Raw genomic sequence first — 47,934 nt, 5'->3', positions numbered from 1 at the left:
GATCGGTGATCATCCTACAGCTAGTAGGTTTGTTCTTTGAAAATGTAATGGTATAGGGTTTCGGTAGCAAATGGATCGGTCTCCTACCGAGTAAAACCATTAGAGGCAGGAAGAGGACTAGAACGCTGGTAACAGGCGTTCCGCCCATGTGGGTACACTTCTAACTGCATGGGACGGGCTGATGAGACAGCCCTGAACTTGGGAGTTGCACAAAGCAGAAATGGAGTGAGTGCGCTAACTACCTAAGAATCCCACGACTTTAGTCGTGTGGAGTCTCAACCAGCTTTTCGTTTCTATCCTTATGGAATGGAAAATTAGATCAACTATAGGATATTAGTGACAGTCGGACATGAGAAGATTTTAAACTCTCCTTGTATGTCTGACTCTTTTTTGGTCACTTGAGTATATGCTCCACATCTTCTGGTATTCCATCGTTCATTCTCAAGAAACAAAATAGAAAAATATGAAAAAGAGGTGCCGCAGCTACCTCCATTGTTCAACTCCAGTCCCCTATAGTCTAAGTGTGGTTATTCACAAATATCCCATTTTTATTGATGCATTATTTATTAATAATAATCGATAATTTATAGTTTGCATGCTTGTTTAAATTTACCAGAAATTCATCCAATATTGCATTAGATGGAAATTTGCATTCGAGAATGTAACAACTATCTCCACTAATTTTATAGTTGTTTATGATATATGTTTCTTGTGTTTTTATGAACGATAGATATGGCTCATGTAGCGTGCTTTTTGTATAGATATTAATTAAAGCATGTATATAAAAACCTAATTTAGCTTGGTTCACTTTAATCGTGTAACCCTCAATCACTCCATTATCTTCCAATTTAGCAATTCTAGCTCCTACTGCTGGTCCCGTCAAATGGACTTTCTCACTCAACTCTTTCATCTTGATCCGACTGTTCTTGGATAATTCATCTAAGATACAAATATCTGTGCTATCTAACATGAAATTCAACTCCTTTCATAAATAAAGTGAAACGGCCAACAGACTTTATTTTATCTATGTCAACGTTATACGGTCATAGTATAAGCTATAAAGCGAATCAAAGAAAAGGAGTTGTAATGATGGATATTAAACTAATTCGAAATGCTACACTCGTTATCGAATATGCAAATAAAAAGTTTTTAGTAGATCCTATGTTGGCAGAGAGAGGTACATACCCAGCTCTTCCTGAGACGATCAGACAAGATACATTTAATCCTTTAGTGAGTTTGCCAACAACACTGGATACTATTTTGAATGGAGTAGATGCAGTGATTGTCACTCACCTGCATCGTGACCACTTTGATGATATTGCCAAAAATGTTTTACCAAAGGATATCAAAATGTTTGTCCAAAATGAAGCTGATGCAAAAGAAGTAGAAAACATCGGTTTTAGGAATGTTGAGGTATTACAACAAAATACTGTCTTTGAAGGTATCCAATTAGTGAAAACAAAAGGCGAGCATGGGAGAAGTGAAGAATTATTAAAGCTCATGGGTGAAGTGAGTGGTGTAGTCTTCAAGCATCCAAGTGAAAAAACATTATATGTAGCTGGTGATACCGTGTGGTATGACGGTGTCCAAGAAGAAGTGGATACACATAAACCAGATATTATCGTAGTGAACGGCGGGGACAATCTATGGTCCCTTGGTCCTCTTATTATGGGAAAAGAAGATATCTATGAAGTATATAAAGCAGCTCCTAATGCCAAAATTATTTCTGTCCATATGGAAGCTGTAAACCATTGGATACTATCTAGAGAAGAATTAAAAAGCTTTAGTAAAGAAAAAGGAATCTCCGCCAATATTTTCGTGCCAGATGATGGTGAATCCTATACATTTTAAAGTAAAAAGCGACACATGTTGTTGTATTTATATTTAAACTGATGAAGCAGAATGAGCTCATAATTATATCGTTGATAATTATGAGTTTCTTCCAATGGAAAAAGATAATATTTATATCGTAATTGCAAATATGTATAATATCAACAAAAGGATATTCCGAAACGATAACAAACACAAATAGAATGGGTTACAAAAATATATAGGTAGAAAGGACAGTTTATGGCAACAAAAGAAACCACTAACACAACACAGCAGTCTTTATGGTTAAAAGAATATATTGATTCACCAAAAAGACAAAAATATCTTTATAAGAAAACATTAACCATTGTAGTCCTGTCACAAATCTTTGGAGGGGGAGGACTTGCAGCTGGCATAACGGTAGGAGCACTTCTCGCACAAAATATGCTAGGGACAGTAAGTGCAACAGGTATTCCAGTTGCCTTGCTCACTTTAGGGTCTGCTGGTGCCGCATTACTGATAGGCCAACTTTCACAACGTTTCGGGCGTAGAACAGGACTTGCAGTCGGTTTTCTTGCTGGAGGACTGGGTGCGATAGGCATCATTATCGCTGCCTTAATCAACAGCGTTGTACTTTTATTTGCCTCCATGCTTTTTTATGGAGCTGGTACCGCTGCTAATTTACAAGCAAGATACGCAGGGACAGATCTTGCAACAGATAAGCAAAGAGCAACGGCTGTAAGCATAGCCATGGTTTCTACTACCTTGGGTGCTGTTGTGGGACCAAACTTAGTCGGTGTGATGGGAAGATTCGCTAATTCTATTGGCATTCCAACTTTGGCTGGCCCTTTTATCATGTCAGCAATTGCTTTTATCATTGCCGGAGTAATTCTCCTCATTTTTCTTCGTCCAGATCCTTTGGTTGTATCTACAGCTATTGCAAATGCGAAAGAGAAAGGCAATATAGTACAAACAGAAACAAATTCGCAAAATTCTACACTAAACAAAAAGGGCGTTGTAGTAGGCGCTACTATTATGATTTTGACACAATTTGTTATGGTAGCCATTATGACAATGACACCCATTCATATGGGACATTATGGCCATGGTTTGAGAGAAGTAGGGTTAGTAATAGGTTTTCATGTAGCCGCCATGTATCTTCCTTCACCTTTGACAGGTGTACTGGTAGATAAACTTGGTCGTACTACGATGGCTGGTGTTGCTGGTGCTACTCTTTTAGCCTCTGGTTTGGTGGCAGCTTTTGCACCAACAGGATCAATGCCCCTGCTTATCTTGGCCTTAGTACTGCTTGGTCTAGGATGGAACTTCGGTCTAATAAGTGGAACTGCGCTCATTGTAGATGCAACACATCCATCTGTGCGTGCAAAAACACAAGGATCAGTTGATGTCTTAATTGCACTATCAGGGGCAGCTGGTGGGATATTATCAGGAATGGTAGTCGCTCATTCTAATTATGCAACCTTATCACTTTCTGGAGCAATTCTGTCACTCGTGCTTATTCCTGTAGTCGTTTGGTCGCGAAAGACTCAAAATAAAAAACCTTTATAAAGTTTTCCTAATTCATATTCTTTGATAGTTAGGCTGGTGTCCATACAGCGTTTTTCTCTATCGTGCCACTTTTGGACTTTTCTCAGACGACCCCTATTTTAAAAAACAAGATCATCCACTTAGGATGATCTTGTTTTCTCTATGTTTAATAAGCAGACCAACCTGCATCGGCTGAAACAACAGTACCGTTTACAAAACTAGAATCGTCAGATCCTAGGAACAATGCAACTTTGGCAATTTCATTTGCACTACCTGTTCTTGGATTAATAGCCATTCCGAGTTGTTGACGAGAAATCCCAAACTGATTGATATTGGTCATCGTAGAAGAAATATTGGTTTCTACCGCTCCAGGGGCAATTGCATTGCAACGTATTCCTTGCTCAGCATACATGAAAGCAGTATTTTTGGTTAAACCAACAACTGCATGTTTGGACGCAGTATATGCAGCACCAGCACGTGCACCATAAAGACCTCCAGCAGAAGCTATATTTACAATAATACCTTGTTGTTTTGCTAAAAAAATAGGTAGTACTTTGCGTGTCGCTCGCATGACACTCTTTGTATTAACTGCAAATACACGATCCCACTTCTCATCTTCTATGTCACCGATGGGTTCAAAATTGTCCATAATACCTGCATTATTGACCAAAATATCAACTGTGCCGTATTTTTCTACAGTGGCATCTATCAAAGTTTGAATATCTGCTTCATCTGCTACATTGGTTTGTATTGCAAAAGCAGTACCCCCAGCTCCCTTGATTTCTTCCACTGTTTGGTTTGCACCATCTATATTTAAATCGGATACAACAACTTTTGCCCCTTCTCGGGCATACAAAATAGCAATCTGTTTACCCATACCGGAAGCTGCTCCAGTTACGACTGCTACTTTATCTGTTAATTTCATGGTGAATTCCTCCAATTGTGATTCAACTAGAAATATAATGAACAGATGTTTATTAACTTACAATAACTAGTATAATACTTATTTGTAAACCCTTTCAATCAGCAAAGAAAGTCTGTTATGTTGAATAATCAATTGTTAGATTCCGTTTTGTTTTATTAGGTAATAATAATCAACACTGGAGGCATTCGATGTCTATGAAATCCAAAACAATGGACCGGAGAATTATCAAATCTAAAACAGCTTTAAAAGAAGCCCTACTGTTGTTGATGCAGAAAAAAGACTTTAATCAAATAACGATCACCGAAATTGTTCGTCATGCAGATCTTAATCGAGGGACATTCTATAAACACTACCCATTTAAAGAAGAACTATTGGATGAAATAATGGATGATGTGATCAAAGATTTGATCGCATCCTATCGAGAACCATACCAAAACGTAAGCACATTTATTTTGCGGGATCTAACTGCATCTGCGATCAAAATTTTCCATCATGTCGAAAAGTACGCTAATTTCTATGTGCTTGTCGTAAAATCAAACGCCTTATCTGGATTTTACAAAAGAATAGGAAATGAGCTCAAACAATTAGCCTTACAAGACCTATCCACATATAAAACCGAAGATCCAGATCTGAACCGTGAGCTAAGTGCGAGCTACCAATCCTATGCGATTCTGGGGATGATCATCGAGTGGATCAATCAAGGATTCAAATATAGCTCCACCTATATGGCAGAACAATTATTAAAAATAATTCATCTAAACCCAGTGGAAGTAAAAGTATCTCATCCAACAGATAAATAATAATTGTATATTTAACTCTCCACTGATAGTTTGCCTTAATCGGATATACCTTTCTTACACCATTCAGGTATAATAAACATAATTTCCGTGTAGGTCGATCTCTCAGAGGAGAAGCATGCACTTATTGAATTCGTTGCCTTGGCTATCCCTTCTGGCCATGGGTGCGATCCTGTCACTTGCAGCGTCCGTCTACATGTGTCGGGAAGCACTACGAAGCAGGGAATGCGGAGCATACGCAGCAGTTAAGGTTTCTGTAGCTGCCGCACTTGCCTCTCTTGTGTTGTCTATTTTTTGCGTCCTGCGTTTCATACTTCTCATAACCTGATTGAAGAACCCTGCAACTGCTCTAACGAGCACCCGGCCGGTCGAATTTATTTTTTGATAAATTCGACCGGCCGCTCGCTTTTTCTCAACGTTTCTTCCTAAAAATTGCATCCCATACATTCTTTAAATTCAAAGAGGCATAATAATCTTATTCTCATTTATTTGAACATAGATTCATACCTATGTATCTGCGTGATATTACTTATCCCATTTAGCTCCATTCTAGATTTCAGTAGTATAAATGATTTCGACTTTCATACAGACTCACTCTTGAGGTTCAGCTTTATCAGCATGAGCCCTATTTGTTATACATACTTGTTCACATGAAACATTAAACTTCCCTCTGAAAGGAGTACGACAGGAAAGATTTCTAACTTATAAATCGTTCCTGTCGGTAACCTAAAATTGAAAAACAAAAATATAACTGAATTAAAAACACTACGAACCGAGATTACCCGTTTTCTCCTATCTTATAAATTTGCTCTACAAGAAATGGAAACGAAAGTAAACATTTTAAAAGAAGAGTTTCAAGTAATGAACGAATACAATCCAATTGAACATATCACCACACGTCTTAAGACACCTGAGAGCATTCTAAAAAAAATCGTAAAAAAAGGTGTGGATCCTTCTTTCCATGCCATTCAAAAATCCATCCGAGATATTGCTGGTATCCGTATCACTTGCTCCTTTGTTGATGACATTTACAAAGTAAGCGATATGATTCAACATCAGCAAGATATTTCCGTTGTCGAAATAAAAGACTATATCCAAAACCCAAAACCAAACGGTTATCAGAGTTTACATCTCATCATTCAAATTCCGATTTTTATGTCTGATCGAACAGAACATATGTATGTCGAAATACAAATTCGAACGATTGCCATGGATTTTTGGGCTAGTCTGGAACACAAAATATACTACAAATATGACAGAGATATCCCACAGCACATTCAAGATGGACTCAAAGAAGCGGCATCTCAAGCGGCTATGCTGGATCGCAAAATGCAACAGCTCAACCGTGAGATTAATATTTTAAAACAGCAAAATCCAGAAGAAGACGATGTCTATTTATCAAACAAGCATCTGCAACAACTTCAAGAAAAGCTCTTTTTCCATTAACGAAATGGGTCTAAAACAAGATCAAAATATGTAATCGTACTTAAATAAAAATGGGTCATTATAAAAAACGTGAAAATTTTCCTATTAACAATCCAATAGAAGTTATAGAGCGCTTGAATTTAGCGCCTTTTTTGTTAGCTTCATTGCCTTTTTCCCTAACAATGATTTGTATTTCATTCCATAGCATTACCTACGAGATTAACACCAAATAAATGAAATCTATCTTTCTATGAAATAATAAATTTAATAATACAACATTAACACCGCATCCCACGTGATTTCTTAAATCCCGTGGGTTCTATTACTAGATACTATATATGTCAAACCTCAGACTTAACTGCAAAACTTGTCCCTTTCATTTACCAGAAGTCATACACTTCTTTTCTTCTTAGAGCTTTTTAATTAATTTCTAAAAAGGGATTTAATTAGTAAACATAGTTAAAAACATAACAAGATATCAACTTACTTACGTTGAAAACTAATGTAAATTAAATCAAAGTCATAGGTATCTAAAATATAAAATCATGTAAAATAAAGTTGGAAATCACATTTTATTTTTTTCCAATTATGAACCGCATTTCCATTTGTATAGGTCAATTCATACAAATCCTTTCTGCACTATCTATTCCATCTTATTCCGCATCATTTATGATGTAAGGCTAAGGTACCCATAGTTTCATCATCTCCATATCTATCCTTATAAATGGGTCACTTTGTACCATTCCTTGGAGAAATAAAAAAGCAATAGGAGAAAGGATTTAAGTTTTGGTTTTATAAAAAAGTTTGATCATTTTCTACCTGTGTTGCTCCACAATCGCGCCCTTTAAAAGAATATCTGTTTTTTTAATGATTTTAGGTAAAGCATCTTCGTTTGACAAAAGCTAAATCTGCCATTATCATCAACTCGAACTTATTTATGGGAGTGATAAAGATGAAAATTTATGTTGATGCAGATGCTTGTCCGGTAAAAGATATTATTATCTCTGAAGGTACGAATGCAGAAATTCCTGTTATCCTTGTTACTAGCTTTTCTCATTTTTCTAATGCGGAACAACCATCAGGAGTGGAAACGATTTATGTTGATTCTGGAGCAGATGCTGCGGATTATCGGATTATGAAGTTAGCAGAAAAAGGGGACATAATCGTTACGCAAGATTATGGTCTTGCTTCGCTAGGTTTAGCAAAAGGGTGTACGGTTCTTCACCATAATGGGTATAGCTATACAAATGAAAACATTGACCAATTATTACAAACTCGTTATTTGAGTGCAATGGCTCGAAAAAGTGGAAAGCGTACAAAGGGACCAAAACCATTTACATCAGAAGATAGGGAGAAATTTAGGGAGCTTTTTAAAAGAGCGATTTCACTAAAGGCAGTCTAATTATCGAATAGCCCTCTTCCTCTCAGATTTGCGGAAACTGGCTCCTTTCCTATTTCACGTGCCCATATAGATAACTGGCCAATATGGTGGATTTCGTGGACAATGACATGACGTATGATCTCTCCGTGTGTACATTCAATGACTCGGCGCCTGATTGGTGCGTCTCTAGAGCTAATCGGTTCTTCATTGAAATCAGTTTCTGAAAGTTTCCGAGAATCCATTTCATTTGTCCAAGAAGTCACAAATGGTTTCACTTTCTCATGGTATTGAGCTGAAAGATTTTTCACTTTTTGTAAGCTAGCATAATCCTCAAACAATGGCTCCTCAGGCACTGGTTCACCTCGCAAACCTAAGATCCACATATATTCCACATCTACAATGTGAAATAGGGTATGTAGGATACTGCCGAACCCACCGACCCGTTTCTTTAATAGTTCTTCATCCGGTATGTCTTCGCACAATGTAAACCAATCATCACGAACTTGCCAGTTATATTGAAACAGTTTCAACATCACAACAACCTCCATCTTTTATAGATTTATTTAATTTTCACCAAAAGACTTCAAAATCTTTTTTTAAATAATAACTCTATAAAAGCCTGTTAAAATCCTCCACAAACGGGCCCTTTAGTTGAGTAACTTTATTGCCCTCAACAATTCCTTAATCCGCTTTTCAGTTCAGATCTTCTTTTCACTTTTCACTATAAAAACACCCCTTTAGATAAACAGATCCAAAGGGGCAAAACATCGCGTATTTTTTAAAACACCGTGACTTTATTTAAAAGCAACACTAAAACGTTCACTGGTTGTTCCTATTAAAACTTATTCCACCGTTACACTTTTAGCAAGGTTACGTGGTTTATCTACATCATATCCACGTTCCACACAAGCATAGTAAGCAAGTAACTGTAATGGCACTACGGCAAGCACTGGTGCAAAGAGATCATCAATAGTTGGAATATACATTACTTCGTCTACTGATTTGACCAATTCGGTATCACCTTCTGAAGCCAAACCGAGTACATGAGCACCACGAGCTTTTACTTCTTGAATATTGCTGACCATTTTTTCAAAAACTGCATGTTGGGTAGCAAGAGAAATAACAGGAATTCCTTCTTCGATCAAAGCTAATGTACCATGTTTTAGTTCACCTGCTGCATAAGCTTCTGAATGGATGTAGGAAATCTCTTTTAATTTAAGTGATCCTTCTAACGCAACTGCATAATCCATACCTCTTCCGAGGAAAAACAGATGCTCATGGTTTACGATCGATTTTGCAAATGTAGCGATCTTATCTGCTCCGGTTAATATTTGCTCCGTTTTTTCAGGAAGAGATTGCAATTCTTCTAGGAGTCCACCAAAGGAAGAAACTACACCTGCCTCTAGTAATTGCGCCATATACATTCCCAACAAATAAATAGCAATCAGCTGAGAGGTATATGCTTTTGTTGATGCTACTGCAATTTCCGGTCCTGCCCATGTAACAATGACATCATCTGCTTCACGTGAAACACTGCTACCTACTACATTGGTAATCGCTACTACACGAGCACCATGTTTTTTTGCTTCTCTTAATGCTGCCAAAGTGTCTGCTGTTTCACCAGATTGACTTACAACAACGACCAAAGTATGCTCGTCGATAATTGGATTTCGATAACGATATTCAGAAGCAACATCAATTTCAACAGGGATGCGTGTTAGCTGCTCTAATACTGTTTTCCCAATCATTCCTGCATGATAAGCAGTACCACAAGCAACAAAGTGAATTTTGCGGATTTGCTTTGCTTGTTCTGATGTAAGTGCTATTTCTTGAGATAAATCCACTCGATCATTTTTTATCCGTCCCGCTAGAGTATCACGAATCGCTTTTGGCTGTTCGTAGATCTCTTTAAGCATAAAATGATCATAGCCGCCTTTTTCTGCTGTTTCCATATCCCAAGTTACCCGAAGTACATCGCGCTTTACTGGGGTTCCTTCTAATGTCATCAACTCTACACCTTTTTCATCCAATACAGCCATTTCACCATCTTCTAAGATGTACACATCTCGAGTATGTTTCAGAATAGCTGGGATGTCAGAAGCAATAAAGTTTTCGCCATTTCCAATACCTACAACAAGTGGGCTGGCTAAACGAACTGCAACTAATTTGTCTGGCTCATAATTGCTGATAATTCCAAGTGCATATGCACCTCTCAGTCTAGATACTACTTTTTTCACAGTAGAAATAAGATTGCCATCATGCAGGTCAGCTAGTAATTTAGCGATTACTTCTGTATCGGTTTGGGAGGTGAACGTATGCCCTTTGGCGATGAGCTCCTCTTTCAGTTCGATGTAGTTTTCAATGATACCATTATGCACAACAGCAAATTGCTCTTCTCCATCTACATGGGGATGTGAATTTTCATCAGAAGGTTTGCCATGTGTTGCCCATCTTGTATGACCAATACCAAGTTGACCAACCAGCGCTTTTTCATCAAGATGACCTGCCAAATCAGCCAATCGACCTTTTGTCTTTTCCACGTCGATTGCCGTTCCATTGTAGATCGCTACTCCAGCAGAATCATAGCCACGATATTCAAGTTTCTCTAGACCTTCCAATAATACATTTTGAGCTTGTTTCAAACCGATATAACCAACAATTCCACACATAAAAGCAAAACCTCCATCATTTTGATTATCAAATTTTCAAGGTCCGATACTTTTTATTACTCGTCTGCTCTCTGTTTTTGCTCAACTAGTCACCTAATTGAATTGTACAGAAAGTCCTCGGTGTAGACGAAACACCGGGAGGCATCCGCCGATACAAATCGATAAACCTCCACCTCGTCAACTGCGCTACTCGCAGTCCTGGCGCTTTACAACAGTATATCCTTGTAGTTCGTTCTAATCCCTCGCATCCCCCCTTATCAGTAAGTTGAAGAAAATATTTCGAATCCACTTCCTTATCCTATTCAAATTGCAATGAAATGTAAAGAGTAAAGAAAGAAAAAGCCAAGTCCCTATAAGAACCTGGCATATTTTTACTTCCCGATTTCTTGTTGGATCACATGAACAATCTTCTGTACATATTCTGTTAGTTCATTTTGATCTGGTCCTTCTGCCATCACTCGAATCAATGGTTCTGTTCCAGATGGACGAACCAAAACACGACCATTATCTTTTAAATAACCTTCTACTTCTTGAATGACACTTGTTATTGCTTCGTTCTTCTCCCAACCCTCTTTGCTCTTCACTACCACATTTTGTAACAACTGCGGATAGGTCTGAACACGCGCATTTAAATCAGAGAGCCTTTCACCAGTTTCCTTCATTACACGAAGCAGTTGGATCGCAGAAAGAAGTCCATCACCAGTCGTATTGTAGTTAAGGAAAATAATATGACCCGATTGTTCACCACCGAGGTTATAACCCCCAGATAGCATACGTTCTAACACATAACGATCCCCAACTTTGGTTTTTTCCGTTAGTAAGCCCGCTTTTTCAGCAGCCTTAAAAAAGCCTATATTACTCATAACAGTTGTAACAATTGTATCTTGTTTTAATTGACCATGATCTTTGAGATATTGTCCACAAATAAAAAGAATCTTATCTCCATCCAGTATCTCACCATTTTCATCAACAGCAATCAAGCGGTCTGCATCTCCATCAAAGGCTAGACCAATATGAGCACCTTTCGCTTTTACTTCATTCTGAAGTGATTCGGGATGAGTAGAACCACAATTCACATTAATATTTTTCCCATCTGGAGTACTGTGAATCGTTGTAACATCTGCTCCAAGCTCACGCAATAGTTGTGGGGCAATCTGATATGCCGCACCATTTGCACCATCAACTACAACATGAATTCCACATAAATCGATATCTATAGTCGATTTTAGATGCTTTAGATAGTGTACAAATGCCTTTGAATCATCAACTACACGTCCGATTTGATCAGATATTGGCCTTGGCAAAGTATCTTCTGTTTGTGATAACAAATTCTCAATTTGGTCTTCTATATGATCTGCTAACTTCTGACCATCAGCATTGAAAAATTTAATTCCATTGTCTGGAAAAGGATTGTGAGATGCTGAAATCATCACCCCTGCATCCGCTTCCAATTGCCTTGTTAGGAATGCAACTCCTGGCGTACTAATTACTCCTAAGCGAACTACATCAACACCTACAGAAGTGATACCAGCAATTAAAGCAGACTCTAACATTTCCCCCGATAGACGAGTATCTCTTCCAATAACCATTTTGGCATTTTGCTTTTGTTTGGTTAGAACATAAGCTCCAAAACGTCCTAAACGAAAAACGAGTTCTGGTGTTAATTCTATGTTAGCTACTCCCCGAACACCGTCGGTTCCAAAAAATTTGCCCATGTCATTCCTCCATCATCCAAACGAAAAGTAACCGATCATATTATGCTCTTCCTTGTTCAGGCTTCTATACCTTTAAGTAGGCGTCCGAATCATTTTAACATAAATCTCTACCTTGGTGGGTGCCACTTTTTCGGCAGGCGTAACAACTTTTACCTGTTGTGTAAAGGTTGTATCTGATGTTACTTGCGATAAATCAATTGCCCCTCCTGGATATGATTGTAAATTTCTTAGTTTTTCGATTGATCCATACACTCTTATCATTGGTGGATTCGTCGTGATGGATTGTACTTTGTATCCATCCGGTGGCGGCTTACTGATTGTAATTTTCAATGGAAGATCTCGATATGCAAGTTGATCCGGTTCTTCAGGCAATGTAGGTATCTCTTTTTTCTCAACGGGAATGGTTACTTGAGTCTCATTAGGAGTTATGGATACTTTAGGTTTGTGTGCTGTTTTACTGTGTACGGATAATGAAATCTCACGCTTCACGGTTTGCTTTAATTTGTTTACATTTACGAGCCCGGTAATACTAGATACTTTTTCTACCTCTTGTTTGATCCCAGATACACGAACAGTAGCCGGACCGTATGTAAAGGGTAACAGCTTATATCCATATGCTACAGCCCCCCTCGTTATGAGTGTTATTGGTAATGTTTTGGTTACTTTTTCTGCGATCTCTACTGGTATTGTTGCTGGTGTTACGCTTACTTGCACGTTAGTTGGTAATCCTTCTACGATGATCGGTAATGCTGTGTATTTCCCTGCTGGCACTTTGTTTAAATCTACATAAACACGGTAAGCTGGTAACCGATTAACTGTATTCTTATCTCCAGTAAACATAAGATCTACTTTATGCTTTTCACTCATGAGTTGATACTTATGTGTATCATAGTGATACTCTACTTCAATCCCTTTGACAGTAGTCGACGCACGGTTCACAGAAAAAGGAAGAGTCGGTTCAGAAACCATAAACCAGAGAATTGCAGCAAGTAAGATCGAAATACCACGTAATACCCAATCCTTTGAAAACCAATTATCCATTTCCTGAGCCCCTCTCTTCTTTCAACTTTGTTTGTTTTTGCTTTAAAAGTTGATAAAGATGAGACACAAACTCTTCATTAGAAAGATTTCCATTTAAAACACCATTTTGTGCAAGGGAAATGGAACTGGTTTCTTCCGAAACAATAATGACAATAGCATCAGACATCTCCGACATACCTAGTCCAGCACGATGACGTGTGCCCAAAGACTTGGAAACCTTTGTACTCTCACTTAAGGGTAAGAAACACCCTGCTGCGGCAACTCGAGACTCTTGTATGATAATTGCACCATCATGAAGAGGAGTATTGGTTGCAAATATGGTCCGAATCAGTTCAGAACTAACTTCTGCGTTCAGTGATACTCCCGTACGTATGTAATCATACAGTCCCGTCTTTTGTTCTAAAACCATCAAGGCCCCTATCTTATTCGATGTAAGGGACTGAACAGCTTTGGATAGCTCTCCAACTAGTTTGTTTACTTCCTCTTCCCGAATAACTCGATGGCGATTGAAGAATCCACCTCTGCCTATTTTTTCTAATGCACGACGAACTTCTGGTTGAAAAATAATAATCAGTGCAATTACACCAACGGAAAAAAGATTCTCAATCAACCACGTTACGGTACGGAGCTCAAAATACCGACTGATGATCCAGAGAATGACAACTACACTGATTCCTTTTACTAATTGAACAGCTCGTGTTCCTCTAAGCAAAACCAATAACTGATAAAAAATAAAACTAACAATTAAAATGTCGACCAAATCACTAAGGTAGTCTTTTACTTCAGCGGATAACATGAGCGGCCTCCATAGAAAATACTGTACCCTTAGTATGCACTATTTTTTTAAAAACAGTTTGGTTAATCTCATCTGTTTTTTCTGTAATTTTAAGATGATACTATCGAAAAGAAAAACCTCCGAAACAACGGAGGATTGATGGATGTCTATTCACAGCTTGAATTACAATATTTTCTTTCCAAACAACGAACTAATGAGAGCAACTGCAACTTTTGCTGTTGTATTCTCGCGATCCAGGATTGGATTCACTTCCACAAACTCAGCAGATGTGATCAAGTTCGACTCTGACATCATTTCCAAGGCAAGATGACTCTCACGATACGTAATCCCACCAGGTACTGGTGTACCCACACCAGGAGCATCTTTTGGATCTAAGCCATCTAAATCGAGACTTAAATGCACCCCATCTGTGTTTTTACCTACAATAGCTAACGCTTCTTCCATTACTCTAGCCATTCCAAGGCGATCAATTTCATGCATGGTAAACACTTTTAACCCTATTTCCCGGGCAATTTCTTGTTCCCCTTTATCCAATTCACGAATACCAACCATCACTACGTTTTCGGGTTTTACTTTTGGTGCATATCCACCTACGTTAACCAAAGCAGGATGGCCAATACCAAGACTAGCTGCTAATGACATTCCATGAATATTTCCTGAAGGAGAAGTATCACCTGTATTTAAATCGCCATGAGCATCATACCAAATTAGACCTAGATTGTTGTAATGCTTTGCTACCCCTGCAATGGTACCAATTGCCATACTATGATCCCCGCCAAGGACGAGAGGGAAGCGCTTTCTTTCGATTACAGCTGAAACAGCATTTGCCAACGCTTCATTAACATCACAAATAGGTGATAAAAATTTTAAATGATTATCTCCAATATCTATTGATTCTGGACTTGGAACTTGAATGTCCCCTAGATCCTCTACTTCATATCCTAGAGCTTTTAATGTTGCCTGCAATTTAGCGTAACGTATCGCGCTGGGCCCCATATCCACGCCACGACGACCTTGACCTAGATCCATGGGCATTCCTATTACGCTTACTGGTTGTTTGCTCATAACGTCTAAACCTTCTTTCTTGATATCATAAGCGCATTGTATCATCTTTTAATATTATTTGTAAAATTTTAATATTTATTCTATAAAATGTATATTTACTAGTTCCCTCTTTACGGAAATAAAACCCATTCGATCCAGTTGAGTCACAGCAAGAACAACGAAATAGAATAAAATTTTAGAGATACGTGTTATTTTTCTTCATGATGTTAGGTTTCATACCTTCATCGCAGTAATATTGTTCGTGAATATAATGACAAAAAATGTCCTGATTTCCAGAACATTTTTCACAGTAAGCACAGCTACATACAAAAACAACCTATTTATTTCATCGGCTCTTTATCTTTAAAAATATCAATTCCCAGATCTTCCAGAACCATTATGGCATCATTTACAGGCAGCAAGAGATTTATTAAAAGTTCCAGAAACCAAGAGAAAGCAGTTCTAGCCAATCATTGTTACATTTAAAAAAATGGACCTAACTATGTTTCCCATTCACAAACGAAGAATAATTCATTATCTTTTAATTCTGCTGTAAGGCTGCCTTGCATTTTCAACATAAGGCTTTTAGCAATAGACAATCCCAATCCAGTACCTTTTTCTGATCTTGTTTTGTCCGCTTTATAAAATCGATCAAATAGAAAAATAATATCATTTTCATTTAATCCACTCACATCATTGCTGATTGTCAATTGTACAGAGGATTGTTTTTTAACTAGTTGAATGTTGATATTCCCATCGGAATGTTTCATAGCATTAAGAACTAAGTTCTCGATCACTCGTTTTACTGCAGATGAGTCCCCAACAATACTTATTTCTTCTTTTGGTATATGAATATTAGGTTCCATATTTTGTTGAAGAAATGGTTCATAAAAACCTATCAAAACTTCTAAAAGTAACTGGTTCAGTTCAATCTTCTCCAACTTTAATGGATAATCTACTGACTGTATGAGGGATAATTCAAAAAAATCTTCTAATAAAACCTTCAATCTGTTGGCTCCATTTTTAATAGTAGTAATGTATTCAGCTCTTTTCTCTGGAGGCAATTCATTTATTTCAAGAAATTGAATATACCCCAAAATAGAAGTCATAGGGGTACGTATGTCATGAGAGATATTTGCAATTGCTTGTTTTAATTCGTTTTCTTTTCGCTGTTTTTCTACATACGCCTGTAGTGTAAGGTCAATTTGATCGTTTATTCCACTTGCAAGTTTTTCTAAGTCTTTATCAAAATGAGCCAGATCAATTTTCTTTTTGGTTTTTTTACCACTTAACTCATTTAATTGTTTTGTTACATTCTTTATTTCTTTCTTTAACAAATAAAAGCGAGTGAGATAAAATACACCTACTACTATTGAAATAAAAGTGATATAAATCAAGACCCTCACTCGCTTCCTTCTTACATAATTTCCTTCTTCTGAAAAATGAAACTCCCTATCCACCCAACCAAGAGAAACGTCAAGATTGGTATGATCATTAGTTTAAATAACTCTTCATTTCCCAAATTGAATTTGGTTATATCTAAAAATAATTTAGATACAGAGTAATTGTAGATTATATCTACTATCTTGAACTTTTGAGCAAACGTATACATGATGGTATCAAAAAGAGAAACAGAGATGATTAGAAAACCAATCGTTTTACCACTGTCTGTGAACAAAATGGCAAATAAAGCCATAACGGATGCAAACGCACATGCATAAAGAATAGTGAGACCCACAGTTTGAATAATATAGTCAGATCTAGGCATATCATAAAAGCCAAAAAATAGAAGACCAACAGATGGCATGATAAGAGGAAATATTAAAGCAATCACAGCAGCACCTAACGAAAAAACAAGTAACTTAGAAAAATAAATACGAATTCTGCTGTTACCTGAAGCAGCTATGCTTTTCATCGTTCCAATGGAATATTCACTAGAAATAAAAAAACCGGCAAGAATACAAGGCACAAACTTTACAATATAAGTATTTACGCCTTCCAGGGCTATTGCTGATAATATTTCTTTCATCGAAGTAGATTTAATCCCTAATACAAAATACACAAAGGGAGGATAAGAAACAGCTAATGCCATAATTATCAATACCAATGTCCAAAAGGATCTATCTTTTCTTAACTTAAACAACTCAGATTTGACTAAATTACTCATGATAGCCACCCCCTATTCGATTGGTAAAATAAGCTTCTAAGTCTTCCCTCATTGGCATAAATTGCTCGACGATCAACCCTTCATGAAAAAGAATTGCCGAAACTTTACCAGGATTATCAAGATAACCAAACAACTTAATTGTTCCATCTGGTAACACTTCGTAATGAGAAGTCTTCAGCCTAGTTTCTAAAATAGTTGCAGCCTTGTTCGGGTCGTCCACTTTCATATGAATATATTGTTGGCATTTTTCATTCAGTTCTACAGCTGATAATTGCTCTAATAATTTCCCTTTATGAATAATGCCGTAATGAGTAGCTAACAAATGAAGTTCACTTAAAATATGACTGGATATCAAAATTGTGATCCCGTGTTCAAAGGCCAGCCTTTTCAATAATTCTCTAATTTCTACTACACCCATTGGGTCTAATCCATTGATCGGCTCATCTAAAATCAAAAATTCAGGATCACCCAATAACGCAATACCAAGACCAAGCCGCTGCTTCATCCCTAAGGAAAAATTTTTCGCCTTCTTGTTTCCTGCATCCTGAAGCCCAACGAGAGAAAGAGTCTTTTTGACGCATTTCTTCCCTGGGATTCCTTTCAAAAGTCTATGCACTTCTAAATTTTCTATCGCATTCATATGAGGATAAAGAGCAGGGCTCTCTATAATCGTTCCAATCCGTTTTCTTGCCTGCACAAGTTCTTTTGCAGAACTATGACCAAACAATTCCAGCTCTCCCCTTGTCGGATAAGCAAGACCTGTTATCAGTTTGATCAAAGTTGATTTCCCTGCACCATTCTGACCAATAAAGCCGTATATGGATCCTTTTTTTATCGAAATATTAACGTCATCTAACGCCCATTGATCTTTATACTGCTTCGATAAATTTGTTGTTCTTAAAATATAATCTCCCATAACATTTACCTCCCTCACTTGTTTAGTATAGAAAGGAAAACATAAGAAAATCTAAAGATATATCTTAAGAGAACATTAATTTTTCAATCGATACCCAATTCCCCAAACCGTCTCTATGTACTCCTTATTTGGACTTGCTATGGAAAGTTTTCTTCTAATATTGCTCATATGAACATTAATTATATTGTCATCTCCATGAAAATCTTCCATCCATACACTTTCAAATAGATTAGCTTTTGTGAACACTTTCTTAGGAGAAGATAGTAAAACAACTAAAATAGCATATTCCCTTGCTGTAAAAATACATTCGATCCCATTTACATACACTGTTTTAGAATCTAATTCCAAACTAATATCTTTATATCTCAATTCTTTTGTATAAGAAGGTTGATTCGTAGATCTATATCTACGTAAAACGGAATCTATTCTAGCAGACACTTCTTCCACATCAAAAGGTTTAGTTATAAAATCATCTGCCCCTGTTCGTAGAGCATCAATTTTCGTCTGTAAACCTATCTTCGCTGAAATAATCATGACTGGAATGCGGCTATGTTCACTTATCTTAGTTAGAATCTCTTCACCTGTCATCCCAGGGAGCATCAAATCAAGCAGGACCAAATCCCACTCTTGCTTCTCTAGATAGATCAGCGCCTCCGTTCCAGAAAAAGCAGCTTGAGGAAAATAACCACTATTTTTTATTATATTGCATAATAATTGATTGATATCATTGTCATCCTCAACAACCAGTATCTTTATTTTAGCGTTCACATTTATCTACACCTTTTTCGATTTACTCTTTTCATCTCACATTTAACACAAAAAAGATACCTATTTCTAGGTATCTTTTGTTTGGAGCGGGTGAAGGGAATCGAACCCTCACATTCGGCTTGGAAGGCCGATGTTCTACCATTGAACTACACCCGCATATATGGAGCGGAAGACGGGATTCGAACCCGCGACCCTCGCCTTGGCAAGGCGATGCTCTACCACTGAGCCACTTCCGCACAATGATATGTTCATTATATTATATGATCGAAGAATAAAAATGGTGAGCCATGAAGGACTCGAACCTTCGACCCTCTGATTAAAAGTCAGATGCTCTACCAACTGAGCTAATGGCTCTCAAGATGTTATGAAATGGCTGGGGAGGAAGGATTCGAACCTTCGGTACACGATACCAAAAACCGATGCCTTACCACTTGGCTACTCCCCAAAGGAGAAAATATTTTGTTAAAAAGTGGTGGAGGGAGTAGGATTCGAACCTACGAAGTCGAAGACAGCGGATTTACAGTCCGCCCCAGTTGGCCACTTTGGTATCCCTCCGTAAAATGGTGGGCGCTGACGGGATCGAACCGCCGACCCCATGCTTGTAAGGCATGTGCTCTCCCAGCTGAGCTAAGCGCCCATATGAAACTATGGTGACCCGTAGGGGATTCGAACCCCTGCATGCCAGCGTGAAAGGCTGGTGTGTTGAACCGCTTCACCAACGGGCCGAACTAAAAAAGTTTGTGGAGCTCTCTACCAGGCTCGAACTGGTGACCTCTTCCTTACCATGGAAGCGCTCTGCCGACTGAGCTAAGAGAGCATGGCTCCCAAAGCAGGATTCGAACCTGCAACCTACCGGTTAACAGCCGGTTGCTCTGCCGTTGAGCTATTTGGGAATAATCTTTCATTTCGACAAGGTGTATTTTAGCAAGAAAATATATGTATTGTCAAGCTATTTAACATTTATTTTTTCACTATCTTTTGACTTGTATTGTCTTTTGGCGACAAGAATTAATATAGCATATATATCATTTGATTGCAATATATTTTTTATAAAAAATTATTAAAGATGGATATCTGCAAAACTCCTGAACATCACGCACTTTTACAGTTCCGTGTTCCTTTGAGCGGAGGTTAAGAAACTTTGTTTACTAATGGTAAGAAATCTTCACATCTACAGGCAGGGAAGGACCATGAATCTATGGGATTTTTTTGAGTATCCTTTCAAATTGAATTTCAATTATCTTTCTACATGAGCAGTGAAATAGTTAGAAAAATCGCTAAAAAAGAAGTCGAAAAATAATAGTTTGCCAAGTGGACACCCCATGCTCTACGACGTCTTCTCAAGCTTGTCCAGTCGTAAGACTTCGATTATGATCTATGCGAATGGTCGCCGTTTTGACAAATTTATGGACGCTACTCATGAATCAAAAATAGAAAAAGACAACATCATTAAAGATGGATATAACAACATCGATGATCTCCAACAACAAAAATGATTGATGGCATAAAACCAGTGTTACATACACTGGTTTTATTTTTTTTCCCACTACTTCGTCATTCCCACAAGTTATTGGGTAATTTTCCCTTTTGTTAGATAGAAAATATGTGGGAAACGTAATGGAAATGAATATATTTTTAAATCTCGTCCCCAAATAGCTTTCAAATTTTACGAATAACATTTTGATAAAATATTTTCCTATGTTGATATTTCGGATACGAAATAATATAATACGAAATGTTATCATAGTGAAATATTCGTAAGAGGTGATATTCGAGTGACGGATGATGAAGTACTAGAATTTGTTAGTGCCATGAGATTATGTGTGAAACGATCCTTCCATATCCTGCATGAACATTTCAAAAAGTATAACTTGACCATACCCCAAGGTCAGGTTTTAAGGGTACTCAATCAAAAAGGTTCCTTATCTTTGGTCGAAATCAGTAAGGAATTGGATTCGAAACCTAGTTCCATGAGTGGATTGATTGATCGATTAGTGAAAGCGGAAATGGTGACACGCGAAAGAGATAAAGACGATCGACGGGTAGTATGGATTGCATTAAGTGATAAAAGCAAACAATTATTTGCAAATTTTCCTTACACACAAGCTCAGTATTACAGGACTTATTTAGAAAAACTATCGGATGAAGAGTTTTCTCAGTTATCCGTTAACCTTAAAAAGCTTGTACGGATTTTAGAGGAAGGATAAACCAAATGAAACAATGGTTCATTTCAATAGTAATGATTATGGCGCTTTTGGCTATTGCCGCTTTTGGTTACCCCTATATTACGGATCAACAAGCATATATTTCTACTGATAATGCCTCTCTTCAAGCAGATATGTATTCACTTTCTGCCACACAATCAGGGGTTCTAACCGATTGGAAGATCAAAGAAGGGGACCTAATTAAAGTTGGAGGTATTGTGGGGAAAATCACCAATTCATCCCTAACATCAGAAGTAGATGCAACAGTTGTCAAAACGAGCGTATATGCAAAGCAAAATGTATTACAAGGGCAGACACTGGCGCAGATGGCAGATTTAAATAAAACATATGTACTAGCCTATATAGACGAGGATCAAATCCGAAACGTTAAAACAGGCAAAAAGGTCAAAGTCAATATAGAATCGCTTTCTGATGAATCTTATGAAGGAACGGTAAAAGAAATTGGTTTGGGCACAGGCAATTCTTTTCAAACCAACCCATCCCTTACAAATAACAACGCGGAAAAAGAAATTCAACGTATACCTGTGAAAATAACAGTAAGTGACCTCCCAATCAACCGATTGACACTTGGTGTACATGCAGAAGTTAAAATTGAAAAATAGGGTGATTAGAAAGATGAAAACAGGAAGACTTATTGCGATTAATACCATCGTATTTTTGATTGTAGTAGCGATTGGTATCGTAGGAATTAACTACTATCGAAATTCTACCGAATTTATCACGACGGAAAATGCCAAAGTTTCTGGTGATATGATGCCAATAACAGTTGTAAGTGCCGGAAAAATAACCGATTGGACTGCAACCGTTGGTCAACAAGTAACAGAAAATCAAGAAATCGGTAAAATCACAGGTACAAGTTCTACATCCATCACTTCTCCTATTGCTGGATCTATTGTGCTTAGCAAAGGCACGAAGGGATTGACGGTTGCACCAGGTCAAACGCTTGCACAAGTAGTAGATTTAAACAAATTGTATATTATCGCAAATATAGAAGAAACAGAGATCAAGAATGTAAGTGTTGGTCAAGATGTCGATGTAGTAGTAGATGTAGATGAAGGCGCAACAATTGACGGGAAAGTAAAAGAAATTGGCAAAGCTACCAACTCCGAGTTTTCGCTCCTTCCCGCACAAAACGCAAGTGGAGACTATACCAAAGAAGTAGAATACATCCCTGTAAAAATTGAACTTGAAAATTATTCCGATCAAGTAGTACCAGGTATGAACGCAACAGTAAACATACACCGCTAAAAGGATGTGAACAAATATGACAGATCGATCAGAGCATTCGATTCGTTCACAAATTCCTTTGCTTGCTGTTATCATGCTGGGAATGTTTATATCTGTCTTAAATCAAACGTTATTAAATGTAGCAATACCACATTTGATTACCGAATTTAACATTACAGCAACAGATGCAGAATGGTTGTTGACCGGATACATGCTTGTAAATGGGATCTTGATTCCATTATCTGCTTTTCTTATTGAACGTTTTGGCATTCGCAATCTATTTATTGCAGCCATGGTCTTTTTTACTGGAGGATCCATTGTTTGTGGACTCGCTCCAACTTTCTCCATGCTTCTCATCGGAAGACTGTTACAAGCTGTTGGGGCTGGACTACTTATGCCACTCAGTATGACCATCATCTTGTCCATTTTCCCACCAGAAATGCGTGGAAAAGGGATGGGCATCTTTGGACTGGGTATTATGTTTGCTCCTGCAATTGGGCCTACACTTTCTGGATGGGTTTTGGAGCATTATAGTTGGAGACTACTGTTTGATGGGATCGCACCACTTGGTTTGCTCGTATTGATTATCTCTATCTTCCTCTTAAAAGATCTAGGGGGAACAAACAAAGATTTAAAACTCGACTACTTGGGAACTTTCCTCTCCACGATCGGATTTGGTGCACTCTTGTATGGTCTTAGTGAAGCAGGCAGTAAAGGTTGGGATGATATTATCGTCGACATTACCCTGATAGTAGGGCTAATCTGTATCATTTTATTTGTATTCCAACAACTAAACTCCAAACGACCTATGTTGGATTTCCGGATATTAAAGTATCCTGTTTTCACTTTATCGAGTGTGATCAATATGATTACCACCATCGGAATGTTTGGCGGTATGTTTCTCGTCCCAATCTATCTACAAAATTTACGCGGATTTTCACCATTAGAATCAGGGTTACTTATGTTACCTGGGGCTATTTTGATGGGTATTTTATCTCCTATCTCTGGGATTTTATTCGATAAAGTGGGACCTAGACCACTTGCTATTATCGGAATGCTCATCACGCTAATCACCACATATGAGTTTACCAATTTAACCGTGACATCAAGCTACAACTTTATCATGGTACTCTATATGATTCGTTCTATAGGAATGGGACTCATTATGATGCCTATCACAACAGCAGGTATCAATGAACTTCCGCGAGAAAAAAATGCACATGGTACCGCATTATCCAATACATCTAGACAAATTGCTGGGTCCGTTGGAATCAGTTTTATCACAACTGTCTTTACCAGTCGCACTACTTTTCACTTGGAGCTTTTCCGAAATTCTACAAATACAATGGATCCACAATTTCAACAATCTTTCATGGATCAAGCGATTCAAATGTCTGCTCAATTGGGGATTCCTTTGGAACAGGCAAAAGCTGCTCTTACCAATATGTTAGCTGGCCAAATCGGCTTACAAAGTTCTATGGCAGGGATTCAAGATGCATTTTATTGGACAACAGGTATTACTTTTGTGGCGTTCCTACTTAGTTTCTTCTTAAAAGATGTTCGTAAAAAGGGAAAACCTGTCGTAACTTCTGTTCCTAAATTGGAGAAACCAAAGGAAGAGAAACAAAAGCTAGAACCTGTTACAACTTAATTATCACAAAAAAGCTGCTGACCTTGATCAGCAGCTTTTTTTGCTACAATGAAAAATCCACCAAAACGATTTTTCCAATCGTACTTCCCATTTCCAATATCCCATGGGCAGAACGTAGATTTATCGATCACTATCCATAATATCAGCTATATGTTCAATATATATTGCAATATTATCTTCCGTTTGAAAAATAGAACGAGTAAATATGGCTCCCCGCTAAATGTTACGCTTTTGATGAATAGTGAATCCATATCAAGGCATCCCTTTCAAGTATTCTTATCGGCAGAACAAATCTTACCTTGTGGAAGAATAGCTTCAGCCGGATAGGTCCATGTTGCATTGTATCAATTTAAACAGAAAATATAATCTGCCCCGATGAACCAAACCTCTTTTTTTAGTTAACTAGCAAAAATTATGATAATGATCAATCGTAAAATTTGTCCAAGGCTTTGTGTCCATTGGATGGTTCTAGGACGTGAAGTTATACCAAAACTGCAAGACCAGCTAATTTAGCAACTAGATTGCAAAATCGATCCAACTCTACCTTACCCACAATACGTGCATCCACCACGTCGCCGATAATAATAAGCAATGGCAGAAAGCCCCAGAGTCAAGCCCCATGGCACCCAAAAAATCATTGGACCAACCGCCCCATAAATTTGTCCAAGAACTATATTATTGATAGGTGCAAGATGTAGCGTTATAGCCAAAAAACCGAATGTAAAAACAAATCCAGCTATCGTAACCGCAATAGCTACAATTAATGCAGGTACTACTGCAAGCATGATGGGCACTCGTTTTCCACCTATGAATGGAAACCAAACTGGAAAAATTTCACCCCATCTTTGAATGAGACCGAGTGTTAAAATGCCACCTCCAATGCAGAGAAATCCAAATACCCATTCGGTAAGATTTGCCATAGGGTTTATATTTGAAAGTTCTTGAAGAGCCTTTCGACTAACACCCAAAGGAATATGAAGCGCCCATGCAAAACGTGTTATCGCATACGGCACAGGTGCAAGCGCTGCAACAATCGTTAGCCATCTCCCCCAACGAACCAAAACAAACGGTTCTAGATCTTCTTTATTTCGTCCGCAAAATTCACAAGCATTACGAGATCTCCGCTGGAATGAAATAGCGGCTAAAATCCAAAAAAGTGCACCAATGATACAAATGAGCTGATTAATCATTCCCCAATCAAATGTAAATTCAAATAAAAATGCGTAAGCCATAACCATAATCAAACTTATATCCGAGGTAAGAAAGATAAATACGAAAGATACTCCCCATGCATAGAAGAGTAATAGCCCACTAGAAACAAATTCTCTTTTTTTCTTCTGCATGATAAAACCAACAAAAATACCTAAAAAGCAAAGTATCGTGATAAAAGCCCCTCCTACTTTAGAGGGAAAATGGGTAATCATTGCTCCAAATAAACCCATATCTCCTTGCTTAAATGGATATCCTTTTCCACCCAACAACCAGTAAACGTGCATGAATCCATATAACAGTGACCATCCTACTGCAACATACCCAATCCAATTTGGCCAACGACTAATAAAGCCGTTTTGTTTTGTCTTTGATTGGAACAAATCAGAACACCCCTTATGAAAATAGTTAGTATTTACCAAAATATAAACCACCTTTATACTAACCAACGAAGGTTAATAACAAGGTGGGGTCTCGTTTAATTTTCGTTTAATTTTTTTCGAATAGTGAAATTTTCGTACCATTTAAAGAACTGGTGATCTCCCAATCAAAGTTCATTTCCTTTAACATTATGGAAATAATAGATAGACCAATTCCTGCACCTTTTTCGTAGGAACTGACATTCATACCAGGTCCTCTATCTTCGATCACAAGGAGAACCTTATGATCTCTTTCTATTAGTTGTACTCCTACATACTGTCCTGCTTTTGCATGTCTTAGAATGTTCTGAAACAAGTTATCCATGATGCGATTAAACCATTTCGGATCAATATCCCATATCCATATTTTTTGCTGTAACTGAACTTCAAAACCTTCTTTTTCAAATACTGGATACCAACTTGCTACTGAACTACGAACTGCCCGAAGCATATCCGTCTTTTCCTTGTGCATAGGGTATTTTCCAGCTGATAAGAGTGTGTAAGATAAAAGATTTTCAAGTAACTGACTTAAGACATCGACTTTATTTTCAATTAACAAAAGCGAATCCTGTCCTCTAGGTGACAGCGTTTCTTTTTTTAAGGAATGCGAATGCCCCCGGATTACAGTAAGTGGAGTCCGTAAATCGTGAGATATATTCGTTATCAGCTGCTTTCGTAAGGATTCTTCTTTCAACTCACGCTCTTTACTACTTTTCAAATCCTCTATCATATGATTAAATGCTTGTCCTAATTGCCCAATTTCATCTTGTTCATGTACTTCCAATTGGTCAGGAATTCCATTTTCACCGGATTGGGTCATTGCAGTCTGAAGTTTAACAAGACGTTTACGTATTTTAGTGAAAAAGAGCCAAGATATAAAAAGAAAACTTGCAAATATAACTAAATCATATATCAACAAAAATTTATCATCGATAACAGACATGTTTACAGGCTTTGTAAGCACAAATGGCACTTGAAAGATCATGAAACCTTGATTTCGATCACCACCGATATATTCAATCACTGTAAATTGGTCACCGCTAGCATTTTGCTTCATGAATTCAATGGTACTGTGATAAATCCATTGAGTAGGGATATTAATATGCTTCGGAATGATTAGCTCTGTCTTTCCTGTTCCACTAACCCATAACATAGTCGCTTCAGGATATTTATTATGTAAAGCAATAATTTTCTTGTTAATTTGCTGCACGTCTAATTTATCGAAGCTAACTGCCTGTTGATACCACATTCTCTCTATTTTATTTGTATCCATATAAATGACTTTTCGTTTAAAGTCATTATCAAAAAAATACTCTGGCACATAATAGAGAGGTAAAGCAAACGGCCATAAGATTAATGCAGCAGTAATGATTAGTAAATATCTCACTAAAAGAGACTGTCGCAAATTCATTGTCTTACCCTGTACCCAATACCACGAATGGTTTCAATTATTTGTGGATTACTTGGATCCTGTTCTATTTTCTCGCGTAGATGACGGATATGTACCATCAACGTTTTATCTCCTTCTATATATGATTCACCCCAAACTGCTTCATAAATTTGTTCTTTTGTTAATATTTGATTCGGATGGCAAAGAAAATAGTCAAAAATATGAAATTGCTTTGCAGTTAACAGTATTTCGCTATTTGATCTTACATCGACAATGCGTTTTTGGTTTTTGTAAATATGAAGATGAGAGAGTTGAATGAAGTGTTGTGATATCTTATCAAATCTCCTCAACAACACTTCTACTCTTGCTACTAGCTCATCTGGATGAAAGGGTTTTGTCATATAATCATCTGCAAAATGAAGCCCATGTAGTTTATCTTCTATAGATGTTCTTGCTGACAGCAATAGTATTGGTGTTTTTGGAAAATCCATTTTTAAACGTTGACCAATGGAAAAACCATCTAAACCTGGTAACATAATATCTAGAATGACGAGATCGGTTTCCTCCATATATTCAGCTACATTTTCTCCAGAAGTAAGCCAAATAACTTTAAAACCTCTTTGTTTTAAATCGGCACTTAACCAAGATCCAATTTCTAAATCATCTTCCATATAAAGCAGCTTATTATTCATATTCTCCCCTGTTTTCATTTTTAAGATTTTAATCTGTATGTGATTTAGTTTATCTCAAATATAACTCGTTGCATGTATGTAGATAGCTTGAATGGAACTTGTCCTATCAATTCCGATCTTAACCTATATAAAAAATCCACCAATAAGGTGGATTTTGTTTTATTTCATGGAATCGAGGAACTCTTTTACTTGATCTTTTGTTTTTAGGATGTCCCGTGGAAACAACTTTAGATATTATCGGCGAGAATTGAAAAGGGGTACTACTTTATCATCTCATTGAGGGGAAAAAACGCTTTAATGAATTTCGGAAACTTTATCCTGCGATTACTCAACGTATGTTGACCTTACAGTTAAGGGAGTTGGAACGAGATGGAATTGTTCATCGTGAAGTATACAAACAAGTCCCCCCAAAAGTAGAATACTCCTTAACTGAGTTTGGCAAGACATTGAAACCTATTATTAATTTGATGAAAAATTGGGGAGAGCTACATCGAAATCGAATCTTAGAGGCGAAATTAGAAGCTGTAAAAAAAGATTGATAGGGAAGTATCCTGCATGAAAAAGAAACATATGTAGCAATTCTAAAACGATCCCAAACAAGGTCGTTTTTTTTATGAGCAAAAAAGCGTCTGCAATTTAGATGAAACAAAATTATTAAACGACGTTCGTAGCAGGTTAAAGTCTAGCCAACCAAAATTTGTTCGAGTATTAAAAATGTAGTGATAAACCTTTTTCTTACCTAATATTAAAATTCCACATAATATTTCTTTATGGATTAAGAAATCCAATAATAAAGTAAGACTTGAGTCTTACTTTATTTAAGATTATAGTATGTTTCGAAAAAAATAATATATGATATATTTAATAAAAAAACAGATAAGGAAGAAAAATATGCTATATCAGAATTGTGAGCCGAGACTCAAATCTACGAAAAGAAGTTGGTTTTTATTTCTTGTATTGAATGTGCTAATCATCACTTTGATTGGAGGTTATTTCTCTACACAAGTAGATGCAAGTTCAAATACTTTCACAGAACAGAAGATCACATTTGACAGTGGAAAAAATAAATACAAAGAAAAGTTAACAGGCACCATATTGATCCCCAATAATTCAAACCAATCCAATCAAAAAAGAGCAGGGATTGTATTGGTTCATGGATCAGGTGAAGTAAACCAAAGTGAAATAAGAAGAGAAGCAGAGGTCTTTGCTAAGGCTGGAATTGTAACTTTCATCTATACCAAAAGAACAATTGGTTACGATAAAGCAAATCGAAATTATGATTTATTGGCAGATGACGTAATTCAAGCTGTCACACTACTTCAAAAAAGATCAGATGTGGATCCCAAAAAAGTAGGCACTTGGGGTGTCAGTGAAGGGGGATGGGTGGCACCTTTAGCCGCATCCAAATCCGATAAAATTGCATTTGTAATTACCATTGGTGCGCCAGGTGTTCCACCAATTCAACAACAGACATGGAATATAGAAAATCGTTTCCATAATCAAGACTTTCATTCGAAATCAGCAATTAATTCTATAATAAATAATGGGGCAGGAGTTTTGTTCTCCATAACAAAAACTTTTTTCCATCCGGATGCTGCAATCTATGATCCTATTCCTCCTCTCAAAAAAATGAAACAACCTATCTTAGCCATGTGGGGAAGTATAGATCGTCAGGTACCTCCAGCTGAAAGTGGAAATATTTTTAAAAACACTTTCGAAAGTAGCGGGAATAATAAATATACGATTCAATATTTAGAAGGTGCTGACCACTCCGGTTGGAATAGCAAAGATAATGGGTTCACACCTCTATTTACCCTATTCCCAGGTAATGCAGAAGCGATGATTTCTTGGCTTCAACAAGTATTAAATGACAACCCACCTATTGCTAAGGTCATTGGGAAAACCCCAAAGCAAATGAGTATCAGTTCTCCTGAAACAACAGAATTACATTGGTATGATCATTATGTACTACAGTTTGGGATTCTGTTGCTCTTCCTAATTTTATTTGGTGGATATTTTATTTTAGGAACGATTAATTTCTTCCGAAAAAATAAATCATATTCCTCTCCATTTCGATGGAAACAACGAATATTCGCTTTATCTGGACTAATCTCTGTACTAAGTTTTTGGAGTTACTTGCTATACATCTGGATGAGTGGTGGAAAGAAAGTAGGATTTGTAATTGGACAATGGCCATTTATATGGATCGTGATTTTTATATTTGCTTGGTTGACTATTATTTCTCTTTTCGTTCTTCTTTTCTCTTGGTTTCAGACCCATAAAAAACAAAAACGTGTCTTGTTGTTGATTATTGGAGGTATTCTATTTATCCCTTGGGCTATTTATTGGCAGATTTTATTCTTATAAATTCATTTAATCTTCTTATACTAGAAATGGAGTAGAGAACATGAAAAAACTTGTCATCACCATATGCATTGCAACAATCGGCTTATTGGCTGGATGTACCACTTCAAACGAACAAACAATAAATATAATAAAAACAATATCATCAACAAATATACAACAGATTAAAATCGATGCGAAATCAACAAATATTGAACTGTCACCTAGTAAACAAACGGAAATTCAGGCTGAACTAAAGGGACAGGTTACCAATCGGGTTGTTAACCTGAATATTCAATCTTCACAAGAAATTGTAACCATTGTAGAAAACGAAAAGTATGAAGGATCAGATACAAAAGCTGAACTGACGTTGCATATCAAAATACCTGAAAAATTGTATCAGAAATTAGCAATTAAGAATGAAGCTGGGAATATAAAATTACAAAAGAACCTTCAAGTGAACAATTTAGAGATACATTCTAAATATGGGGATATAACAGTAAATTCATTAAAATCCTTACCTAAAAATCCAACCAATGTATCTATCAACAATGACAGAGGACAAGTTACCCTCGATTTAACAGAACCTATCATTGGGAATCATAACATTCAAATCTCTTCAGGAAATCTTTATTTGCAAGTTGGACAAAAACCGACTCCTATTGATGTTGATTTTCAAGTTCAAGCTGGAAATATTCATCCTGATTTTCCATTAAAGGGGTCAGCAAGTAACTCCATGAACGGACATATAGGCACGAAAAATGAAAGTAAAAATCAATTAAAAGCAAAAGTACTATCAGGTAATATTCATTTAAAAAAATAGATAGACAGTTAAAAAATCCACCTTATCGGTGGATTTTTCTTTATTTCATGGAATCCAAAAACTCCATTACTTGTTCTTTTGTTTTGGCATCTCTGCTTGGTAAACGTCCTACTTCTTTTCCCTCTTCAAAAACGATAAAAGTAGGAATACCTTTTACATTGAATTGCTGGGCTATTTCTTGATCATTATCTGCATCAATCTCTGCAAATTGAAAGGTATCTGCAAATGCTTGTGTGATCTCTGGCAGGTCTGGTTCGATTCGTTTGCAATCGCCACACCAAGTAGTCGTAAACTCAACCACTTTTCTTCCTGAGTCAGTAAAGTCAGCAAATGTTTTTTCATTGAGCATTTTCAAGTTTATCTCCTCCTTAGATTTGTTTGAAGTAGTGATGTAAGAGCGGCAAAATCAATTTAGCATTTCGTGCAACAGTAGAAGGGGCTACCTTATATTTCTCTGCGACTTGTACTTGGGATAAAGACAGGTCGTAATATTTAGCAACCACATATTCAATAGCCGCCGACATTCCTTCTATTTTACGAATAACTATTTCAGAAAACTGCCTAAGGAAATCCCATAACATCTTCGCATCTTGCAGCTGTGCATTCTCATAGGTATCCATATTTTGCAGAAGACAGGCTAAAACTTGTTGCCACTTCTGTTCTTGGCTGTTAGCTGAATCTTCTAATGCTAGCATCTGACCATTATATAATACCTCATATGGTGGTTCTGCATCCATATGTCGGAGGGCAAAAAAAGCTATCTGTTTTAACTCATCATCTTCCACTGGTTTTCGAAGGAAATGGCGTAGTAGGGTTTCTGCCTCTTTGTGTTTAATCCAACGCATAAAGGTAAGTACTTGCATTTTCGTCTGTCGATCACCATGATTAAGGGCCCAAGTCAAAGAAGTATGCAGAAGTGAATTCTTTTCATAGTCCATTGCAACTTTTTCAATATTTTCTCCTTGGTTGATTTTAAGCATATATTCTTCAAAAGGAAGATGATAATGATAACAAGTTAGTGATGGAATAGAGTCAGGATCTGACATCCATATCTCCATCTGTTCTAAATAAAATTTAGGAATCTCCGAGCGCGGATCGAGCCATGCCGCTCTTCTCCAATAACGATGAGCTATGGAAAGCCTTCCAACGTGAACAGCTGCGGTTGCAGCATGATGATAGAGACTTGCTTCAGGTTGTTCATCTATTTTTATTAACCAAGTAAATAATTCAAAGGCAACCTGATGCTCTCCGAGCATCCCCATTGTTACAGCTAATTTATATGCAGCAGCAGGTTGAACAGGAACCAAGTTTTTAAGCATATCCATGATTCCTTTGGTCATATCACTATTACCTTCATGCTGGCTTAAAATAGCCAAATTGCATAATGCATGTAAATTATTTGGATCAGCCTCTAATATAGTGGTAACAATCTCACGAGCTTTCTCTAATTGCCCGGTATAGAAGTATGCTAAACCTAAATTGTGGTATGTAGGGAGGTAATCTGGATTTTCTTTTGCCAGTTCTTCTAGTAACTCGGTCGCTTGTAAAAACCGTCCCTCTTCTAAATGCCATTCTGCTTCTTCGTGTTTTTCTCGAAATCCTGGTAAAGGGGCAATCAGTTGTTTAGGTAAACGACCCATTTCATAAGCCACCATATACAACATTTCCTCTGCCTCTTCTGAATATTCACCTTCAGGATCAAGTCGTAAATATTCGATTAGATGATCTTCGGCCTGTTCAAATGCTTCCATGTTAATGGAATTATTCGCCATATAATAGTAGCACTCTACCATCTCTGAATCGACATCTTGTAGAACAACTTGTAGGATTTCATTTGCTTCTTGGTAGTTACCTAACTCCGCTAAAACACCTGCTACATTACAATAGTTGGCTGGGTTATCTGGTTCTTTTTCCAATACAAGACGAAAATACTTAAGTGCTTTATCATACTGATGGCGCTCCAACGATTTAATTGCTCGATCAAAAAAGGTACTTGCGTCCATTTCTAAAGAAATGACCTTATGATCCGATTTATGTTTAGGAATTGATATTTTTTTCATAGTTTCCTCCCAACCAGTCAGCATACCAAATAATGCCTGATGGTTTGGTACCCCACCAGTATAACATATTTGGAATTAATTGCTTACATGAATTGGGAATCTTTCTCCTCTTCTATCTTTTAACCGGAGTCTGAACGAAATAGAGTACTTATCGAACCTCCAGAAATTATGATTTTTATCGCATCGCTCAACAAGGGAGCGACAGACAATACTTTGAATGAATCACCAATATTCTCAAAAGCGATCGTATCTGTTACTACAACCTCTTTGATACTTGGATGAATCAATCTTTGTGCAGCATTATCAGAAAACAAAGGATGTGTCGCACATATATAGGCAGGTTTCGCACCTTTTTCTTTCAAACCTTCTACTACACTAACAATCGTACCACCTGTATCTATCATATCTTCAATGATAATAGGTGTACGATCTGTTACATCACCAATGATATGAGTAATCTTAGCAGCATTGTGTTGTGGTCTCTTTTTTAACATAATAGCAAATGGGGCATCGAGCAAGGTAGCTAATTTTTCAGCCATTTTTGCTCGACCTGCATCTGGTGAAACAATCACTGCATTTGATATATTGCTTTGAATTATATGATCGCTGATTAAATGAAGAGCGGATAGATGGTCAACTGGAATATTAAAAAAACCTTGGATAGCAGGAGCGTGCAAATCCAATGTAACAACACGAGAAACTCCAACGGTGGTCAAGAGATCAACGATCATTTTAGCTGTGATCGGTTCTCTAGGAGCATCTTTTTTTTCTTGTCTCCCATAAGCGAAATATGGAATTACTGCACTGACACTACGTGCAGAAGCGCGCCTAGCAGCATCTACCATGATCAACAATTCCATCAAATTTTCATTAACAGGATGACTTAGCGTCTGAATCACAAAAACATCTTGATTTCGAACACTCTCTTCAAAATGAACATAGATCTCGCCGCTCTTAAACCGGCTAATACGCACTTTACCTAGTTCTTTATCCAGATGAGATGCGATATTTGTTGCTAACGAAAGATTAGAGGTACCTGAAAAAATCTTAACATTATTCATCATCATTTGACCCTCCATTAGCTAACAATTTACTTGTTTTTATTATAACAGTCCTTATCTCTCAATGAAAATTAATAGAACAGTAGAATGCCCGACTATTTACTGGAAGAAAACTATTTATTTTCTAAAAATTATAGATAAATGGGAATGAATCGTGATAAGATAAAATGGAAAAAAACTCCCATTATGGAGGAAAATATGAAAAATATCCAACCCAGCAGGACCGCACAATCTGTAGCAGCACATTATTTGCTATTATCGTATGATCCTAACTTTGGAAAACTAGTACCAAAAGAAGCGATACAACCCCTTAACTGGTTTTTATCTGAGCTTTCAGGTGCTGCTCGAGCAAGTTTATACTTGTATCGAATCCCTCTTCTTCGATCGTATTTTCGTTGGGTAGAACAAAAGATTTTACCAGGATTCTCTTTACATATCGCGCTTCGAAAACATTGGATTGAATCTCAAGTAAAAGAGGCTATTCATTCCGGAACCGGGCAAGTTGTAGTACTTGGGGCAGGTTTTGATACATTAGCTTATCGATTACATAAAACCTATCCAAATGTAAACTTCATCGAACTGGATCACATTGCAACACAACAAATAAAACTCAAAGCGTTAGAACGACATGCTAATATGCAAGGAAATCTATATCTTACTAGTGCAGACTTTACGCAGCATAGCTTGACGGAAATCCTCCGTTTCATGCCTGCATTTCAAGCTGAGTTGCCTACTATTTATATCGCTGAAGGATTATTGATGTATTTACCTGAAGTGGATGTTCTGTCCATGTTCAGACAACTATCTACTCTGCATAAACAAACTTGTCAAGTCGTTGGAACAGCTATTGAGCCCCAAAACAATGGAGAATTAACCATTCGAGGCACCGGTAAAACGAAAATTGATCCATCCAATTTAGGAGAGCCACTCTTATGGGGGACAAGATCAGTAGATTTACCAGCTTTTCTGACCATATGTGATTTCCAAACAGTATTCACCAAGTACACCCAAGATTTATTGTCCGAAACGATTCCCGAACTCCATGATAACTATTCCCTACCAAAAGAAGAATATCTATTTATTGCTCGTTAATTCATTCTCTTTTGTAGCCATTCTAACTTTTTTTAGAATGGCTTTCATTTTACCATTTACAAAACTAATATAATTAGTTATTATACTAATAACATTAATTTTAAAACACAAGGAGCGCAAAAACATGAAAATAACAAAAAGAGAGTCTACTTACCAATTGAGTTTCATGCCACGAATTTTCCCAGCAAACTGCTTTATCATAGAGGAAGAGAAGGAACTTACTTTGATCGATTGTGCTCTCCCCTATAGTTACAAAGCTATTTTGCAAACTTCCGCTCAAATCGGAAAACCTATTACGCGTATTGTCTTAACCCACGCTCATTCTGATCATATCGGTTCTTTGGATTCATTAAAACAAGCATTGCCAGAAGCTGATGTCTTTATCTCCAAAAGAGAAGAAAAACTATTACGCGGCGAAACAAGCATAGAGAAAGAAGAGGAACAGACACCTATTCGCGGAGGTGTCCCTGCTCCAAAATCAATCAAAACCGTTCCAAATCAACTAGTAGAAGATGGGGACAACATTGGGTCTCTCCAAGTTCTCTTTACTCCTGGACATACACCTGGATCAATCAGTTTATTAGATAGAAGAAATCGACATCTTATTGTTGGTGATGCTATGCAAACACGGGGAGGAATAGCGGTTTCTGGAGATACTCGACCTTGGTTCCCATTTCCAGCAATGGCTACTTGGAGTAAACAAACATCTTTAGCAAGTGTGAGAAAAATCAGTGAAGCTAACCCAACTTTGCTTGCTGTAGGTCATGGGAATATGATTGAAAATCCAAACGATCAAATAACGATCGCTATTCAAAGAGCACAAAATAAATGGAAGGAGCAAATATAATGCCTCGAGTTGGTTTAGATAAAACAAAAATTATTCAAGCAGCAATTGCAATTGCAAACGAGCATGGGATAGAACAAGTTTCTATTGCATCCCTAGCCAAAAACTTAGGTGTCCGACCTCCTTCACTCTACAATCACTTTAAAAGTCTTATGGAAATTCGCACGCAAATCGCAAGAGAAGGTATGCAAAGACTAGAAGAAACACTACTACGTTCCGTAGCTGGAAAATCCGGTGAAGATGCTCTATTACATTTTTCTAAGCAGTATCTCCTCTTTGCGAATGATCATCCAGGTTTATATGAAGCAACCATTCAACCTATGAACACACCAGATAAAGTAGTAAAAGAAACGAGTAAAAATATGATTGATCTTTTGATTCAATTACTTGCTACCTTTTCGCTTGAAGAAGAGAACGCTCTACATTTAGTGAGAGGGCTACGAAGCATTGTTCATGGCTTTGCTTCTCTTCAACGGGCTGATGGGTTTCAAATGAATTTTAAGGTAGAAGAAAGTCTGCTTTATACCATACAAATTTTATGTAAAGGAATAAAACAAGAAACATAACCAAAGGGGCTGATCACCATGATAATCATCAAGAACGCCAATCTTTTGCTCCAATTTCTAATAGAAATAGCCGCACTATTCATTTTGGGCTATTGGGGATTCAAAACAGGGAACCAAATCACGATAAAAATCATGTTAGGCATTGGAAGTCCACTCCTCTTTGCAATTTTTTGGGGGATGTTCCTAGCTCCAAAAGCGAATATTCCACTAAATCCAGTACTCGCTTATTCCATAAAATTTGTGCTCTTTCTCTTCGTTGCCTATGTGCTTTATCAGACAGGCAAAACATTGTCCGCAATCGGTTTTTTGATTATTACTTATATAAGCTTGATTCTTACCATTTTATGGAAACAATAGTACTAACAACCAAAAAGAGCCGTCCGCTAGCGGACGGCTCCATCTATATCATCTTAACCTGATTACGGGAGTCTGGGCAGCGATAATCGCAACCCAGACGATGCTGCTGATAAGCATTTTTACCAGCAGCTACCCCATGGCGTTACTCACGCCAAGTTCTCCAAAAAGCCCTCCATGTTTGCTTACTTGGCTGTTCCCTCTTGATCTTAATCCATTGGAAATACTGAGCCAAGTCGTACAACGTACACGAACCTGCACTCCCCTGTCGCGAGATCGAAAGTGCGGCATGTACCCCTTTTACGCATCGTCTCGTAATTCGGATTTTCGAGCAACGGGGGTACGTGATCTGCGATTCCTTGGTAAAGACTACGATACCAAGAAATGTCAGGATTGAGTCCTACCTGTTCGCAGAATGCTTCGTATGATGTTGTGGATGGCATGGAACTCCTTCCGTTGTAGGAGATTAATAGTATTATATCAAAAAATAAGCAACTTTCATTTAATGTTTGCCTATAAAAGACATAAGTGTGAAATAAAAGCCCTGCTCCTCAAAAAAGGAGAGCAGAGCTTAATCGTTTTTATTCGCTTGTTCTACCAATATATCTACTTGCTAATTCCTCATAAATTTCATCCATTGGTATTCCTTGATTTTGTAACAAAACCATTAAGTGATAGAAGAGATCAGCCGCTTCGTATCGCAACTCTTCTTTGGAATTATTTTTTGCGGCAATTATCACCTCTGCTGCTTCTTCTCCTATTTTTTTGCCAATCTTATCTACTCCTTTGGTAAAAAGATAGGTAGTATAAGAACCTTCTGGTAACTTCTGATGACGATCGGCAATTAATTTTTCTAAGTCTGCTAACACTTTACTTTGGGACACTTGCAATTCCTCCACTTCTCTAAAACAACTCTCACTTCCCGTGTGGCATGCAGGGCCGTGTGGGATTACACTTAACAAAATCGCATCTTGGTCACAATCATAATATATATTTACCACTTCTTGTGTATTACCTGAAGTTGCTCCTTTGTGCCATAACTCTTGTCGAGATCGGCTGAATAGCCAAGTCTGTTTCGATTCGAGGGTTTTTTGATATGCTTCTTTATTCATATAAGCAAGAGTTAATACTTGCTTATTTTCAGCATGTTGAATGATAACAGGTACAAGTCCCTCTTTGTCCCATTTTATCTCGATGGTATCCATCTTACTTCTTCTCCTCTATCACGCAGTAATGCTTTTACTTCCATGATGCTCACTTCTTCATAGTGAAAAATAGAAGCAGCTAGTGCAGCTGATGCCTTCGTCCGGGTGAAAACTTCGACGAAATCCTGTGCATTTCCAGCACCACCAGAAGCGATAACAGGTACAGTTACAGCTTCTGATACTGCACGAACCAAATCAAGATCAAATCCATTCTTTTGTCCATCTTGATCCATACTCGTCAGCAGTATTTCACCTGCACCAAGCTCGACCACATGACGGGCCCAATCAAGTACACTCCACTTCGTATGTTCTCTTCCTCCATGGGTATACACAATCCAGTCATCTAATTCTTGGTCATACTTCGCATCGATTGCAACAACAATACACTGGTTGCCAAATCGACGAGCTCCTTCTGAAATAAGCTCTGGACTGAGAACAGCAGCAGTATTGAGCGAAACTTTATCTGCCCCCGCACGCAGTGTTCGCGTCATATCCTCCACACTTCGAATTCCACCACCAACTGTGAACGGAATAGTCAGCTTACTAGCGGCCTGTCTTACCACATCAATCATCGTTTCTCTTCCTTCATGGGAAGCAGATATATCTAAAAATACAAGCTCATCTGCTCCTGTTTGATCATAAAGGGATGCTAGTTCAACCGGATCTCCAGCATCTCGTAAACCAACAAAGGAAACGCCTTTTACAACTCGGCCATCTTTCACATCCAAACAGGGAATAATACGTTTGGTAATCATCGGTTGGCCTCCTCTAGAGCATCGGTAAGTTTTACTGCACCTGTATACAATGCTTTTCCTACGATCACACCTGTAACCCCTCTGGATTCCAGTGTTTTCAATTGTACGATATCTTCTGTCGTTGCCACTCCACCTGATGCAATTACTTGTCCACCCGAAGACTGTGCAATCTCTACTGCTATCTCTGCGTTTACTCCAGAAAGCAAACCATCTTTTGCAATATCCGTTACAATAAACGTGGTAGCTCCAAAGTCTGCCATCTGCTTTGCCAAGTCAACTGCTGTAACATTTGCTTGATTAAGCCAGCCGTGTGTTGCAACAAAGCCATCTCTAGCATCCAAACCGATCGCAATTTGATTAGCATACTTTCTCAATGCTTCTTTTACAAAAGCGGGATCATCTATTGCTGCTGAACCGATGATCACTCGTGAAACTCCAATAGACAATAGGTATTCCAAACGCTCTAAATCCCGTACACCACCACCAACTTGAATCGGTATTCCAGACTCCTTGGCGATGGATGCAATCACTTGACTATTGATGAGTTCTCCTGAGCGAGCACCATCTAAGTCTACCAAATGCAGCCATGACGCTCCATCTGATACCCATTGTTTTGCCATTTCCAGTGGTGAATCATGAAAAATCGTCTCTTGGTTATAATCTCCTTGGATCAAACGGACACATTTTCCGCCACGAATATCGATCGCAGGATAAATGGTAAATCCCATTTTATATTCTCCCCTCTGCAAATTGATGAAGAAGCTGCATGCCGAGAGGTCCACTTTTCTCTGGATGAAACTGCATTCCAATAATATTTTTGCGAGCAACAATCGCAGTAAAATCTTGACTGTAATCTGTCGTAGCAATCACATCTTCTGTGTTGGAAGCTTGGACATGATAGGAATGAACAAAATAAACATGACCTTCCTCTAAACTTCGAAATAGAGGATGCGGATGACGGAATGAAAGCCAATTCCAACCCATATGCGGAACAGGAAGATCTACTTTGATCTCTTTCACATGCCCTGCCAACAAGTTTAACCCACTGTAGTACCCATGTTCATCGCTTCCTGTAAAAAGCAACTGCATACCGAGGCAAATCCCCAGCAAAGGTTTACCTGCTATGGCTTCTTCGAAAATTATTTTCGTCAAGCCTCTTTGGTTTAACTCTCTCATTGCATCACCAAAAGCTCCAACACCAGGAAGGATCATCTTATCAGCCTTTTGGATCGTTTCTACATCATCAGTAATGACATACTCATGATCCAATCGCTGCAAAGCTTGGCTCAGACTATACAAATTACCCATTCCATAATCGATTATTGCTATCACCCTAGTACCCCCTTTGAGGAAGGAACTCCTTTAATATTGGGATCAATACTAGTGGCCTCATGCAAAGCACGTCCCAAGGCTTTAAACAGCGATTCAATCATATGATGCGTATTTCTCCCATAATGCAAAATGACATGAAGGTTCATCCTGCCTTCTAATGCAAGTTTCCAGAAAAACTCATGTACGAGTTCGGTATCAAATGCCCCTACTCGAGTACTTGGGAAATCCGCACGAAACTCCAAATGCGATCGACCTGATAAATCGATCACAACTTGACCTAAAGATTCATCCATGGGTACAAATGCATTTCCATATCTTTTGATCCCTACCCGGTCCCCTAACGCAACATCAATGGCTCGACCAATACAAATCGCTGTATCTTCCACTGTGTGGTGGTCATCGATATGATTATCACCAATCGAGCGAATCGCCAAATCAAATTGACCATGTTTGGCAAATAAATCTAGCATATGTTCTAAGAAAGGAACCCCAGTATGTAAATTTGCTTTTCCTTCCCCATCCAAAGATAGGTCTACATCAACCTGCGTCTCTTTCGTAGATCGATCCACATGACCTCTTCTATTCATCAATCTTCCTCCATCCGGATGCGTATCGAAGCCGCGTGTGCTTCCAATCCTTCTTGCTCTGCCAGTGTAATGACTTGTTTTGCATCGCGTTTTAAAGCCTCTTTGCTATATGATATGAGGCTTGTTTTTTTTATAAAGGTATCCACACTCAACGCAGAAGAGAAACGAGCAGTACCACTGGTCGGTAGAACATGACTTGGCCCTGCAATGTAATCCCCTACTGTCTCTGGACTCATAGGCCCCAAAAAAACAGCCCCGGCATGCAGCACTTTGGGAAGTAGTTCCCAAGGATTACCTACCATCAATTCTAAATGTTCTGGTGCTACTAGATTGGATAAAGTCACCGCTTCGTCCATATCTTGTGTCAACACAATCGCACCATGTTTATGCAAAGATTCTTCTATTATCTTCACACGTTCCAGTTTGGTTGTTTGCTTCTCGACTTGTTCTGCTACTTCTTTTGCCAATTTTTCTGACGAAGTAAGAAGAACAGCTGCGGCTTCTGGATCGTGTTCTGCTTGGGCGAGTAGATCAGCAGCTACAAAAGCTGGATTTGCATGTTCATCCGCAATAATCACTACTTCACTTGGACCCGCAAAACTATCAATATCTACTTGACCATATACAAGTTGCTTTGCAGTCGCAACATATTGATTACCAGGTCCTACAATTTTATCTACTCTTTGGATACTCTCTGTTCCATAAGCGAGAGCTGCTATTGCTTGTGCGCCGCCGACTTTATATATTCTTTCAATACCTGCAACTTGTGCGGCTACCAAAGTAGATGCTGGAATTTGTCCGTTTTTATCCGGTGGTGTAACCATAACGATATCTTCCACACCTGCTACTATTGCTGGAATTGCATTCATCAATACAGAAGAGGGGTAGGCGGCCCGGCCACCAGGGACATAAATCCCTACACGGTCCATCGGCCGTACAAGTTGTCCTAGGATAGAACCATCCTTTTCCATGTTCCACCAAGAAGTACCTCTCTCCTTCTCATGAAAAAGACGAATACGCTCAGCCGCAGTTTGAAGTGCCTCTAAAAAAGAAGATTCCACTTGATTCATTGCTGATTGTTTTTCATCCTCAGCAACCAAAAGGGAGGTGAGCACTGCTCCATCCAACTCTTTGGTATAAGCAAACAATGCAGCATCTTGCTTTTCACATACCTCTGCGATGATTTTTTGGACAATAGGAAGGATTTCTTTATTGTCCTGTGTACCATTCACCCGAGGTTGCCACTGATTGGATGGTACGATTTTAATCACGATTTCCCCTCCGTTCAATATGCTTTTTTAGTTGATCGAAAAAGGAAGAAACCCGTTTATATTTTAGTTGATAACTTGCCCGATTGGCGATCAGTCTCGAAGTTACAGTCGTTATTGTTTCCAACTCAACCAAACCATTCTCTCGCAACGTCTGACCAGTAGAAACAATGTCAACAATGCGATCTGCCAATCCAATCAAAGGAGCCAACTCAATGGAACCATTTAATTTAACGACTTCCACCTGTTCTCCGATACTACGAAAATATTTTTCGGCAATAGATGGATATTTGGTAGCGATCCGCCCATTTACCTTCGCTTTATTTGGCAATCCAGCCACGGAGACGCGACATGGACTGATCTGCAAGTCCAATAATTCATACACATTTCTCGATTCTTCTAATAAAACATCTTTTCCCACTATCCCAAGATCTGCGACTCCGTACTCCACATAAGTAGCAACATCCATGGGTTTAGCTAAAAAGAAAGCAAGCTGGGCAACAGGCGCCGTAAGGATCAGCTTGCGGGTTTCTTTTGTTAAGTCATCCGGCACTGGAATCCCTGCTTCTGCTAAGATTTCGAGTGCTTCTTCATATATTCTCCCCTTGGGCATGGCAATCGTCAAAAGATCCACTCACGACTCCCTCCAAACGACTTCTGATATTGTATCATCTATTTGTAAAATAACGGCATAACCAGATTCTCTTAGTTCCTTCGCTTTCGTAATAGCAGCTTTTCGAAGGAATACTGGATAATAGAGAATCGTCTGCTTGGTTGCTTCCATATCAATATTACTTGTCTCTAAAAGATTATTCATCCGAAAGGCAAAACCCGTTGCAGGCAACGATCTGCCAAATTGACCATACAATTGATCATATCGACCACCACTTAAAATAGCAAAACCGACACCTTCGGCAAATCCTTCAAAGTACATTCCTGTATAATAATCCAACTTTCCAAGCAGACGAATATCTACGGTAAGATAAGATTCATAACCATAATCCTCAAGAATTTCCCAGATGCGTGTGAGCTGTTTGGCAGCTTCTACCACTTGGTCCGAAGAATGAGATAAAAGAGGCTCAAGGTATTCTTTTTTGTCCAGACCTCTGCATAATCGCAACAAGTCGGATACCCCTTTTTTATCCTCTAATTGATGTAGCAATGCTTCAAACCCAACATAATCACGATGATTTAAATAACCAATCAATTGCGAACGTTGATCCTCAGGAGGACAGACGGCAGTTAGCAATGCAGAGAGTAACGCTACATGACCAAGTACTAGCCGAAAGGAAGAAGTTTGGCAAGTTTGTAGAGCAGAGATCGCTAAGGCAACTAGTTCTGCATCTGCTTTCACACTAGCCTCACCAATAAGTTCCACACCTGATTGATATAGCTCCGCTCGTCGGCCTGCTGCTTGTTCTTGCGTACGAAACACACTTGCATGATAAAAAAGACGCAATGGCAATTTCTCATGTTGAAGAAGAGAATTTACCATTCTAGCGATTGGCGCTGTCTGATCTGGACGCAGTACTAACATTGCTCGTTCCTGACCGATAAGACGAAACATCTTATCTTCTGATATAGCACTAGCTCGGCCAACTGTTTCTGCATATTCTAACGCTGGTGTCATCACTTCCTGATAACCCCAACTGGAAAATACCTCTGATAACCGAGATTCCATTTCTCTTTTCTTTCTAGCAAGAGTAGGTGTAACATCTTGAAACCCAATAGGTTTCTCAAATGCTTCTGGACTCAACTCATACACCTCACTTTAGTATGCTAATGTGATAAAGTATTTGTTAGTTATTGTAACATAATACAACAATTATGGCTACAATGGGCCGGAAAAGATACATCATTGTTGTGAATTTCCTGTAATGATCAGGTAAATTTGATCCCTGTGCCTGTACCAACTTTATTTTCATTGAATGAAGTACAAAATCGGAGGTTTCTTACATGTGTTGACTTAGGAGATTTTCGTTAAAGTGAATTATGAAGTTATCTTGTTTTACTATGGATTCCTTTACAGGATGTACGAGATGGAAAAGTTTCTTGCTTAAGTTACTTTTCTTGTTTTCCTCAGGATTTGTTATGTGATGAATAGAATGAAAATCAGAATAAACAGTTTATTCATTCATTATTTTGTGTTACATTAAAGGAGACCCGAAAGGAGAAGCCCATGGAGTGGCTGAAGTATTTCATTCCGTCTATCTTCGCAAGGTGTATGGCTGGAAACCACAACTACGGCTACAACAATGGCAAGAGGTTCTGCCAATGGTGTGGAGATCGCCCTGGCGGTGACTGACCAGAAGTTGGCTTCACTGCCAACTTTTTTGGTCTATCGGTTGAATCGTACATATAGAAGAAAGCATTATACTTCGACTTATGTACGATTCAGCCATCGTAAAATATGTACCACTAGTAGTACTATTTTAATTACATCTCTTTTTTCTGGGAGAACAATATGAAAAAGTTTCGGGGAAAAAAGCGCTACTTTCGAAATATTCGGAGATATGTATCTGACTTTAAATTAAAAATAGACGAAGACAGTTGGTTTGATTTTTGGCATATCCATTTGGATTTCCAAGGTAGAGGTAATCATCGTTTACATATACACAAAGAGTACATAAAAGCTCATATTGCTCTTTACGACGATCTAGTATATAGATTGGAAAAATTAAAGAAACCTTATCAATCTTGGATTTGTATTCATTTAGAAGATGCAGGAGCAGATGCAGTATATATCCATACACCAAATCCAAACAATAATTACTTTCCACATTGCGTAAACAATATAAACTGGAACTGTAAGATCCCACATTCATTCAAAGGTTTAATAGATGAAGATAAGTTTCATGTTGGCTATTTCAAATCGGTATACGAAGAAATCTATTTCATCCAGTCGAAATTAAATAAAATCTCGTTGTAAGCTTCCAAGATTGATCAATTTCTCTGTATAACCTTATCAATAGAACAAAAGCCGATTTCCTCTAGGTGGGAAGTCGGCTTTTGTTTACGGTTTTCAAATGAATAATTCATATATCACAATATATCCTATTGATAAACATATACTTTTATATATAAGAGTCGTGCTAATCTCTCTTTTCCTCTTTTGTCGATAATTCGACATCCGTTTTTTTACTCCATCGACCTGCTAAATTGGTTCCAATAACACCCACTATGATCATGGTGGCACCAATTACATGTACAGAAGTGATCTGTTCATGTAGAAATACTGCACCCGCAATAATAGACACTAATGTGCTCAAATTATTAAAAACACTTACTTTATAAGCTTCTAATTTAGACAAGGCATAATTGGAGAGGAAAATAGAAAATACAGAACTAAAACAAGCTAAGTAAAAAATGCTATACCAAAAAATAGGCTCCTTATATGGTTCTACTATCTCCAGAATAGTTCCATTCACACTATGTTGAACAATGCTTATCACAGTAAAACTAATAAAACTAAGCATGATAACCACAAAACTCAAGTCATATGGTTTATAAGATTGACCTGAACGACGTACCAAAATGCTGTATACTGCAAACGACAAAGTAGAACAAAGCAATAGCAGAATACTGCCAATATGATCAAGGGAGAAAGATGCTCCCTGCATCACAAAAATAAAGATTACTCCTAGTACAGATAGCAATAAGCATAATCGCTGCCAGAGATTTATTTTCTCTTTTAGGATCAAAGTCGAGAGTATAACAGTAAATATCGGTGCAGTAGCTTGAATAATCCCACCTTCAGCAGATGTTGCACCTAGTAGTCCCCATGTTTGAAAGGTAAAAAAGAGAATAGGATAAAGAAGTGCAAATGGAATAAGTAAATAAATATCTTTCCAAGAAATAGTTAACTTTATCCAACCAAAAATAGCCGGGAGACTTAATAGAATAAAAGCGACCAAAAACCGAATAGCAAGAATATCAAATGGCTCTGCAATGTTTACAATCAATTTTACAAACATAAATGATAATCCGATGAAAACCGCAAATAAGATAGATGCAACATAAGCAAAAAATGTACTGTTTTGTTTCATTCAAAATCCTCCTTATTCGACTTATCAGTTAGGTAACTACCTAACTATACTGAAATAAGTAACAAATGAATATATAAAATTTTAACAACTGTATCGATACAGATTCATGTAATAAACGGTACTCGCTGTGTTGCTGTGCTTATCATTAGCATCCTTTGTGTTCTGGTAGGCAGTCGTGGAAGACACACATATCAAGCAGATTTTGCTCAACTGGAGTTATTACATATTACCTATCATAGGAAAGATTATGCGACAAGAGAACCGTCCCCTTGTCGCATTAATTTGAAATTCTTCTAGAATTGTTTACTTTTGAAGATTGAAAGAAAGAATTGCAATGATGAAAATGGGTATGTTCAATATGAGAAATATACACGCGACACGGGGACGGTTCTTTTGTCGCATTTTGCTCAAAGGGATTCACCTGGCAATAAAACTATTCTAATTATTCAACTGTGCCTTTACCCATACATACAAAGCAAGAATACACTGAATAATAACAAGGCTCACTAATAGCGATAGCAGGACAATAGCAGGAGTCCCTTTTCCGAAAAATCCTATCAAAATTGCAAGAACAGAAGCTACTAAATTACTATTTGCTAGAAAAATCCTCACATGTTTAAACTCTAAATTCATCTCATTTGCTTCTTCGGAATGATCACTAACTAAGATCAACAAAAAGAGTGCGAAAAGGATAACAGAAATAGATCCACACATAATCCAATGAACCGCGTCTGATATGAACTTAGGCTCTTTAATCAATTTTTGCAGTCCTATACCTAATGCAGCAACAGATAAGGACAGAGGTAGATGTAGCCTTGTCCAAATGATAATAGACAAAAACTTTTTCCGAAAAGAAACAAAAATAACCAAATCAAAATACGCCCACCAAATAGCAAAAGACAGGAGTAAGCCAAGTGCACTTAATGTAGCGATTTCCCATGTTAAGTGATGATAAGATGAGGCACCCTTTATTACCCCAATAATTATTTCCGCTATTACTAGCAGATTAAACAATCCAAATCTCTCCGGCAGATGAGATCTGCTGATCCGAGGTAGAGTCTCCTGAAATCGAAGGATTCCAAACGACATGAGAAAATCAATGATCATTGCTATTCCAATCAAAACAATATGATAGCCCGCAGGCACAAATATGGAGAAAATACATAACGAAATCGAAATGGAGTGAATAAACAAAATATAGGCCGTGTAGCGTTTTAATACAGGATTTGCTTTACCAGCACTCCACCATAAATACAGTAAAATGAAACGAACTGCTAAAAAAGAGAGGACAAATGGTTTAAATTGAATTCCAAAAGGATCATGTATGGAATATGCAAGAATCGCCAGCGGGATCATCTTAAGAAAGGTAAATATTCGATGCCGAATATCAAAGACTTCAAATCTCTCATTGTAAAAAGTAGAATTTTCCCAGACCAACCAAACTGCCGAAAAAGAGAAAGCAAAGTCACGAAAGCCAATCCATGTTAAATTGTCTAAAAACCGGTGACTAATCCCAGCAATAAGAGCCACAAATATCAAATCAAAAAAAAGTTCTAGCCAAGAAGCTTTTCTTTCCGTTTCTTGTTCATTTGTTTGTAGTTGGGGTTTTTTCCACCATATATGGTGATAGAGTCTCACTGGTTTTCCCCTTTATCTACTTTTATATCGGTTAATTCATAGTGATCCATTTCTTGAATGGATTGGAAAAATGGACGAACAAGCGCAAAAAAAGAACGGAAATGATCACTTGACCGAAATCCTTTCATATGACCATCCATAGAATC

General features: G+C 37.8%; 47 protein-coding genes, 9 tRNA genes and 1 pseudogene (1 of these 57 only partly in view). 19 read left to right on the top strand and 38 right to left on the bottom strand.

The window, feature by feature from the left end; all coding sequences use genetic code 11:
* Positions 1 to 559 precede the first annotated feature (559 nt).
* Positions 560 to 970, bottom strand: coding sequence for an Lrp/AsnC family transcriptional regulator (locus tag A3GQ_RS0108905; protein WP_028776749.1), 411 nt, complete (start codon positions 968 to 970; stop codon positions 560 to 562).
* Positions 971 to 1,089: 119 nt separating this feature from the next.
* Between A3GQ_RS0108905 and A3GQ_RS0108900 the strand changes: the two genes are divergently transcribed.
* Together A3GQ_RS0108900 and A3GQ_RS0108895 are read left to right on the top strand one after the other, a co-directional pair.
* A complete protein-coding gene (locus A3GQ_RS0108900) occupies positions 1,090 to 1,851 on the top strand; it encodes an MBL fold metallo-hydrolase (protein ID WP_028776748.1) in 762 nt (253 codons plus the stop codon).
* A gap of 219 nt (positions 1,852 to 2,070) precedes the next feature.
* Complete coding sequence (locus A3GQ_RS0108895; RefSeq protein ID WP_028776747.1) at positions 2,071 to 3,378, top strand: MFS transporter; 1,308 nt, start codon at positions 2,071 to 2,073, stop codon at positions 3,376 to 3,378.
* A gap of 145 nt (positions 3,379 to 3,523) precedes the next feature.
* Here the strand turns inward: A3GQ_RS0108895 and A3GQ_RS0108890 are convergent, their stop codons facing one another.
* Positions 3,524 to 4,282, bottom strand: coding sequence for an SDR family oxidoreductase (locus A3GQ_RS0108890; protein WP_028776746.1), 759 nt, complete (start codon positions 4,280 to 4,282; stop codon positions 3,524 to 3,526).
* Between the two features lie 188 nt (positions 4,283 to 4,470).
* On the opposite strand from A3GQ_RS0108890, the gene A3GQ_RS0108885 reads away from it, so the two are divergent.
* The 4 genes from A3GQ_RS0108885 (at position 4,471) to A3GQ_RS0108870 (ending at position 7,906) form a co-directional block, all read left to right on the top strand.
* Entirely contained in the window at positions 4,471 to 5,082 is a 612-nt protein-coding gene (locus A3GQ_RS0108885) for a TetR/AcrR family transcriptional regulator (protein WP_028776745.1), read from the top strand.
* 115 nt (positions 5,083 to 5,197) lie between these two features.
* Complete coding sequence (locus tag A3GQ_RS26855) at positions 5,198 to 5,407, top strand: hypothetical protein (protein WP_156877624.1); 210 nt, start codon at positions 5,198 to 5,200, stop codon at positions 5,405 to 5,407.
* A gap of 404 nt (positions 5,408 to 5,811) precedes the next feature.
* Complete coding sequence (locus A3GQ_RS0108875; RefSeq protein WP_028776743.1) at positions 5,812 to 6,525, top strand: GTP pyrophosphokinase; 714 nt, start codon at positions 5,812 to 5,814, stop codon at positions 6,523 to 6,525.
* Between the two features lie 931 nt (positions 6,526 to 7,456).
* A complete protein-coding gene (locus A3GQ_RS0108870) occupies positions 7,457 to 7,906 on the top strand; it encodes a YaiI/YqxD family protein (RefSeq protein WP_028776742.1) in 450 nt (149 codons plus the stop codon).
* Here A3GQ_RS0108870 and A3GQ_RS0108865 read toward each other — a convergent pair.
* The 19 genes from A3GQ_RS0108865 to A3GQ_RS0108775 form a co-directional block, all read right to left on the bottom strand.
* Complete coding sequence (locus A3GQ_RS0108865; protein WP_000915549.1) at positions 7,903 to 8,418, bottom strand: DinB family protein; 516 nt, start codon at positions 8,416 to 8,418, stop codon at positions 7,903 to 7,905. The genes A3GQ_RS0108870 and A3GQ_RS0108865 overlap by 4 nt on opposite strands.
* A gap of 309 nt (positions 8,419 to 8,727) precedes the next feature.
* Positions 8,728 to 10,554, bottom strand: coding sequence for a glutamine--fructose-6-phosphate transaminase (isomerizing) (gene glmS / locus A3GQ_RS0108860; RefSeq protein WP_028776741.1), 1,827 nt, complete (start codon positions 10,552 to 10,554; stop codon positions 8,728 to 8,730).
* A 371-nt stretch (positions 10,555 to 10,925) separates the two neighbouring features.
* Positions 10,926 to 12,269, bottom strand: coding sequence for a phosphoglucosamine mutase (glmM, locus tag A3GQ_RS0108855; RefSeq protein ID WP_028776740.1), 1,344 nt, complete (start codon positions 12,267 to 12,269; stop codon positions 10,926 to 10,928).
* A 72-nt stretch (positions 12,270 to 12,341) separates the two neighbouring features.
* Positions 12,342 to 13,310: a CdaR family protein gene (locus A3GQ_RS0108850; protein ID WP_028776739.1), complete on the bottom strand. Its 969-nt coding sequence runs from the start codon at positions 13,308 to 13,310 to the stop codon at positions 12,342 to 12,344.
* Positions 13,303 to 14,106 (bottom strand): diadenylate cyclase CdaA, encoded by an 804-nt coding sequence (gene cdaA, locus A3GQ_RS0108845; RefSeq protein ID WP_028776738.1) that lies wholly within the window; start codon positions 14,104 to 14,106, stop codon positions 13,303 to 13,305. Before cdaA ends, A3GQ_RS0108850 begins: the two co-directional genes overlap by 8 nt.
* 162 nt (positions 14,107 to 14,268) lie before the next feature.
* A complete protein-coding gene (rocF, locus tag A3GQ_RS0108840) occupies positions 14,269 to 15,171 on the bottom strand; it encodes an arginase (protein ID WP_028776737.1) in 903 nt (300 codons plus the stop codon).
* Positions 15,172 to 15,650: 479 nt separating this feature from the next.
* Positions 15,651 to 16,556 carry a sensor histidine kinase gene (locus A3GQ_RS0108835; protein WP_342664991.1) on the bottom strand — a complete coding sequence of 302 codons (906 nt, stop codon included), beginning with the start codon at positions 16,554 to 16,556 and terminating at the stop codon, positions 15,651 to 15,653.
* A gap of 11 nt (positions 16,557 to 16,567) precedes the next feature.
* Positions 16,568 to 17,317: an ABC transporter permease gene (locus tag A3GQ_RS0108830; protein WP_028776735.1), complete on the bottom strand. Its 750-nt coding sequence runs from the start codon at positions 17,315 to 17,317 to the stop codon at positions 16,568 to 16,570.
* Complete coding sequence (locus tag A3GQ_RS0108825) at positions 17,310 to 18,233, bottom strand: ATP-binding cassette domain-containing protein (protein WP_028776734.1); 924 nt, start codon at positions 18,231 to 18,233, stop codon at positions 17,310 to 17,312. The genes A3GQ_RS0108830 and A3GQ_RS0108825 overlap by 8 nt, the downstream gene beginning before the upstream one ends.
* Positions 18,234 to 18,308: 75 nt before the next feature.
* On the bottom strand, positions 18,309 to 19,001 hold the full coding sequence (locus A3GQ_RS0108820; RefSeq protein ID WP_028776733.1) for a response regulator transcription factor: 693 nt from the start codon (positions 18,999 to 19,001) through the stop codon (positions 18,309 to 18,311).
* Positions 19,002 to 19,083: 82 nt separating this feature from the next.
* Positions 19,084 to 19,157: transfer RNA gene (locus A3GQ_RS0108815), tRNA-Gly, on the bottom strand.
* Positions 19,158 to 19,162: 5 nt separating this feature from the next.
* Positions 19,163 to 19,237, bottom strand: a tRNA-Gly gene (locus A3GQ_RS0108810).
* A 42-nt stretch (positions 19,238 to 19,279) separates the two neighbouring features.
* A tRNA-Lys gene (locus A3GQ_RS0108805) sits at positions 19,280 to 19,355 on the bottom strand.
* Between the two features lie 16 nt (positions 19,356 to 19,371).
* Positions 19,372 to 19,446 (bottom strand) — tRNA-Gln (locus A3GQ_RS0108800).
* 25 nt (positions 19,447 to 19,471) lie between these two features.
* Positions 19,472 to 19,556 (bottom strand) — tRNA-Tyr (locus A3GQ_RS0108795).
* A gap of 6 nt (positions 19,557 to 19,562) precedes the next feature.
* Positions 19,563 to 19,638, bottom strand: a tRNA-Val gene (locus A3GQ_RS0108790).
* An 11-nt stretch (positions 19,639 to 19,649) separates the two neighbouring features.
* Positions 19,650 to 19,726: transfer RNA gene (locus tag A3GQ_RS0108785), tRNA-Glu, on the bottom strand.
* A 16-nt stretch (positions 19,727 to 19,742) separates the two neighbouring features.
* Positions 19,743 to 19,818: transfer RNA gene (locus A3GQ_RS0108780), tRNA-Thr, on the bottom strand.
* A gap of 1 nt (position 19,819) precedes the next feature.
* Positions 19,820 to 19,894 (bottom strand) — tRNA-Asn (locus A3GQ_RS0108775).
* 429 nt (positions 19,895 to 20,323) lie between these two features.
* On the opposite strand from A3GQ_RS0108775, the gene A3GQ_RS26850 reads away from it, so the two are divergent.
* From A3GQ_RS26850 to A3GQ_RS0108750, 5 genes are all read left to right on the top strand, one after another.
* Positions 20,324 to 20,497 carry a hypothetical protein gene (locus A3GQ_RS26850; RefSeq protein ID WP_156877623.1) on the top strand — a complete coding sequence of 58 codons (174 nt, stop codon included), beginning with the start codon at positions 20,324 to 20,326 and terminating at the stop codon, positions 20,495 to 20,497.
* A gap of 279 nt (positions 20,498 to 20,776) precedes the next feature.
* Positions 20,777 to 21,208 carry a MarR family winged helix-turn-helix transcriptional regulator gene (locus tag A3GQ_RS23885; protein WP_051271446.1) on the top strand — a complete coding sequence of 144 codons (432 nt, stop codon included), beginning with the start codon at positions 20,777 to 20,779 and terminating at the stop codon, positions 21,206 to 21,208.
* Positions 21,209 to 21,213: 5 nt separating this feature from the next.
* Positions 21,214 to 21,828, top strand: a complete 615-nt coding sequence (locus A3GQ_RS0108760) for an HlyD family secretion protein (protein ID WP_028776732.1) — start codon at positions 21,214 to 21,216, stop codon at positions 21,826 to 21,828.
* Between the two features lie 13 nt (positions 21,829 to 21,841).
* The gene (locus tag A3GQ_RS0108755) at positions 21,842 to 22,474 is read left to right on the top strand and encodes an HlyD family secretion protein (protein ID WP_028776731.1); all 633 of its coding nucleotides are present in this window, start codon (positions 21,842 to 21,844) and stop codon (positions 22,472 to 22,474) included.
* Positions 22,475 to 22,490: 16 nt separating this feature from the next.
* The gene (locus A3GQ_RS0108750) at positions 22,491 to 24,104 is read left to right on the top strand and encodes a DHA2 family efflux MFS transporter permease subunit (protein WP_028776730.1); all 1,614 of its coding nucleotides are present in this window, start codon (positions 22,491 to 22,493) and stop codon (positions 24,102 to 24,104) included.
* Positions 24,105 to 24,649: 545 nt separating this feature from the next.
* On the opposite strand, the gene A3GQ_RS0108740 is transcribed toward A3GQ_RS0108750, so the two are convergent.
* The 3 genes from A3GQ_RS0108740 to A3GQ_RS0108730 form a co-directional block, all read right to left on the bottom strand.
* A complete protein-coding gene (locus A3GQ_RS0108740) occupies positions 24,650 to 25,696 on the bottom strand; it encodes a hypothetical protein (RefSeq protein WP_156877622.1) in 1,047 nt (348 codons plus the stop codon).
* 106 nt (positions 25,697 to 25,802) lie between these two features.
* Positions 25,803 to 27,143 carry a HAMP domain-containing sensor histidine kinase gene (locus A3GQ_RS0108735; protein WP_028776728.1) on the bottom strand — a complete coding sequence of 447 codons (1,341 nt, stop codon included), beginning with the start codon at positions 27,141 to 27,143 and terminating at the stop codon, positions 25,803 to 25,805.
* Complete coding sequence (locus tag A3GQ_RS0108730) at positions 27,140 to 27,814, bottom strand: response regulator transcription factor (RefSeq protein WP_028776727.1); 675 nt, start codon at positions 27,812 to 27,814, stop codon at positions 27,140 to 27,142. The genes A3GQ_RS0108735 and A3GQ_RS0108730 overlap by 4 nt, the downstream gene beginning before the upstream one ends.
* A gap of 161 nt (positions 27,815 to 27,975) precedes the next feature.
* Between A3GQ_RS0108730 and A3GQ_RS23880 the strand changes: the two are divergent.
* The 3 genes and pseudogenes from A3GQ_RS23880 to A3GQ_RS0108715 all read left to right on the top strand — a co-directional run bounded on the left by A3GQ_RS23880 (position 27,976) and on the right by A3GQ_RS0108715 (position 30,980).
* A pseudogene (locus tag A3GQ_RS23880) lies at positions 27,976 to 28,353 on the top strand (winged helix-turn-helix transcriptional regulator).
* Positions 28,354 to 28,705: 352 nt separating this feature from the next.
* A complete protein-coding gene (locus A3GQ_RS25645) occupies positions 28,706 to 30,181 on the top strand; it encodes an alpha/beta hydrolase family protein (RefSeq protein WP_051271441.1) in 1,476 nt (491 codons plus the stop codon).
* A 40-nt stretch (positions 30,182 to 30,221) separates the two neighbouring features.
* Positions 30,222 to 30,980: a DUF4097 family beta strand repeat-containing protein gene (locus A3GQ_RS0108715; RefSeq protein ID WP_028776726.1), complete on the top strand. Its 759-nt coding sequence runs from the start codon at positions 30,222 to 30,224 to the stop codon at positions 30,978 to 30,980.
* Between the two features lie 40 nt (positions 30,981 to 31,020).
* Here the strand turns inward: A3GQ_RS0108715 and A3GQ_RS0108710 are convergent, their stop codons facing one another.
* From A3GQ_RS0108710 to A3GQ_RS0108700, 3 genes are all read right to left on the bottom strand, one after another.
* Entirely contained in the window at positions 31,021 to 31,329 is a 309-nt protein-coding gene (locus A3GQ_RS0108710; protein WP_037464446.1) for a thioredoxin family protein, read from the bottom strand.
* A gap of 19 nt (positions 31,330 to 31,348) precedes the next feature.
* A complete protein-coding gene (locus tag A3GQ_RS23870) occupies positions 31,349 to 33,040 on the bottom strand; it encodes a tetratricopeptide repeat protein (RefSeq protein WP_051271439.1) in 1,692 nt (563 codons plus the stop codon).
* Positions 33,041 to 33,159: 119 nt separating this feature from the next.
* Positions 33,160 to 34,107, bottom strand: coding sequence for a ribose-phosphate diphosphokinase (locus A3GQ_RS0108700; protein WP_028776724.1), 948 nt, complete (start codon positions 34,105 to 34,107; stop codon positions 33,160 to 33,162).
* Between the two features lie 192 nt (positions 34,108 to 34,299).
* Here A3GQ_RS0108700 and A3GQ_RS0108695 point away from each other — a divergent pair, with 192 nt between their 5' ends.
* The 4 genes from A3GQ_RS0108695 to A3GQ_RS0108680 all read left to right on the top strand — a co-directional run bounded on the left by A3GQ_RS0108695 (position 34,300) and on the right by A3GQ_RS0108680 (position 36,960).
* Positions 34,300 to 35,193, top strand: a complete 894-nt coding sequence (locus tag A3GQ_RS0108695) for a class I SAM-dependent methyltransferase (RefSeq protein WP_169818268.1) — start codon at positions 34,300 to 34,302, stop codon at positions 35,191 to 35,193.
* Between the two features lie 124 nt (positions 35,194 to 35,317).
* Positions 35,318 to 36,040 (top strand): MBL fold metallo-hydrolase, encoded by a 723-nt coding sequence (locus A3GQ_RS0108690; protein WP_028776722.1) that lies wholly within the window; start codon positions 35,318 to 35,320, stop codon positions 36,038 to 36,040.
* The gene (locus A3GQ_RS0108685) at positions 36,040 to 36,603 is read left to right on the top strand and encodes a TetR/AcrR family transcriptional regulator (RefSeq protein WP_051271436.1); all 564 of its coding nucleotides are present in this window, start codon (positions 36,040 to 36,042) and stop codon (positions 36,601 to 36,603) included. Before A3GQ_RS0108690 ends, A3GQ_RS0108685 begins: the two co-directional genes overlap by 1 nt.
* An 18-nt stretch (positions 36,604 to 36,621) precedes the next feature.
* Positions 36,622 to 36,960 (top strand): YrdB family protein, encoded by a 339-nt coding sequence (locus A3GQ_RS0108680; RefSeq protein WP_028776720.1) that lies wholly within the window; start codon positions 36,622 to 36,624, stop codon positions 36,958 to 36,960.
* A 578-nt stretch (positions 36,961 to 37,538) separates the two neighbouring features.
* Here the strand turns inward: A3GQ_RS0108680 and hisIE are convergent.
* Genes hisIE through hisZ form a run of 8 tightly spaced genes read right to left on the bottom strand, consistent with a single transcriptional unit; the run spans position 37,539 to position 43,860 of the window.
* Positions 37,539 to 38,162, bottom strand: coding sequence for a bifunctional phosphoribosyl-AMP cyclohydrolase/phosphoribosyl-ATP diphosphatase HisIE (gene hisIE / locus A3GQ_RS0108675; protein WP_028776719.1), 624 nt, complete (start codon positions 38,160 to 38,162; stop codon positions 37,539 to 37,541).
* Positions 38,144 to 38,917: an imidazole glycerol phosphate synthase subunit HisF gene (hisF, locus tag A3GQ_RS0108670; RefSeq protein ID WP_028776718.1), complete on the bottom strand. Its 774-nt coding sequence runs from the start codon at positions 38,915 to 38,917 to the stop codon at positions 38,144 to 38,146. The genes hisIE and hisF overlap by 19 nt, the downstream gene beginning before the upstream one ends.
* The gene (hisA, locus tag A3GQ_RS0108665) at positions 38,914 to 39,645 is read right to left on the bottom strand and encodes a 1-(5-phosphoribosyl)-5-[(5-phosphoribosylamino)methylideneamino]imidazole-4-carboxamide isomerase (protein WP_028776717.1); all 732 of its coding nucleotides are present in this window, start codon (positions 39,643 to 39,645) and stop codon (positions 38,914 to 38,916) included. The genes hisF and hisA overlap by 4 nt, the downstream gene beginning before the upstream one ends.
* 1 nt (position 39,646) lies before the next feature.
* Positions 39,647 to 40,249 carry an imidazole glycerol phosphate synthase subunit HisH gene (hisH, locus tag A3GQ_RS0108660; RefSeq protein ID WP_028776716.1) on the bottom strand — a complete coding sequence of 201 codons (603 nt, stop codon included), beginning with the start codon at positions 40,247 to 40,249 and terminating at the stop codon, positions 39,647 to 39,649.
* Positions 40,246 to 40,836 (bottom strand): imidazoleglycerol-phosphate dehydratase HisB, encoded by a 591-nt coding sequence (hisB, locus tag A3GQ_RS0108655; protein ID WP_028776715.1) that lies wholly within the window; start codon positions 40,834 to 40,836, stop codon positions 40,246 to 40,248. Before hisB ends, hisH begins: the two co-directional genes overlap by 4 nt.
* Positions 40,836 to 42,107 (bottom strand): histidinol dehydrogenase, encoded by a 1,272-nt coding sequence (hisD, locus tag A3GQ_RS0108650; RefSeq protein ID WP_245596756.1) that lies wholly within the window; start codon positions 42,105 to 42,107, stop codon positions 40,836 to 40,838. Before hisD ends, hisB begins: the two co-directional genes overlap by 1 nt.
* Positions 42,100 to 42,717 carry an ATP phosphoribosyltransferase gene (hisG, locus tag A3GQ_RS0108645; protein WP_037464442.1) on the bottom strand — a complete coding sequence of 206 codons (618 nt, stop codon included), beginning with the start codon at positions 42,715 to 42,717 and terminating at the stop codon, positions 42,100 to 42,102. Before hisG ends, hisD begins: the two co-directional genes overlap by 8 nt.
* Before the next feature lie 21 nt (positions 42,718 to 42,738).
* On the bottom strand, positions 42,739 to 43,860 hold the full coding sequence (gene hisZ, locus A3GQ_RS23865; RefSeq protein ID WP_051271433.1) for an ATP phosphoribosyltransferase regulatory subunit: 1,122 nt from the start codon (positions 43,858 to 43,860) through the stop codon (positions 42,739 to 42,741).
* Between the two features lie 708 nt (positions 43,861 to 44,568).
* Between hisZ and A3GQ_RS0108635 the strand changes: the two genes are divergently transcribed.
* Complete coding sequence (locus A3GQ_RS0108635) at positions 44,569 to 45,033, top strand: hypothetical protein (RefSeq protein ID WP_028776712.1); 465 nt, start codon at positions 44,569 to 44,571, stop codon at positions 45,031 to 45,033.
* A gap of 163 nt (positions 45,034 to 45,196) precedes the next feature.
* Here A3GQ_RS0108635 and A3GQ_RS0108630 read toward each other — a convergent pair whose 3' ends face one another.
* From A3GQ_RS0108630 to A3GQ_RS0108620, 3 genes are all read right to left on the bottom strand, one after another.
* A complete protein-coding gene (locus A3GQ_RS0108630) occupies positions 45,197 to 46,150 on the bottom strand; it encodes a DMT family transporter (RefSeq protein ID WP_028776711.1) in 954 nt (317 codons plus the stop codon).
* A 438-nt stretch (positions 46,151 to 46,588) separates the two neighbouring features.
* Positions 46,589 to 47,788: a low temperature requirement protein A gene (locus A3GQ_RS0108625; RefSeq protein ID WP_028776710.1), complete on the bottom strand. Its 1,200-nt coding sequence runs from the start codon at positions 47,786 to 47,788 to the stop codon at positions 46,589 to 46,591.
* On the bottom strand, positions 47,785 to 47,934 hold the end of the coding sequence (locus A3GQ_RS0108620) for an antibiotic biosynthesis monooxygenase family protein (protein ID WP_028776709.1). It continues 168 nt past the right edge of the window; only the last 150 of its 318 coding nucleotides appear in the window; its start codon lies off the right edge, out of view; the stop codon is at positions 47,785 to 47,787. Before A3GQ_RS0108620 ends, A3GQ_RS0108625 begins: the two co-directional genes overlap by 4 nt.

The sequence above is a fragment of the Shimazuella kribbensis DSM 45090 genome, from assembly GCF_000428065.1.
Taxonomy (GTDB): Bacteria; Bacillota; Bacilli; order Thermoactinomycetales; family Thermoactinomycetaceae; genus Shimazuella; species Shimazuella kribbensis.
This window is presented reverse-complemented; position numbering and strand designations above follow the sequence as displayed.

Coding starts and splice junctions, on each gene's coding strand:
- A3GQ_RS0108905 (WP_028776749.1), bottom strand. CDS start 970: ATGTTAGATAGCACAGATATTTGTATCTTAGATGAATTATCCAAGAAC.
- A3GQ_RS0108900 (WP_028776748.1), top strand. CDS start 1,090: ATGGATATTAAACTAATTCGAAATGCTACACTCGTTATCGAATATGCA.
- A3GQ_RS0108895 (WP_028776747.1), top strand. CDS start 2,071: ATGGCAACAAAAGAAACCACTAACACAACACAGCAGTCTTTATGGTTA.
- A3GQ_RS0108890 (WP_028776746.1), bottom strand. CDS start 4,282: ATGAAATTAACAGATAAAGTAGCAGTCGTAACTGGAGCAGCTTCCGGT.
- A3GQ_RS0108885 (WP_028776745.1), top strand. CDS start 4,471: ATGTCTATGAAATCCAAAACAATGGACCGGAGAATTATCAAATCTAAA.
- A3GQ_RS26855 (WP_156877624.1), top strand. CDS start 5,198: ATGCACTTATTGAATTCGTTGCCTTGGCTATCCCTTCTGGCCATGGGT.
- A3GQ_RS0108870 (WP_028776742.1), top strand. CDS start 7,457: ATGAAAATTTATGTTGATGCAGATGCTTGTCCGGTAAAAGATATTATT.
- A3GQ_RS0108865 (WP_000915549.1), bottom strand. CDS start 8,418: ATGTTGAAACTGTTTCAATATAACTGGCAAGTTCGTGATGATTGGTTT.
- glmS (WP_028776741.1), bottom strand. CDS start 10,554: ATGTGTGGAATTGTTGGTTATATCGGTTTGAAACAAGCTCAAAATGTA.
- glmM (WP_028776740.1), bottom strand. CDS start 12,269: ATGGGCAAATTTTTTGGAACCGACGGTGTTCGGGGAGTAGCTAACATA.
- A3GQ_RS0108850 (WP_028776739.1), bottom strand. CDS start 13,310: ATGGATAATTGGTTTTCAAAGGATTGGGTATTACGTGGTATTTCGATC.
- cdaA (WP_028776738.1), bottom strand. CDS start 14,106: ATGTTATCCGCTGAAGTAAAAGACTACCTTAGTGATTTGGTCGACATT.
- rocF (WP_028776737.1), bottom strand. CDS start 15,171: ATGAGCAAACAACCAGTAAGCGTAATAGGAATGCCCATGGATCTAGGT.
- A3GQ_RS0108830 (WP_028776735.1), bottom strand. CDS start 17,317: ATGAGTAATTTAGTCAAATCTGAGTTGTTTAAGTTAAGAAAAGATAGA.
- A3GQ_RS0108825 (WP_028776734.1), bottom strand. CDS start 18,233: ATGGGAGATTATATTTTAAGAACAACAAATTTATCGAAGCAGTATAAA.
- A3GQ_RS26850 (WP_156877623.1), top strand. CDS start 20,324: ATGCTCTACGACGTCTTCTCAAGCTTGTCCAGTCGTAAGACTTCGATT.
- A3GQ_RS0108760 (WP_028776732.1), top strand. CDS start 21,214: ATGAAACAATGGTTCATTTCAATAGTAATGATTATGGCGCTTTTGGCT.
- A3GQ_RS0108755 (WP_028776731.1), top strand. CDS start 21,842: ATGAAAACAGGAAGACTTATTGCGATTAATACCATCGTATTTTTGATT.
- A3GQ_RS0108750 (WP_028776730.1), top strand. CDS start 22,491: ATGACAGATCGATCAGAGCATTCGATTCGTTCACAAATTCCTTTGCTT.
- A3GQ_RS0108735 (WP_028776728.1), bottom strand. CDS start 27,143: ATGAATTTGCGACAGTCTCTTTTAGTGAGATATTTACTAATCATTACT.
- A3GQ_RS0108730 (WP_028776727.1), bottom strand. CDS start 27,814: ATGAATAATAAGCTGCTTTATATGGAAGATGATTTAGAAATTGGATCT.
- A3GQ_RS25645 (WP_051271441.1), top strand. CDS start 28,706: ATGCTATATCAGAATTGTGAGCCGAGACTCAAATCTACGAAAAGAAGT.
- A3GQ_RS0108715 (WP_028776726.1), top strand. CDS start 30,222: ATGAAAAAACTTGTCATCACCATATGCATTGCAACAATCGGCTTATTG.
- A3GQ_RS0108710 (WP_037464446.1), bottom strand. CDS start 31,329: ATGCTCAATGAAAAAACATTTGCTGACTTTACTGACTCAGGAAGAAAA.
- A3GQ_RS23870 (WP_051271439.1), bottom strand. CDS start 33,040: ATGAAAAAAATATCAATTCCTAAACATAAATCGGATCATAAGGTCATT.
- A3GQ_RS0108700 (WP_028776724.1), bottom strand. CDS start 34,107: ATGATGATGAATAATGTTAAGATTTTTTCAGGTACCTCTAATCTTTCG.
- A3GQ_RS0108695 (WP_169818268.1), top strand. CDS start 34,300: ATGAAAAATATCCAACCCAGCAGGACCGCACAATCTGTAGCAGCACAT.
- A3GQ_RS0108690 (WP_028776722.1), top strand. CDS start 35,318: ATGAAAATAACAAAAAGAGAGTCTACTTACCAATTGAGTTTCATGCCA.
- A3GQ_RS0108685 (WP_051271436.1), top strand. CDS start 36,040: ATGCCTCGAGTTGGTTTAGATAAAACAAAAATTATTCAAGCAGCAATT.
- A3GQ_RS0108680 (WP_028776720.1), top strand. CDS start 36,622: ATGATAATCATCAAGAACGCCAATCTTTTGCTCCAATTTCTAATAGAA.
- hisIE (WP_028776719.1), bottom strand. CDS start 38,162: ATGGATACCATCGAGATAAAATGGGACAAAGAGGGACTTGTACCTGTT.
- hisF (WP_028776718.1), bottom strand. CDS start 38,917: ATGATTACCAAACGTATTATTCCCTGTTTGGATGTGAAAGATGGCCGA.
- hisA (WP_028776717.1), bottom strand. CDS start 39,645: ATGGGATTTACCATTTATCCTGCGATCGATATTCGTGGCGGAAAATGT.
- hisB (WP_028776715.1), bottom strand. CDS start 40,836: ATGAATAGAAGAGGTCATGTGGATCGATCTACGAAAGAGACGCAGGTT.
- hisG (WP_037464442.1), bottom strand. CDS start 42,717: ATGCCCAAGGGGAGAATATATGAAGAAGCACTCGAAATCTTAGCAGAA.
- A3GQ_RS0108635 (WP_028776712.1), top strand. CDS start 44,569: ATGAAAAAGTTTCGGGGAAAAAAGCGCTACTTTCGAAATATTCGGAGA.
- A3GQ_RS0108630 (WP_028776711.1), bottom strand. CDS start 46,150: ATGAAACAAAACAGTACATTTTTTGCTTATGTTGCATCTATCTTATTT.